This window comes from Nonomuraea sp. NPDC050556 (genome assembly GCF_044457355.1).
Lineage (GTDB): Bacteria > Actinomycetota > Actinomycetes > Streptosporangiales > Streptosporangiaceae > Nonomuraea.
This window is the reverse complement of record NZ_JBITGU010000001.1, coordinates 843,754-898,484: the sequence shown is the minus strand read 5'-3', so window position 1 is coordinate 898,484 and position 54,731 is coordinate 843,754. Positions and strand designations below refer to the sequence as shown.

Genomic DNA, 54,731 nt, shown 5'->3' with positions numbered 1-54,731 from the left:
GCGCTGCCGTTGGCCGTTCCGGCGTGGTTGACGTCCAGGCACAGGCCGGACTGCGTGCCGGTGATGGAGCCGTCGGGGTTCTGCCGCCACTTCTGGTTGGCCTGGCCGTTGCACGCCCAGATGACCACCTGGGTCCCTGGCGAGGTCTGGTTGCCGTAGGCGTCCACGCAGCGCGTGCCGCCGAACGTGCGCAGCTCACCTGCGGCGGTGAACTCGAACGCCTGGTTGGCCGCGCCGGTGCAGTCCCAGATCTGCAGCGTCGTGCCCAGGGCGTCGACGTTGCCCCGCACGTCCAGGCAGCGCCCGGAGGCGGCGCTCACCAGCGGTGCGGCTGTGGCGGCCGACGCGGGGGTGGTCCAGATCAGTACGGTCGCCAGTGCCGCGAGCCATCGGGCAAGGGACATCGTTCTCCTCCTGGCGCGGGCATGACGGAAGCCCGCAGTCGAATCGATGAGGAAGCCGGAAGCACACGCTCCCGCCGCTCACCACCCACACCGGCCGGAGGAGGTCACCTTTCGCGACTCAGTGTGGAAACCTCGACGTAACATGTCAAGACTCTCAGCGAATCGATTCGACGCCGCAGATCAGAAGGGGGCCCTTGACGGAGCTCCCCGCGTCGTATTAGCTCCGCTGCAACACCACCACCCAGCCTCCGACGGAAAGGCCACTGGATTCGACACCGAATGTTAGCGTTAACACCTTTGGACCCTCCCCGCCTTGTGCGGGACGCCCTCGCCATTGGCGTCCCGCACATCCGGCCTGGTCAGGGCTTGACGGCGAGGCCACCGTACGCCCAGGCATGACCACCGCCCGGGATCGCGCCCTGCCCCTCGTCCTCCGGCCGCCAGTGCACCACCTCGACGACACCGGGCTCGACCAGCCGCCACCCCTCGTAGAACCGCTCCACCTCGGCGTGCGTCCTGGGCACCATGGGCGCGCTGCTCCTGTCGTAGGGCTTGGTGAACTCCTCCTTGCTCACCTGGGGGGCGAAGTCGAGCGTGATGTGCGACAGCAGCAGGTGGCTGCCCGCCGGGACCGCCGCCTTGAACTGCTCCACCAACCCGTAGCACCCCTCCTCGTCGGAGACGAAGTGCAGGACGCCGGCCATGACGATGGCCACGGGCCGGTCGAAGTCGATCACCTTCCGAACCTCGGGGTCGAGGAGGATCGTGTCCGGCTGCCGGAGGTCTGCCTCGATCACCGTCGTCATGCCCGTCGGGCTGCCGCTCAGGAGGGCGCGGCCGTGCACCAGGACGATCGGATCGTTGTCCACGTAGACCACCCGGGCGTCGGGGTTGACCTGCTGCGCGATCTCGTGGGTGTTGCCCTGGGTGGGGATGCCCGTGCCGATGTCGAGGAACTGGTCGATCCCGGCCTCGGCGGCGAGGTGGTGCACGGCGCGGCGGAGGAAGGCGCGGTGGGCCTGAACACCTTCGCGCGTGCCGGGCGAGACCTTCACGAGCTGCTCGGCCGCCTCCCGGTCGGCCGCGTAGTTGTCCTTGCCGCCCAGCAGGTAGTCGTAGATCCGGGCGGGGTGCGCGATCTTGGTGTTGATGCGGCGTAACAATCCGTCCGCTGTCATTTCTGTTCTCATCTCTTCGACGTTTCGTGGAATGCCCGAACCGATTCGACTCGGAGCCGTGAAAGTTTCATCCGGGCGGGCTGTGCGGTTCGCGTCTTGGGGGCTTCGCCACCATCACCACCTCAGCTCTCCGCCTGGAGGGTGCGCCGCCGACAGCCTAGATGTTAACGCTCACAGAGAAAACCGGGTTGGAGTGATTCTTGAGAAACGCCAGGCGCTCGTGGCCAGCATCGCCCGCCGCGAGCGCCGTTTCTATCTGGGGAGCTCGGTGCTGCACTCGAGGGTGTCGCCGTTGCGGGCCAGGCCGAAGGTCGCGCCCAGCTTGCTGGGGTCGTCCGGCTTGTAGTCGGGTGTCCTGATCCCTCCGATGAACGTCGTGCCCTCGGGCATGGCCGCCGGGTCGATGGTCATCACGATCCGGCCGTTCTCATCCTTGGTGTCGGACATGACCTTCTCGAAGCCCGGCACGTCGACCGGCGAGCTGCAGAACTCGTTGACCCGGATGTCGGCCGGGATGCCCGCCTGGGCCAGGGCGTTCTGCAGGGTCTTCGGGTCGAGGGTCTGCTCCTTGGTGAGCTTGACGGTGACCGTACCGTCGGGATTGCTGTCGACGGAGAACGCGGCGAGCTGGACGTGCACGCCCGCTGGAGGCGCGTTGACCTGCGGGCCGCCGGTCGCCAGGACGAGCGCCAGACCACCGGTCACGGCGGTCGCCGCCACGATCGCTGTGATCTTGTAGCGGCGGCGCGCCCGTCCCGCTGCGACGATCCGCTCGACGGGGGTGTGCATGTGCACGCCCTCCATGGACTCCTTCATCGTGTCGAAGACGTCGTTCACGCTGGGCCCTCCTGGGTGATGGCGGTGGCCAGGTCGGCGCGCAGGGTGGCGACGGCCCGTGCCAGGTGTGCGGTGACGGTGCCTGGAGCGATTCCGAGCGTCCTGGCGGTGGCCTCGGTGTCCAGATCGAGGAAGACCCGCAGCGCCACCACCTCCCGCTGCCGCCTGGGCAGACGCCGGACCGCCGCCAGCAGCGCGGGGTCGACGCCCTGGGCTGGCTGGTGTGCCGCGGCGTCATGGCCTGCCAGGGCGACCTCGCGGCGGCGTCTGCGCCACCAGGAGACGCGGGTGTTGAACGCGGTGCGCACGATCCAGGCCCGCGGCGCGGGATGCGCCCGCACCTTGCGCCAGGCGCCCCACGCCTGGGCGTAGGCCTCGGCTACCAGGTCCTCGGCCAGCGTCGGGTCTCCGGTGCCGACGAGTACGGCGCGCAGGCACGCGTCCCGGCTGGTCCGGTAGAACTCCTCGAATTCCAGTTGCTCCACACCCTTTACACGCGTGGGAGCGCCGTCACGCTTACTCGTCACCGTACAGTGACCGATGATCACTGACAGTTATCCAGGGGGTAGTGATGACACTCAGGCTACGCGCCACGGTTGCTGGAGGCGCTTTGAGCCTCATCCTGCTGTTCCAGCCCCTGGCGGCGGCGGCCGACGGCGAGCCGCGAGCCGAGGGGTGCCGGGCGTTCGGTCCCGGCGACGGGCTGGGATTGGTGTACGAGGGCACCGCCTACTACCGCCCGGCCGAGGGCGGCTCCTTCACCCTGCTCGGCAATCTGCCGGGCAATGTCCGCTTCGGCTTCACCGGACGCTCCTACTGCTTCCGGATCGGCGAGATCCAGACCAGTCGCTTCCAGCACCCGCCGCTGGAAGCCGACCTGAAGCAGCCGCCCGAGCAACCGGGCGCGACCTGGAGCCAGGCCGAGCAGGGCGAGGAGGCGACCTTCACCCAGCTGACCGACAGCGCGGGCACCATCATCTGGGTACGGACAACGGTCCGGCCGGTCAGCATGCCGCCGGATTTGGCCGCCGCCTGCCAACCGCTGGGCGTACGCCCGGGTCTGGGACTGGTCGCGAGCGGCGCGCGGACCTACACCCGCTCCTTCGTGGACCAGAAGGTCAAGCGCGACTATTACATCTTCACCCCCGCCTCCTCAGCCGAGCAGCGCTGCTACGAGATCGGCGACACCTACAAAGGCAGCTTCATCACCGAAGACGACGGCAGTTACGTCGGCGCGCACGACCTCAAGAGCGACGTGATCGGCCGGGAGCGGTCCTTCACCGCCATCACCCGGGACGGCCACACCACCTGGGTGCTCAGCGACAACGTCAACCGCGCCGCCGCCTACCCGCCCGGCCGCGACCCCGCCGACGGCATCACCGTCGGAGAGTCACTCGGCAACCTCAACGGCATCGGCAACCTGAACCTCGGCCTGCCCCTCGCCCCCTGAGGGACCCGGCCATGCAGCAGAGCGCACGATCCAGCCGCGAGGAACACGAGCAGCCTGACCACATCGGGTTCCGCGAAGCTCAGCTCGCCCAGCGCGTTGACCAGGAATCCGGTGGTGAAGAACCACGCCATGAAGCCGGTCGCCAGCCCGGCGAGCGGGCTCCGTGTCCACAGCGCATATCCGGCGACAACGACCGCCATGGCGTACGGACGCCACTCCCCAGGCGGCGCGAGCGCGATCAGCGCACAAGCGCCAACAGCTACCGCGAAACCACCTGTGACCTGCAACTCCCACGACCTGCGCATGCTTCCAGCAAACCGCGAACATCAGGGGAAAGGGCCGTTCGATACGACTCCTGTACACCATCACCGCGCGTATTGATGCGTTCTTGACGCCGGAGGGGGATCAGTCGATCGACTGGTACAGCGTGGACCAGAAGTCCAGGATGGCTCGCGTGGAGTCCGGGTTGGTCGTCCCGACCTGCGTGAGCAGGATGCCGACGAGCTGCTTGTCCGGGTCTGCGTACGTCGTGGTCCCGGCTCCGCCGTCCCAGCCGAACTGCCCGATCGAGGCGTAGTCGGCCTGGTACGTGCGCACCGCCATCCCGAAGCCCCAGCCGCCGTGTTGCCCCTGGCCGAACGACATGTGCACGAACTTCTTGGCCAGGGCGGTCCTGAGCGTGGTCTCCTCAGGTGACATGCGGTTGGTCGTCATCATCTGTACGGCGGGCCGCGACAGGACGCGCCGGTTCCCGTGCATCCCGCCGTTGAGCAGCATCCGGAAGTAGGCGTGGTAGTCGTCGACGGTGGAGACCAGCCCGCCGCCTCCCGACGGGAACGCAGGAGGCTTGCTGACACGGCCGCCCACGGCCTCGTCCCACACGACGAGCTTGCCGGTCCGCGGGTCGGGAGCGTACAGGGGTGGGAGTCTGTCGATCTTCTCGGCGGGCACGTGGAAGCCGGTGTCCTTCATGCCCAGCGGTTCGAAGACGCGCTCGCGCAGGAACGTCTCGAACGGCTTGCCCGCGACCCTGGCGACCAGCACGCCGAGGACGTCGTTGCCGATGTTGTACTGCCAGTGCTCGCCTGGCTGGTAGATCAGCGGCAGCGTGCCGAGGCGGCGCATCCACTCGTCCGGCGCCAGGGTGGGGACCCCTTCCTGGGGGTAGAGCCCTCGCTCGAAGATGGCGGCGGTGATCGGAAAGGTCAGCACGGTCGGGTCGATGCCGAGGCCGAACGTGGAGGTCATCAGGTCCCGTACGGTGATCGGCCGCTGCGCGGGGACGGTGTCGTTCAGCTGGCTGTCCGGCCGCTTCAGCACCTGCCGGTCGGCGAGCTCGGGCAGCCACTGCTGCACCGGGTCGTCCAGCCGCATCAGGCACTCGTCCAGCAGGACCATCGCCGCCGCCATCGCGACCGGCTTGGTCGTGGAGGCCATGCGGAAGATCGTGTCCCGGCGCATCGGGGCGCCGCCTTCGGCGCGCATCGTCCCCATCGCCTCGACGTACGTCCTGTCGCCCTGGCCGACCAGGGCCACCAGCCCGGGGATCCTCCCGGACTCGACGTGCCGCGCCAGTACGTCGCGCACCCTGCGCATCCCCGTCTTGGAGAAGGAGGTCCCTCTCGCCTCGGCGCTTCCCGCCGCGGCCACCAGACCCCCGGCGGCCAGCGGGACGGCGCCCAACGCTCCGAGGACCGAGCGGCGGGACGGACTATCGGTGTTTTCCATCATGATCTCCTTCAGGTGAGGGCGGCGGTGATCTTGCGGATCATGTTCGTCAGGGTCGGCTTGGGCTGGCCCTGGTGGGTGCGGGCGGCGGCTTCGACGGCGACGACGACGGTGTCGCGGAAGTTGTCGGCCTCGGCCGGGGCGTGCTTCTTGAGCACGTTCATGGCCGCCGCCAGGGCGGGCAGGACGAGGTCGGCGAGCTCCGCGACCGTCTTGCCGCTCAGCTTCACGCCCTTGGGGTAGGTGGCGAGGACGTGTCCGACCAGGCCGGTCCCGGTGCCGAGGGCGAGGGAACCGTCAACGGCTGCGCGGTGGGGTCTGCCGGTGGCGTCGGCGGCGACCATCAAGCTGACGGCGCCGTAGGCGGCGGTGCGCAGGGTGGTCTTGTCCTGCTCGGAAAGGGTGATGGACATCTCGCACTCCTAGGAGATCTTGCGGCGGTAGGTGTTCATGGCGAAGCCGTACGCGACGAGCAGGAGACCGGCGCACCAGCCGAGCGCGATCCAGATGTCGGTGCCGACCGGGTGCTCGGTGAACAGGGCGCGGACGGCGTTGACGATGGAGGTCACCGGCTGGTGCTCGGCGAAGAAGCGCACCGGGCCCGGCATGGTCGCGGTGGGCACGAAGGCCGAGCTGAGGAAGGGCAGGAAGATGAGCGGGAAGGAGAACGCGCTGGCGCCGTCGGGCGTCTTGGCGGTCAGTCCGGGGATGACGGCCAGCCAGGTCAGGGCCAGGGTGAAGAGGACCAGGATTCCGGCGACCGACAGCCACGCCAGCGGGCCCGCCCCTGAGCGGAACCCCATGAGCAGGGCGACCAGCACGACGACCACGAGGGAGATCAGGTTGGCGATCAGCGAGGTCAGCACGTGCGCCCACAGGACGGACGAGCGGGCGATCGGCATGGACTGGAAACGTTCGAAGATGCCGCTCTTGATGTCGGTGAACAGCCGGAACGCGGTGTAGGCGACGCCCGAGGCGACCGTGATGAGCAGGATGCCGGGCAGCAGGTAGTTCACGTACGAGTCAGACCCGGTGTTGATCGCGCCGCCGAAGACGTAGACGAACAGGAGCATCATCGCGATCGGCATGATCGCGGTGGTGACGATGGTGTCCACGCTGCGGGTGATGTGGCGCAGGGAGCGCCCCAGCAGGACGATGGTGTCGGTCATGGGGGGTCCTTACTCGGCGCCGACGAGGGACAGGAAGACGTCCTCGAGGGTCGGCTGCTTCTCGATGTATTCGACCTTGGCGGGCGGGAGGAGTTGCTTGAGTTCGGCCAGCGTGCCGTTCACGAGGATCCGGCCCTCGTGCAGGATCGCGATCCGGTCGGCGAGCTGTTCCGCCTCGTCCAGGTATTGCGTGGTGAGCAGGACGGTCGTGCCGCGCTCGGCGAGGTCCTTGACGGTCTGCCACACCTCCAGGCGCGCCTGGGGGTCGAGGCCGGTGGTCGGCTCGTCGAGGAAGATGACCGGCGGGTCGCCGACCAGGCTCATCGCGATGTCCAGGCGGCGGCGCATGCCGCCGGAGTACGTCGACGCCTTCCGACCGCCCGCCTCCGTCAGCGAGAACCGCCTGAGCAGGTCGTCGGCGATCTGGCCGGAGCGTTTGAGGTGGCGCAGCTTGGCGACCAGGACGAGGTTCTCCCGGCCGCTGAGGATCTCGTCGACGGCGGCGAACTGCCCGGTCAGGCTGATGGACTCGCGCACGTCCCGGGGTTGGGTGGCGACGTCGAATCCGTTGACGCCCGCCGTACCCGCGTCGGCTTTGAGCAGCGTGGCGAGGACCTTCACCACGGTCGTCTTGCCCGCGCCGTTGGAGCCGAGGAGGGCGAAGATGCTGCCGCGCGCCACGTCGAAGTCCACGCCACGCAGGACATTCAGGTCTTTGTAGGACTTTTTCAGGCCTTGCACGCGGATCGCGGGCGCGCTGAACTGATGGACTGTCATACACAAGTCCGTTCTCATCGATGGTTCGTGTGAATGGCACCGCGGGAATGGACATCCGCCGACGTGCGTGGTTTCAGTGCTTGGTGCGGTCGAGGCCGGCGACCTCGCGTACGGCGTCCGCGACGGCGCGGAAGTCCTTCTTCAGGATCGAACCGTGGTTGCTGGGGACCTTCGCACTGATCTTGATGTTCGGGTTGCGTTCGACGAGCTTGGTGAGGCTGGCGCGGATGCGTTCCTGCTCGTCCCCCTTGCTGCCCAGGGACGCCCCCGACGCGACCACATACCGGGTCGGAACGGTGATGCTGTCCATGACCGGGCCCAGCACGCTCACCCGGGCGATCCTGCCCACCTCGATGTTGCTCTCGGCGATCTGCGCGGCGCTCATCCGCGGCGTCAGCCCCGTCGGCCGCAGCAGCGGCAACAACCAGCTCAACCGCTTGAACAGTTTCCTGATCCGCGCCTCGATGGCGGCGTCCAGCCAGTCGTACGGCTGCGCCCCCTCGACCAGGATCGCGCCGAAGGTCCTGCCGGGATTGCGGCTCGCCCAGTAGGCAGCGGCGAACGCCCCGTAGGACCAGCCCACCACCAGCGCCCGTTCCACTCCCCGGGCCGCGAGGACGGCGTCGATGTCCGCGACGTTCGTCTCGAACGAGTAGTCCGCGGAACGCTTCGACCTGCCGCGGGCCCGCATGTCATAGGTGATGTGCCGCCAGCTCGGCCCCAGCTCGGCGATGACCCGCCGCCAGTACCCCTGGGTGGCGGTGTGGCCGTTGAGGTACAGGATGGGGATCCCGGTACCGCCGGTGTCGGTGACGGCCAGCGCCGTGTCGTCGACCGGCAGCATGCCGGTCCAGGCGTGTGTCTTCACTCCAAAACCTCTCCTTCTCCGGCAGCGCGCTTGATGGCGCTGGTGAACCGGTTGCGCTCTCGCTTGATCCACTGCCCGAGCGGGTAGTTGGCCACGAACGCCTCCACGAACTCCATGGGGTCCTCTCCGAAGATGTCGCGGATCGGGGTTCTGTCCGCCGCTGCCCGCTCGAACAGGTCGGCCAGGTCATCCCACATCTCCGGACTGCCGTCGACCGACCCGAGATGGTTCAGATACCGCTCCAGCGCCTCGACCGCCGCGCGGTAGTCCGGGGGAAGCGCCTTGATCCGCGCCTTGTACTGCCGCCAGCGCTTCTTGTCTTCCAGCGACCCGGTGACGATCTCGACGTACTGCCGGAAGCCGCTCTTCTCATCGGTCATGACTACTTGCCTCCTTCGCGGAGCTGCTCCAGGCGTTCTGCCAGGAAGCTCCAGGTCCGCCAGAACTCCTCCAGGTGCGCGCGTCCCTGGGCGTTCAGGGAGTACACCTTGCGCGGCGGCCCCTTCTCCGACGGCACCTTCTCGACGTCGACGAAGCCGCGCTGCTCGATCCTGACGAGCAGGGCGTAGATGGTGCCCTCGGCGATCTCGGTGAAGCCCTGGTCCCTCAGCCATGCGGTGATCTCATAGCCGTAGGCGGGCTGGCCGGACAGAATCGCGAGGACGATGCCCTCCAGGGTTCCCTTGAGCATCTCCGTCACCTGCTTGCCCATGGAACACCCCCCTTCAGCTACTCAGTGATGCTTGCTACCGGTACAAAGTAACACCGACTACCGGTACTTAGCAACACCAAATAGTGGAGCGGACGTGCGGGCGTCAGGGGCCGAATTCGTAGCGGAGGTACAGGCCCGCGTCGCGGAGGACGGGGACGTGGCGGCACAGGTTGATGAGGATCTTGTACGCCAGGGGCAGGCCGGGAGCGTGGCCCTGCAGGGCGAGGCCGCTGACCGTGTCGGTGCAGTGCAGTCGCGGTACGGCGCGCTCCACGTCGCCTGGGCCGTTGATGGCCCAGTGCATGGTGGCGCCGAAATGACGGTGCACCAGCTTGTTCTGCCTGCGCAGGGCGTAGGAGTTGTGGGTGTCGAGGATGACGACCCCGCGGGCGAAATGCTCGGTGATGCGGCGGAACAGCGCCTGCCCGTCCTCCGGCTGGAGGTACATGGTCAGCCCCTGCGCGATGACCAGGGTGGGCAGGTCGGGCCGGATCTGCTGCAGCCACTGCGGCGCGGTCACCGACGAGCCGATCAGCCGGTAGGCGTCGTCACGCTGAGGAAAGATCTTGCTGCGGACGTCGACCACGTCGGGGTAGTCGACGTCATACCAGGTCACGCCGGGTCCCGGCGCGACCCGCCAGACGCGTGAGTCCAGACCCGCGGCCAGGTTCACGACGGTGGCCTGTTCGTGCGCGGCCAGGAACTGTGCGGTCCAGTCGTCGAAGTGCTTGGCGCGGGTGGTGACGGCGAGCGCGGTGAGCTGGGGTGAGAGCTTGAGCCGCGCGAAGTCGTAGTCGACCTTGTCCAGGGCCTGCGCGGCGACCGTGTCTCCGAGGAGGGAGGGGGTGGTGCGTGCGTCGTGGGCCAGGCCGTACAGCATGATCAGCGATGTGCCCATCGCCTTGTCCAGGTGTACCTTGACGCCCGTCATGTCGGCGCTCCTCAGGCTCCGGGGATGGAGGGGTCGGCCAGCCACTGCTGGTGAAGATCGGTGAGTTCGTCCGCCGCGGCCCGCAGCGTGGCCTGCGACGGCTCGGCGGTGGGCTCGAAGGCCCGGCGCAGCGTGGTCGCCAGAGCGTCCGCCCTGGTCTCCAGGTCCAGGTCCACGCCCGGTGGCAGCCCGGCTTCGAGCAGGTAGGAGCCCATGACCGCGGCGGACAGCCGGTAGAACAGGGCCGGGTCGGCGGGGTCGTCGGCCAGGAGGCCGTGCCTCCACAGGATCGCCAGGTAGCGTGCCGTCGTCTCGAGCTTGCCGACCAGGTAGTGCGACCCGGCATCGTTCCCCGCCAGGACCTCGCCGAGCATGGCGTGGTCCCCGGTGGCCAGCGCCTTGGACACCGGGTTACGCATGGTCAGCAGGAACGACCGGCGGATCGCCCGATGCAGCCGGACCTCGGCCGGATCGCGGCTCAGGGCGGCGAGCTGCGCGGCTACGAGGCGGGCCGTGTCGCGGGCGAGCACGGCGGCGAACAGTTCCCGTTTGCTCGGCCAGTAGAGATACAGGGTTCCCTTGCCGACTCCTGCCCGGCTCGCGACCTCGTCGACGGTGACCTTGCGATAGCCGTACGCGAGCAGCAGCGCCTCGGCGGCGTCGAGGATGCGAGACGCCTTGTCCTGGGACACGACCAGCACCACCTGACCGACTGACTCAATCCGTTCTGCAGTCAGTTCAGGCTAACCCGCGCCGCCAAGGAGCGGAAGTAGTGACCTCTGCGCGCTCTCCGGCTTCCTCCTCGGACGGCGGGAGCCTGGGTGGGTGTGTGGCCGACTCAGCTCCACGTGGCGAGGAAGTCGAGGGTGCGGCGGGTGAGCAGCCCTGCAGCGTCGGCGTCGTACGAGGGCAGGCTGCTGTCGGCGAAGAGGTGCCGGCTGCCGGGGTAGAGGAACAGCTCGCCGTGCTTCGCCGAGACGAGGAGCTCGCGGGCGGCGTCGAGGTCGCCTCCATCGGTGAAGAACGGGTCGGCGTCCATGCCGTGGACCTGGACGGGCAGCTCTTCCGGCCATGAGTCCCCGAACTCCGAGGCGGGCAGGCAGGACTCGAAGAACAGCGCGCCACGCGCGCCAGGGCGGGTCTGCGCCAGCTTCTGCGCCGGCATGACGCCGAGCGAGAATCCGGCGTACACCAGGTCGCCGGGCAGCGTGTCTGCGGCGCGCACGCCGTACTCCAGCAGGTTGTCGAAGCCGATCGTCCTCGCGTGGGCCAGGCCGTCGTCCAGGCTCGTGAACGTCCGTCCCGCGTACAGGTCGGGGGTGTGCACGAGGTGCCCCGCCCGACGCAGTTCCGCGGCGAAGCCGAGGAACCCGGCCGTCTGTCCCTGGGCATGGTGAAACAACAAGACCTCAGCCATGAGCTGACACTCCCCAATGAATCGGAAATCCCGAACGATTGGAGATGATAGACTAATCGGACTATGTCGACCACACCCCCTACTCCGGACTACGAGCTCGTCGACACGATCGTGCTCACCGAGCCGGCGCAGGTACGGGCCCTCGGCGATCCGCTGCGGAACACGATTCTGGGCCTCCTGCACGAGCGGGCCGCGACGGTGACGGAGCTGGCCGCAGCGGTCAAACGCCCCAAAGGCACCGTCGCGCACCATGTCAACGTCCTGGTCGAAGCCGGGCTGCTGCGCGTGGTGCGGACCCGGCGGGTGCGGGCGATCGACGAGCGTTTCTACGGCCGTACGGCACGCATGTTCTACGTCGGCTCCGGCCAGTCTGCTGGCAGCGATCCGCTCCCGCTCGACTTCAACGACTTCGAGGTCGCGGCCAGGGAGTCCGCCGGGGCCTATCAGGCTCACCAACTGTGGGCCTTCATCCGGCACGCTCGCCTCTCGGAGCAGGAGGCCGCGGAGTTCTGGCTCCGGATCAAGGACCTGGTGCAGGAGTTCGACCGCGTCCCCCGGTCCGGGGACACGACGTACGGCTTCGCGGTCGGCATCTACCCGATCACCGACTACCCGACCCTGCCGGCCGAGACGGACTGACGCGCACCCCTGCTGATGGATGCGCACCTGTGCCGCCCCGGCCGGGGCGGCACGGTGGCGCGGCTACTTGGAGCTGGGCGGGCACATCTCCGCTTCGAGTTCCTTGGTGAAGATGTTCTTGACCGGGTCGCCCCAGTCGCCGTTGACGTTGGTGACGACCATGTGCCTGCCGTCCTTGCTGCCCATCGCGTAGGTCCAGGAGCCGTGGATGAAGCCGCCGTTGCCCCAGGCCACCACGCCGCACGACAACGTCTGGGAGAAGATGCCGAGTCCGTAGTCGGTGTTCTCGATCCACGGCACGGCCTTGGTGGAGACCGTCTTGTACATCTCCTGCTGCACCGAGGGCGGCAGCAGCTTGCCGCCGAGCAGCGCCTTGTAGAAGGTCTGCAGGTCGCCGGTGGTGGAGACCATGTTGCCCGCCCCGTAGCCCCAGGAGACGTTCATGTCGGTGGAGTTGATGATCGGGGCGTCGGGGTTGGGGTCGGCCACCGCGTAGCGGGTGGAGTAGTTCTGGGCGTGCGGGCCGCGGATCCTGGTGTCATTGCCCGGGATGTAGGTGGCGGTCAGGCGGAGCGGGCGGATGATGCGCCGTTCGACTTCCTGGGCGAGGCTGTTGCCGGTGACCTTCTCGATGATCAGTCCGGCGACCGTGTAGTTGGTGTTGGAGTACATCCATGCGACCCCCGGAGCGGAGGTGGGCGGGTTGGCTACGGCGAACTTCACCAGGTCGGCCGGGCGGTAGGCGTCGAAGCGGTGTTCGGGGAAGGCGCGGGTGAAGTACCTGGTCGCCATGGTCTTGTCGGAGGTGTACGGGAACAGGCCGCTGTTCTGGTTGAGCAGCATCCTGATGGTGATCTTGGCGGGGTCGTAGCCGTTGCCGCTCACGACGCCGGGCAGCCACTTCTCCACGGTGTCGTCCAGGCTCAGCTTGCCCTCGCCCACCAGCTGCAGCACCACCGTCCCGGTGAAGGACTTGGTGACGCTGCCCACGCGGAAGCGGTCCTGCTGGCGGCGCTTGCGTTCGGTCTTGGTGTCGGCCACGCCCTCGGTGCTGAACCACTTCTCGCCGCCGTTCCGGACCTCGGCGATGATGCCGGGCATACGTTCCTGGGTGACAGCTTGTTCCAGCACTCGTTGGAGGCCCGCGTGGTTGTCGGTCCGGTCATCGGCGGCCGCCGCTGAGGTGCCGGCGGTTACGGCGACTGCGGCGGCGAGCAGGCAGGCTGCGGTGCGCAGAGTTTTGGACATGGTTGATCTCCGTCTCCATGTGGTGTGTTAGTACGGCCGGGCGGTCTCTGACCGCTCTCCACGATGTCCGGCAGCGCTGACAGGCCCCTTACAACCCTCTTCCAACCGGAACCGGCCGGCTGTAAGGCACGGCGAGCCCAACCCAGGAGTGTTACGGTCCGGCTGGCCCTTCAGCTCCGGCAGGACGTCTCGCTGCCGCACCCCGGCAGGAGCACGTCACCGGCGACGTCGTCCCGGGCCAGGGAGACGGGGCGGCCGCCGCTCGGCCGTGTGCCGCTCGCCGTTCCCGTCCGTCCACGTCACGTCGGCGATCATCCCCTTGGGCACGTCGCGCTGGTGGTCGGGGCGGACCTGCGCGGTGACCTCGCGGTGTGGCGGCCCGATGGAGAGGGCGGCGTAGGCGGCCAGGGAGACGGCGCAACCGACCGCCACCACCGCCAGGAGGCGTGACAGGGGTCTCATACGCGGAACCTCATCCGGCAGACCACGGTGTCGGTACGGCGGCGCAGCGCCCTGGCCAGCACCGCGCCGCGCTGGTTCTGCAGCAGGCGTTCCCAGGCGTGGGCCGGTTCGACCTCGGCGATCAGCACGAACACGTGCGCCTCGGGCACCCGGCCCAGGTAGTCGATGAGCGGCTGGTCGAGACGGCGGTGAGCGTCAAACAGCTGGACGAGTTCCACGTCGGGGTGCCAGCGCTCCCAGTCGTCCACGAAGAAGGGCGGGTCCTCGGGGTGGGTGACGTGCACGGCGACCACGCGATCGCCCAGCGACAGGGCCGCGGCCAGGGCTTCGCACGACAACCGGCTGACCGCGTGCACCGGCACCACGACCAGCGACCTGCGCGGCCGGGGCGGCACCGGGGTCCGGCCGAGCTCCAGCCGTTGCCCGATGCGGGTGTAGGAGCGGTTCACCCACTCCATCCCCGCCACCATCAGCGGCAGCGTCACCACGATCAGCCAGCCGCCCTCGGTGAACTTGGAGACGGTGACCACGATCGCGGCGACGAAGGTGAGCAGCGCGCCGAACCCGTTCAGCGCCGCCCGCCACCGCCACCCGCTGGGCCGGTCCAGCACCCAGTGCTTGACCATCCCGGCCTGGGACAGGGTGAAGCCGACGAACACCCCGATCGCGAACAGCGGGACAAGAAGGTTCATGTCGCCGCCGGAGACGACCAGCAGCCCGGCGGAGGTGACGGCCAGGAAGGCTATGCCGTACCTGTGCACGTGCCTGTCGGCCCGCAGCGCGAAGAAATGCGGCAGGTTGTTGTCCTTGGCCAGCAGCTCGGCCAGCACGGGCAGCCCGCCGAAGGAGGTGTTGGCGGCCAGCGCCAGCAGCACCACGGTGGAGAACTGCACCAGGTAGAACAGCCACCCGTCGCCGAGCGCCGCCTGCGTGACCTGCGCCAGCACGGTCACCCCCTCGACCGGGGCGATCGCGAACTTCTCGATCAGCGCCGCGATCCCGATCAGCATCACCGCGAGCAGGCCGCCCAGCGCGACCTCGGCGCGCTGCGCACGACGAACCCGGGGCCTGCGGAACGAGGGCACCGCGTTCGCGATCGCCTCGACGCCGGTCAGCGAGGCGCAGCCGTTCGCGAAAGCCTTGAGCAGCAACAACACGCCCACGGTCTGCATCATGAGCGGGTGCGCCTCAGTGATCACCGCGGGCTCGGAGCGCAACAGACCCGCGATGATCACGAGCAGGATCGCGCCCACGTAGATCGCGGTGGGGGCGACGAAGGCGCGGGCGCTGTGCGCGATGCCCTTGAGGTTGATCGCGGTGACCAGCGCCAGCACCGCGAGGCACACCCAGACGGTGTACGGCAGCAGCCCGGGGAAGGCCGACGTGAGCGCGGCGACTCCGGCGGCGACGGAGACGGCGACGTTGAGCACGTAGTCGACCACCAGCGACGCCCCGGCCACGAGGGACGCGCGGCGGCCCAGGTAGGTCCTGGCCACGCCGTACGCGCCGCCGCCGTCGGGGAAGGCGGCGATGACCTGGCGGTAGGAGAAGGTGAGTACGGCCAGCAGCGCCGCGATGGTCAGCGTGACCGGGATGGTGAACCCGAGCCCCGCTCCCCCGGCCAGCGCCAGGACCAGCACGATCGCCTCCGGGCCGTAGGCCACCGAGGCCATCGCGTCCAGGGAGAGCGCGGCCAGCCCGCCGACGACGGTGAGCCGGTGCTTGTCGCCGGTATCTGGGGGCTCCTTCACGGCAGGGGCCATAACAACGGACATCAGTCCTCCTATGGGGATTACAGCCACATAGTCCCGCCGGAAAACCGCGATTCCGCGCGCCCATACGGATGCTTGACGGCGATCGCCGGAATCCCTACACGGCCCAGACGCCCACCGTCAACGGGGCGTCAGGACTTCCGCGATCTCCGTCTGGATCGCGTAGGAATGGCGCTCACCCTTCGCGTGGCGGTCTAGCGTCCGTGACGTGAGAATCATGTACTTCGTCCCGGTCCGCGTGGGTGCCGTCGGCACGTCGCTGCGACTGTTCAGGACCGCTTCCGGCAAGCGCACGGCGGTCGCCTTCACCTCTGCGTTGCGGCTGGCCAAGGTGCTCGGCGCCGACCAGCGCTGGGTGCGGCTCAGCGAGCAGGCGCTCAGAGGAATGACCAGCGATCTGGACGTCATCGGCATCGTGATCGACCCCGCGGGAACGATGGACCGCCGGTCGGCACAGGCCGCGTGATCAGAGCAGCCATTGCGATAGCGGCGCGGGCAGCACGTCGTCATGCCTTGTACCGGTACCCCATCCCGAGTTCGGTGATCAGGTGGACCGGCTGGGCCGGGTCGCGTTCGAGCTTGCGGCGGATCTGGGCCATGTACTGCCGCAGGTAGTGGGTCTCCTTGGTGTACTTGATCCCCCACACCTCGGTGAGGAGCTGCCGCTGGCTCACCAGCTTGCCGGGGTTGCGCAGGAGGATCTCCAGCAGGTGCCATTCGGTCGGCGTCAGCCGTACCCCGCCCGAGACGGTCTTGTTGGTCAGGTCGATCACGTGGTCGCCGATCTGGATGCTGGCCAGCTCCGCCTCCTGCGCGGCGGTGCGCCGGGAGACCGCGCGGATCCTGGCCAGCAGCTCGTCGATGCCGAACGGCTTGGTGACGTAGTCGTCCGCCCCGGCGTCCAGGGCGTCCACCTTGTCCTGGTTCCCCGCCCTGCCGGACAGCACGATGATCGGGATGGTGGTCCAGCCGCGCAGCCCGTGGATGACGTCGACGCCGTCGAGGTCGGGCAGGCCGAGGTCGAGGATGACCAGGTCGGGGTGCCAGTCGGCGGCCTCGCGCAACGCGGACCCACCACTGGTCGCCTCGGCGATCTCGTAGTGGCGCGCGGCCAGGTTGATGCGCAGGGCGCGCAGGATCTGCGGCTCGTCGTCGACGATGAGGATGCGCGTCATGAGATGGGCAATGTCAGGATCATGGTGAGACCTCCACCTGGTGTTTCGTCGGGTACGAGGGAGCCGCCCATCGCTTCGGCGAGCCCTCGGGAAAGGGCGAGGCCGAGGCCGACCCCCGAGTGGTTGTCGCGGTCGCCGAGCCGCTGGAACGGCTTGAAGACCTGGTCGTGCGCCTCCGGCGGGATGCCTGGGCCGCGGTCGATCACCCTGATCTCCACGCGGCCGCCGTGCCGACTTCCGGTGACGAGGACCTTCTCCGACGGAGGGCTGTAGCGGATCGCGTTGGACATCAGGTTCACCAGCACCCGTTCCAGCAGCGCTGGGTCGGCGACCACGTCGGGCAGCTCGACGGAGATGTCCCCCTCCACGCGGTCGCGCAGCGGGCCGAGGTCGTCGATCGCGCGCGGCACGATCTCCTCCAGCGCGATCGGCTGCAGCGTCGGACCGAGCACGCCCGCCTGCAGCCTGCTCATGTCGAGCAGGTTGTCCACCAGCCGGTTCAGCTTGACGAGCGACTCGTCGGCGGTGGCGAGCAGCTCTTCCCTGTCGGACGCGCTCCAGGCGATCTCGGTGTTGCGCAGCGACTCCACCGCCGCCTTGGCCGAGGCGAGCGGGGTGCGCAGGTCGTGGCTGACGGCGGCCAGCAACGCGGTGCGCATCTTGTCCGCTTCGGCCAGCGGCCTCGCCTTCTCGGCCTCCTCCTGCAGCCGCTCCTGGCGCAGCGCGACGGCGGTCTCGGCGGCGAAGGCCTCCAGGACGCGGCGGTCGGCGGCGTCGAGCAGGCGTCCGCTGGCGCACAACACCAGCGTTTCGTCGATGACGACGTCGGTGTCCGCCGCCCCCGGGCAGGAGCAGGGCGGTCCTCCGGAGGTGCCGAGGATGCGCCAGGCGCCCGGTTCCGACTGGTCGTCGGGCCCCGGCGGCCCCGAGCGTTCGAGGAGCGTGACCGACACCAGGCCGAACGTCTCCCTGATCCTCGCGAGCAACGACGGCAGCGCCGCCTCGCCGCGCAGGACGTGCCCGGCCAGCGTGGAGAGGATCTCGGCGTCCGCGCCTGCCCGTGCCGCTTCCCTGGTACGGCGGGCAGCCAGGTCGACGATCGCGCTCACCGCGGCGGCGACCATGACGAACACCGCCAGGGCGAGCAGGTTCTCCGGGTCGGCGATCGTCAGCTCGCCGATCGGCGGCGTGAAGAACCAGTTGAGCAGCAGCGACCCGCCGATGGCCGCGGTGATCGCCGGCCACATGCCGCCGACCAGCGCCACCCCGACGACCATGACGAGGAACAGCAGGATCTCGCTCGGCAACGCCAGGTCGTCGCGGAACGGCGCGAGCAACGCGGTGAGCGCGGGCATCCCGGCCACTGCCATCGCCCAGCCGGTGATCCGGCGCTCGCGGGTCAGCGCGGCCCGCGAGCTGGGCCGTCGCCCCTTCTTGGCCTCCGCGTGGGTGATCATGTGGACGTCGATGGAGCCGGACAGCGCGGTCGTCTCCACCCCGACGCCGCGTGAGAAGATCTGCGCGAACCGCCCGCGCCTGGACGCGCCGAGCACGAGCTGGGTGGCGTTGACGCCACGGGCGAAGTCGAGCAGCGCCCGCGGGATGTCCTCGCCGATGACCTGGTGGTAGGTGCCGCCCATGTCCTCGGCCAGGGTGCGCTGGCGGGCCAGGCTGACCGGGTCGCCGCCGCTCAACCCGTCCGCGCTGGTCACGTGGACGGCCAGCAGGTCGGCGCCCTTGGTGCGGGCCGCGATGCGTGCGGCCCGCCGTACCAGCGTGTCGCCCTCGGGACCGCCGGTGAGGGCGACGACGACCCGCTCGCGCGCCTCCCACGTCTTGGCGATGCCGTGCTCGGCCCGGTAGCGGTCGAGCTGGTCGTCGACCTTTCCGGCGACCCAGAGCAGCGCCAGCTCGCGCAGGGCGGTCAGGTTGCCGACCCTGAAGTAGTTGGACAGCGCGGCGTCCACCTTCTCCGGCGCGTAGATGTTGCCGTGCGCCATCCTGCGGCGCAGCGCCTCCGGCGACATGTCGACGAGCTCGACCTGGTCGGCCCGGCGTACCACCTCATCGGGTACGGTCTCCCGCTGCGGGATGCCGGTGATCTGCTGGACGACGTCGTTCAGCGACTCCAGGTGCTGGACGTTGACCGTGGAGATCACGTCGATGCCCGCGTCGAGCAGCTCCTCGATGTCCTGCCAGCGCTTGGTGTTGCGCGAGCCGGGAACGTTGGTGTGCGCCAGCTCGTCGATCAGGGCGACCTTCGGCTCGCGCGCCAGGACGGCGTCCACGTCGAGCTCGGTGAAGGTGCTCCCCCGGTGGACCATGGTCCTGCGGGGGATCACCTCCATGCCGTCGAGCAGCGCGACCGTGTGGGGGCGGCCGTGGGTCTCCACGAAACCCACGACCACGTCCTTGCCTCGTTCGCACGCCCTCCGGCCCTCGTTGAGCATCGCGAAAGTCTTGCCGACCCCGGGGGCGGCCCCGAGGTAGACCCGCAGCCGCCCCCTGCTCATCGGCGATCAAGGGCGAGGTTGAGCTGCAGCACGTTGACTGCCGGTTCGCCCATGAAGCCGAGCGCGCGGCCGGTGGTGCCGGCCTGGATGAGCGCCTTCACCTTGCCCAGGTCGAGCTTGCGCTCCCTGGCGATCCTGGGCGCCTGCAGCTCGGCGTAGGCCACCGAGATGTGCGGGTCCAGGCCCGAGCCGCTGGCGGTCACCGCGTCGGCGGGCACCACCGCGGTCGCGCCACCCCTGACGGGGACGGTCTTGCCCGCCGCGTAGTCCTCGCCCGGCTTGGCGCACTCGACCTTGAGCCCCTCGTAGGTGGCGAGGAACGGCTTGGCCGGGCAGGCCTGGTTGACGCTCACCGCGCGGTCCTTGAAGACCTTCAGCACGGCCCCGACGCCGTCGTCGGTGCAGTACGGCCTGGCCCCGCTGACGCCTTCGAGCTCCCCGACGGCCTTGGAGCGGGCGCACACCTGGGTGAGCAGGCTCTTCCTGTCCTTGGTGTCGAGCACGTCCTCCGGGCCGAGGTTGCTGGCCGCGGTCGACTGCGTGTCGTAGCCGTCACCGGCCGCCGACGGGCGGCTCTGGAAGTACTGGTTGTGGCCCTCGAAGGACTGACCGATGAGCTCGCTGCCGTGGGTGGTCATCGAGCCATTGGCCTGGTGGTTGAACACGGCCTGGGCGACGCCGGTGGTGACCAGCGGGTAGACGACCCCGAGGATCACCGTCAGGACGATGACCGCCCTCAGGGCCGCGACGTGCTGGCGAATCCAGCTTGGTAGACGTTCCATTTATGACATCCCCGGAAGGAACTGGATCAGAAGGTCGATGATCTTGATGCCGATGAACGGCGCGATGATGCCGCCCAGGCCGTACACGTAGAGGTTGCGGCTGAGCAGCTTGGAGGCGCTCGACGGGCGATAGCGGACGCCACGGAGAGCGAGCGGGATCAGTGCGATGATCACCAGGGCGTTGAAGACGACCGCGGCCAGGATCGCCGACTGCGGGCTGGACAGGCGCATGATGTTGAGCGCGTCCAGACCGGGATACACCGCTGCGAACATCGCGGGAATGATCGCGAAGTACTTGGCGATGTCGTTGGCGATCGAGAACGTGGTCAGCGCGCCGCGGGTGATGAGCAGCTGCTTGCCGATCTCGACGATCTCGATGAGCTTGGTCGGGTTGGAGTCGAGGTCGACCATGTTGCCCGCCTCTTTGGCGGCGCTGGTCCCGGTGTTCATCGCGACGCCGACGTCGGCCTGCGCGAGCGCCGGAGCGTCGTTGGTGCCGTCACCGGTCATCGCGACCAGGCGGCCGCCCTCCTGCTCCTGCTTGATCAGGGCGAGCTTGTCCTCTGGCGTTGCCTCGGCGAGGAAGTCGTCCACCCCGGCCTCGTCCGCGATGGCCTTGGCGGTCAGCGGGTTGTCGCCGGTGATCATGACGGTGCGGATGCCCATGCGGCGCATCTCGTCGAAGCGTTCGCGCATGCCCTGCTTGACGACGTCCTTGAGGTGGATGACGCCGAGCACGCGGGCCTTGCCGTCCACGACCTCGCCGACCACCAGCGGGGTGCCGCCGCTCGCCGAGATGCCGTCCACGAGGTGGCCGACCTCCTCGGTGGCGTGGCCGCCGTTGTCGCGTACCCACTTCATGACCGCCGTGGCCGCGCCCTTGCGTACTTGACGGCCGTCGACGTTGACGCCCGACATGCGGGTCTGGGCGGTGAACTCCACCCATTCCGCGCCGTGGATCTCCCGCTCGCGCAGGCCGTACCTCTCCTTGGCGTACACCACGATCGAGCGGCCCTCTGGGGTCTCGTCGGCGAGGGACGAGAGCTGCGCCGCCTCGGCCAGCTCCTGCTCGGAGGTGCCGGTGGCGGGCTGGAAGTCCGACGCCTGCCGGTTGCCCAGCGTGATCGTGCCGGTCTTGTCCAGCAGCAGCGTGCTCACGTCGCCCGCCGCCTCGACCGCGCGGCCCGACATGGCCAGCACGTTGCGCTGGACCAGGCGGTCCATGCCCGCGATGCCGATCGCGGACAGCAGCGCGCCGATGGTGGTCGGGATCAGGCAGACCAGCAGGGAGACGAGCACGATGCCGCTGACGCCGTCGCCGGTCAGGGCGAGGGAGTCCGGGATGCCGGGGTTCTCGGCCTTGGCGTAGATGGCGAACGGCTGCAGGGTGATCGTCGCGGCCAGGAAGATGATCGTGAGCGCGGCGAGCAGGATGTTGAGGGCGATCTCGTTGGGCGTCTTCTGCCGGTTGGCGCCCTCGACGAGGGCGATCATCCGGTCGATGAAGCTCTCACCCGGCTTCTGGGTGATCTTCACGACGATGCGGTCGGACAGCACCTTCGTACCGCCCGTCACGGCGGAGCGGTCGCCGCCCGACTCGCGGATGACCGGGGCGGACTCGCCGGTGATGGCCGACTCGTCCACGCTGGCGATGCCCTCGATCACGTCGCCGTCACCGGGGATGATCTCCCCGGCCTCGACGGCCACGATGTCGCCCTGCTGCAGTTCGGTGGCCGCGACGGTCTCGCCGGACTGCCTGCGCGCCATCGTGTCGGTCTTGGCCCTGCGCAGCGTGGCTGCCTGCGCCTTGCCGCGCCCCTCGGCGACGGCTTCTGCCAGGTTGGCGAAGACGACGGTCAGCCACAGCCAGATGGCGATGGCCCAGGCGAAGAACGACGACTCGGTGGTGGCGGCCAGGATCGTGGAGGCCAGCGCGCCGATCTCGACGATCAGCATCACCGGGTTGCGCCACAACGTGGCCGGGTTGCACTTCTTGATCGCGTCGGGCAGCGACCTGAGCAGTTGCTTGGGGTCGAGCAGCCCGCCCCCGACCTTCTTCGGCGCGGGGGCCGGTGCTTCGAGCACGGGGGTGGACATTAGCTGATTCCTTCTGCGAGCGGGCCCAGCGCCAGGGCCGGGAGGAAGGTCAGAGCGACCAGGATGATCGTGACGCCGACCACCATGCCGACGAACAGCGGCCGGTGGGTGGGCAGCGTGCCTGCCGACTCGGGCACGGGCGCCTGTCTGGCCAGCGATCCGGCCAGGCCGAGCGCGAAGATGATCGGCAGGAAGCGGCCGAAGGCCATGCACAGGCCGAGCGCCACGTCGTACCACGGGGTGTTGACGGTGACGCCGCCGAACGCGGAGCCGTTGTTGTTGGACGCGCTGGTGAAGGCGTAGAGGATCTCGGAGAACCCGTGCGGGCCGTCGTTCAGCATCGCGGCGACCCCGGCGGAGTTGCCCATGGCGACAGCCGTACCGACCAGCACCAGGAGCGGGGTCACCAGGAAGTACATCGAGGCGAGCTTGATCTCGCGAGCGCCGATCTTCTTGCCCAGGTACTCCGGCGTACGGCCGACCATGAGGCCCGCGACGAACACCGTGATCACGGCCAGGATCAGCATGCCGTACAGACCGGAGCCCACACCGCCGGGCGCGACCTCACCCAGCATCATGTTGAACATCGTCATCATGCCGCCGAGCGGGGTGTAGCTGTCGTGGAAGGAGTCCACCGCGCCGGTGGAGGTCAGCGTGGTCGCGGCCCCGAACGTCGCGGAGTTGGCGACGCCGAACCTGACCTCCTTGCCCTCCATCGCCGCGCCGACCGCCTGCGGGACGGTGGCGTTGCCCGCGAGCTCGAAGACGTTGGTCAGGGTGACGCTCACCAGAGCGATCACCGCCATCACGGCGAGGATCGCGTAGCCCTGCCTGACCTGCCCGACCATCCTGCCGAACGTCCTGGGCAGCGCGAACGGGATCACCAGGATGAGGAAGATCTCGAACCAGTTGGTCCAGCTCGTCGCGTTCTCGAACGGGTGCGCCGAGTTGACGTTGTAGAAGCCGCCGCCGTTGGTGCCGAGCTCCTTGATGACCTCCTGGCTGGCCACAGGGCCGCCGGTGATCGCCTGCTGGCCGCCGGTGAGGGTGGTGACGGTGTGCGGGTCGGCGAAGTTCTGGATCAGGCCGCCCGCGACCAGGATCAGCGCGCCGACGAACGCGATGGGCAGCAGGATGCGGATCGTGCCGCGCACGAGGTCCACCCAGAAGTTGCCGATCGTCTCGGAACGGCTGCGCGCGAAGCCGCGCACCAGCGCGATCGCGACGGCCATGCCGACGGCGGCCGACACGAAGTTCTGTACGGCCAGCGCGGCCATCTGCACCAGGTGGCCCATCGTGGACTCGCCCGAGTAGGCCTGCCAGTTGGTGTTGGTGACGAAGCTGATCGCGGTGTTCCACGCGATGTGGTCGGGCACGGCGTCGAACCCGAGTGACAGCCAGAGCTTGTCCTGCAGGCGCTGCATGCCGTACACGAACAGGATCGAGATCACCGAGAAGGCCAGCGCGCTGCGGGCGTAGACGCCCCAGCGCTGCTCGGTGTCGGCCTTGACGCCGAGCAGGCGGTAGATGCCCCGCTCGACCACGTTGTGCTTCACGCCCGAGTAGACCCGGTACATGTAGTCGCCCAGCGGCTTGTGCGTCACGGCCAGCGCGACGACCAGGGAGGCGACGAAGATCCAGCCCATCAGAAACGCTCCGGGAACAGCAGAGCGGCGATCATGAAGACCACCAGACCGACGGCGACCACAAGCCCTGCGGCGTTAATAGCGCTCACAGGCGCTCCACCGCCTTCACGACGAACCCGAAGATCACGAAGATCGCGATCGTCAGGGCGACGAAGATGACGTCAGCCATCCCCACTCCTCTTGTCCGGATGTGTTCTTACTCGGCCAAGCAAAGCGCGGGATTTGGGGGGTTTTGCCGTTCTTGACGCTTTCCCTACGCCTGGGGCTCCGTTCTTGACACCTTCCGTACGGCACGCCGTAGGGATCCCATCAAGAGGGTGTTTTTCACGGTTAGGGCCAGGTAGACAGTCGGTCATGTCCTCTCTTGGCATGGAGCAGTTCCACCATCCCCGGGCGGTCTGCCAGCGCAGCCGCCTCACTCCAGCACGCGAGTCGTTGATGCGCGGTCTGTCCGGCGCCGTCATGGAAATGGGGGTGGGCGACGGGGTGAAGTTCCGCTTCTACCCCGCCGAGGTCCGCGAGATCACCGCGGTGGATCCCGACCCCGGGTTGTGCGAGACGGCTCGCGAGGGCTGCGGCGGCCTCCCGGTCCGCGTGCTGACCGGCTCGTTCTCCGCGATGCCGGTGCCCGACGGGTCGGTGGACGCGGTGGTCTGCTCCCTCACCCTGTGCGCGGTGCCCAGGCAGGACGAGGCGCTGCGGGAGATCGTGCGGGTGCTCAAACCGGGCGGGGAGCTGCGTTTCTACGAGCACGTCCGCTCCGCCAACCCCGTCGTCGCCTTCACCGAGCGCTTGGTCGGGCCGCTCTGGGCGCAGTCGTCCGGCGGCTGCCACCCCGCCAGGGACACCCTCAGGGCCATCACTTCCGCCGGGTTCACCCTGGATCGGGTGGACAGGTTTGACTTCGACCGCATCGCCCACGTTCTCGGCGTCGCCCGCCGGTAGTACGGTTGGCGCCAGGTGCGCCGGGAAGTCTGGTCGGCATTTCTTCAGGGATGTCGAGGTGTGCTGGTGCAGGTAGTGCTCTTTCTGGTGACGGTCGCCACCGTCGTGGCCACGTTCGCCGACCGCATCAGCGTTCCTGCGCCGTCGCTCCTGGTGGTCGCGGGGATCCTCGTCGGCCTGCTGCCCTTGTCCGAGCAGATCCACGTCACCCCGGAGATCGTCAGCCTCGTCGTGCTCCCTCCCCTGCTCTACGCCGCGGGCGAGGAGCTCTCCTGGCGGGAGCTCAAGCTGCTGTGGCGGCCCGTCTCGCTGCTCGCCGTCGGCTTGGTCCTGGTCTCTGCGGCGGCCGTCGGCTTCGTGACCACGCTGCTCACCCCGGTGCCGCTGGCCATGGGGTTCATGCTCGGCGCGGTGCTGGCCAGCACCGACCCGGTCGCGGTCACCGCTCTCGGCCGCAGGCTCGCGCTGCCGCCCAGGCTGCAGACGCTGGTGCAGGCCGAGAGCCTGTTCAACGACGCCACCAGCCTCATCCTGTTCAAGGTGGCACTGGGCGCCGCGCTGGCGGGCGGCGTGGCGAGCTGGTCCGGCGTGACCGTCGGCTTCGTCACCCTGGCCGGAGGCGGCGCTCTGGTCGGCGCGGTGGTCGCGGTCGGGGTGTCATTCATCAGGAAGCGTACGGAGGACCCCGTCCTGGAGAGCGTGATCGCGCTCGTCACCCCCTATGTGGCCTTCGTCCTCGCCGAGTCGCTGCACGGGTCCGGCGTCACCTCGGTGGTCGTGGTCGCCGTGGTCCAGGGCGTCAAGGCTCACCAGCTCACCGACTCGCGGATCAGGCTCCAGCTCACCGCCGTCTACGGCACGGTGATCTTCCTGCTGGAAAGCGTCGTCTTCAGCCTCATCGGCCTCCAGTTGCCCAGCCAGATCCGGCAGCTCACCGACGGCGAACGCTCCTGGATCCCTGCCGTCTTCGCCATCGCGCTCACCCTCGTCGTGGTCCGGGTGGCGTGGATGTTCCCCCTGTCGGCGCTGCGGAACTGGCGGGACGGCAACCGGCCGTCGTGGCAGGTGCCCGCGGTGATCACGTGGGCGGGGGCGCGCGGGGTCGTCCCGCTGGCCGCCGCGCTGTCGATCCCCCTGGCGATGCCGCACCGCACGCTGCTGATGGTGCTCGCGACGGGCGTCATCGTCGTCTCCCTGATCGTGCAGGGATTCACGCTCGCGCCGCTGGTCAGGCTCTCCGGGCTGGCGATCGCGCCCGGCGACTCGCAGGCCGAGTACGCCCGCGCCAAGCAGGAGCTCACGCGGCGCGCGATCGACTACGTGGAGGAGCTGGGCGACGTCGAAGCCGTCTCCCCCGTCGTGCTCGACCACGTCCGGCGCTCGCTCAACACGCAGATGGAGCTGGAGCAGGAGCAGGACGACCTGGCCGACTCCTACGGGCAGCTGAGGCGCGAGCTGCTGGCCGTACAGGGTGAGGAACTGGCCAGGATGCAGGCGGCGGGCGAGATCGGCGAGGCGACCAGGCGGCGCCTGCAGCGCCACCTCGATCGCCAGGACCTCCGCTTCACCGACGACCCCTAGGCGGGCGCGGATCTATGATCTTCCCCATGCCGATCTCCTCCCTGAGCTACGCCGATGCCGATGCCCGCCTGGGTGGCGCGTTGTCCGCCGTGTTCGAAGGGGCGGGAGCGTCGCCCGGCTACGGCGAGGTGCTGTTCTTCGACGGTGACCTCACCCTCGACGGGGATTTCCTGGACGCCGTCAACGAACTGCGTGGCGGCGTCGAGCTGGTCGTGGTCACCGGCGATCTGACGGTCAACGGCCCGATCGCGCTCTATGCGGACCGGCCCGGCCTGTACGTCGGCGGTCACACCAAGGCCGAGACCCTGGAGGGCGGCGAAGCGGAGATCTACATCCACGACGGCACCTTCACCCACCTGGTCTACGGCTGGTACAACCACGGCTCTTTGCGGACCGGGACCGTCGAGACCCCTTGGGTGATCGACTACGACCATGCCATGGACGTGTACGCCCCGGGCGGGCGCTGGGTGAACAACTACGACGATGACGCCGACGACGCCGACTTCGCCGTCGGGGACGGCATCGTCGAGGCCTTCGTGCCCGAGGTCGTCGACCCGGAGGACCACTGTCTGAACGTCGACGAGTTCCTGGACCGGCTGCGGGCCGGGCTGCCGGTCCTGCGTCCCGGAGCCCCGGACGGCGGCCGCGGCGGCGAGTGATCACCCGCCCTCCCGCGAGCACGAGCTCTAGCCGACGTGGACGTGGGGGCGCCTGGTGATGTCCGGTTCGGCCTTGCGTAGGACCTCGCGGGTCAGCGGCGGCACGTCGCCGCCGCCGAACAGCAGGTAGCGCAGCATCGCGGCGACCGGGTTGCCCTCGGTCCAGTGGAAGTAGATGTGCGGCACCTGCCCGCTGCGGTCACGCAGGTCCAGCAGGAGCGCGGCCAGCGCGTTGGGCACCGTGGGGCTCTCGAAGTGCAGGATCTGGTGACCGTACCGCTCCTCGCCACAGACCCGGAGCTCGCTCTCGAAGTCCGAGGCGTCGACCACGGTCACCTCGACGAACAGCACCTGCTCGCTGCTGCGCAGCCGATGGTTGAGCCACTGTTCACGGATCTTGTCGTTGTACTCGGTCTGGTCGCGCTCGTGCGGTTCGTTGGCGATCAGGTGGATCTCGCCGCGCGCCTGGTTCACGAACTGCTCGGCGAGCCCGTCGTAGTGCACGTCGGTGACCCGCAGCTCCGTCGAGCGGGTGGCGCGTGAGATGAGCGAGGTCACGATGATCGCCACGATGAAGAACGACGCGATCTTCACCCCGTCCGGGCGTTCGAAGACGTTGTCCACCAGGGTGAAGGCGAACACGGCCGACACGACGCCGAAGCCGACCATGAGCTGGCTCTGGCCCTTGCGCCAGGCAGACAGCGTCACCGCGACCGAGGCCGACAGGATCAGCACCAGAACACCCGTGGCATACGCGCCGCCCTGGGCGTCCACGTCCGCGTCGAAGATGACCGTGATGGCGAACCCGATGGCGCTGAAGACCAGCACCAGAGGCCGTACGGCACGCGTCCAGTCCGGGGCCATGCCGTACCGGGGAAGGTAACGTGGCACCAGGTTGATCAGCCCCGCCATCGCCGACGCCCCGGCGAACCACAGGATCGCGATCGTGCTCACGTCGTACAGCGTGCCGAACCAGTCGCCCAGGAAGTCGTGAGCCAGGTAGGCGAGCGCACGACCTGCCGCCTTGCCACCCTCGTCGAACTCCTTGGCAGGGATGAGGACGGTCGTGGCGAAGCTGGTGAAGATCAGGAACACGCTCATGATGAGCGCGGCCGCGGTCAGCAGGCGTTTGGTGCCCTTGATCCGCGCCTGGAGCTCACCCTTGACCACCGGCATCACCGCGACACCCGTCTCGAACCCGGACAGGCCCAGCGCCAGCTTCGGCATGACGAGAAGGGACAACACCACCATCGCCATGGGACTGGCGTAGTTTGTGGTCAGCGCGTGTTGCCAGTCCACCACCAGGTTCGGCGCCTCTAGCACGTGCACGATGGAGACGGCCACGACGACGGCGTTCAACACGAGGTAGACGGCGACCAGGACGACGGCGATGCCGATCGCCTCGCTGAAGCCCATGAGGAAGATGCCGCCGAGCAGGGCCAGCAGGAACAGCGTGACGAGCACCCGCTGGCCCTGGAGGAAGTCGGGCGCGAACGGGTTCTCCAGGATGTGCGCGGTGGCGTCGGCCGCCGAGAGCGTCATCGTGATGACGAAGTCGGTGGCGGCGAAGCCCAGGAGCGCGAGGACGAACAGCTTGCCCCACCACTGCGGCGCCAGCTTCTCCAGCATCGCGATCGAGCCCTGGCCGTTCGGGCTCTCCTCGGCCACCCGGCGGTAGACCGGCAGCGCGCCGAACAGGGTGAGCAGGACCAGCAGCAGCGTCGCCACCGGCGACAGCGCCCCGGCGGCCAGCGCCGCGATGCCCGGCTGGTACCCCAGCGTGGAGAAGTAGTCCACGCCCGTCAGGCACATGACCTGCCACCACGGGTGCTTCTTGTGCGGGCCGTGCTCGATCTGCTTTCTGTCGGTCTGCAAGCCCTTCAAGAGCCAGGTCTGCAACGGATCCCCCACATCAAAAGCGCGTAAAGACGCTGAGCACACTACTGACGTCGGAGCAGGTTGCTTCATGATCACCGCGTCAAGAAAACGTTAAAAATCGCCCGAAGCCCCGACTCGGCCCTGTCGTCAAGAATGCGTAGAGATCATCCACTTTGACGGTTTCGGCTTCTAGGGTCGATCAACGTGTCTCAAGACGTGACGAACCCCAGGCATACCTATCTGCGCAACCTGCTGACCCAGGTCGGCACCGTCCAGGACCAGATCAAGGGCAACCTCAGGCGCCCGGCCGCCAACATGGCGAGCAGGAAGGTCTGGACGAGCGTGACCGCGACCACCTTCGAGCACGAGCTCACCGCCGGGGCGGGCAGATACGCCTCCGCCGTGACCGACCTCGGCACCAAGGTGCACGAGGAACTGCGCGCCTGCCCGCCCACGTGCTTGGCGGCCGAAGCCAAGATGTGGAGCAGGGACCTGTAGCGGGCGAGTTCGCGGGGATCGACCCCAAGCTGATCAAGGGCATGAACGCCGGGCCGGGCCGTTCCACAACGCGATGCGGCGGGACCCTGCTCTGGGAAGCGCGATGGTGAAGCAGGCTCTGCCGTACGTGAACTGGATGTCGTACCTGCAGGCCCTGAAATATGCGGAGAAAGACGGCTTCGAGGGCGTCACGCGGATCCCCCGCCCTTCCGGACCGGGCATGTACGTCGACCCGAAACTGTTCCAGGACTTCCTCGGCGCCGGGCTCAGGCACCCCGACGCCGGCAAGGCGTACAACGACGAGATCGCCGGACTGCGCGAGCAGTCACCGGTCACCGCCTTCGCCAAGGACAACTCCTACAACTGGGAGAAAATCAAGGCCACCGACCGGTGGAACGACCACGTCATGCGCGACGCCGGGCTCTACGGCCTGTACTCCGGCGCCTACGAGTCCGCCGACCTGGACGAACTCGGCGACACCGCACGCAGGAACTTCTGGCTCGGCGTCGTCGGCGGCTCCGTCGCCGGGCGCTTCCCGATTCCGGTCGACGGTCAGGCGCTGGCGGGCAGCGTGCTGGGCCTGTTCTTCGCCGACACCTACGAAGAACACTTCGGCGACGACCCGGGCAAGGCCCAAGCCGAGCTGCGCGAGGCTTACCGCCAGGACCTCCGCGCCGAGCTCCTCGCAGGAGGCATGACCAAGGAGGACGTCGACGAGGCGGTACACGACGCCATGATCGCCTTCGACGCCGTCAAGGGCGACGCCGAGGACGCCCAAGCCGACTAGCAGCTGGCAGTGACCGGCGGCCTCGGCGCCGGTGGCGGTTCCGCCGGTCCGGCGGAACCGCCCTCTGGGTTAGATCTCGTTGCAGGGGCGCTCGGCGCCGCAGCTCTGGATGGTGACGTCGGTGTCGGCCTGCGCCGGAGCGGAGGCGAGCGCCAGCGCGCCACCGACGGCTCCGGTGGTGAGGGCCGAGACGATGAGCAGCTTGATCTTGCTGGACATGGGATCTTCCTGTCTGTTCCGGCTGCCCCCGATCGGGCGGCTCGGAGCCAGCTGACACCTGCCCCCTTGATGAGATGTCGACGTCGATGCCGACCGGCGTCAGGACGGCGTAGCCGTACCGTCAAGGACGCGTGAAGACCGCTGGCCAGGGCGTTTAGCAGACATCTAGGTGGATGTAGAGCGTCTTCTGCTCGGTGAAGAAGTGCCATGCCTCGCTGCCGCCCAGCCGCCCGAATCCCGACAACGCCACGTAAGGGGTCCCGTTCGCCTGCTCCACCGCTTCGAGCTCGGTGGTGTACGGCTGCACGCTCACCACCGGAGCGAACGCCTCCTCCCGATGGAACCGCGCCGCGGGCCCGACGGCGCTCAGCACGGTCGGGCGCGCCGGAGGCCGTCGGTTTCGCTGCCCTCGGCGTGGATGCGCGCACCGTGCGCCGCCGCGTCCACGACGAGGTCGCGGAAGTGACCGGCGGCGCGCCGGTTGATGAGCGGGCCGATGGTCGTCGCAGGCGAACGGGGATCTCCCACGCTCAGCGCCTCGGCACGAGCGGCCAGTCTGAACGTCGTGGAGAACACCAGGCGGGCGAAGACGGGCTCGATGTCGTGCAGGCGCTCCCAGAGCTCGATCGCGAGGTCCGCCTCCTCGTCGGGAACGAGGTCGGGGGCGTAGATCAGGCGCAGCCAGTGGAAGTCCGCTCGTCGTCGTCCTCCGCCTCGGCGATCCAGCGGCGATGGCGCACGTTCCGGACCGTGAGCCCCAGCATCCAGACGCTCACGGTGCGGGAGAACCGGATGAAGCGCAGCTCCCACATCACACTCGCCCACGCTAACTCGGCAGGGGGGTGCGGGGAACGCTGCTGTAGTCGACTTCCGGCAGGCTGCGGACGGTTCCTGCGCCCACCCGCGCGTAGGCGACCTTGGCGGGGTCGGTCCTGCCTGGCGGGATGGCCAGGTACGCCTCCCACGCTCGTCGCTCGCCGGACGTGACCGGCATCCACGCGAGCAGGAACGCCGGGTGGTCGCCCTTGTACAGGACCATCGGCGGCATCCGGAGCGGCGGCGCGTCATCCTCGTCGGGTGCGGGACGTGGCACCGCGCCGTAGTCGACGCCGGGCAGTTTGGTGAAGTGCTCGGGCGGCGACCACCGGTACATCAGGCCGTGTACGTGCTCGCCGCGCACGTCGACCTGCGAGTGCGGGACGGCCAGGCGGCCTTCCCAGCCCTTCACCGGTTCCCGCCGCCATGCCAGCAGGAACGCGGGCGTCTTGCCCTGTTCGAGCACCATCGGTGGCATGTGCAATGGTTCGACAGCTTCCACACCCCGGAGAGTAGCCGCGGGGGGTGACAAATTGCGTCACCACCAGTGGTGGAGCAGATTCGCACCCAGCACGGCCACCGAAGTGGCGAAGAACAGGGACCAGTTGCCGAGCTTGCGTGAGCCCACGCGCAGGTGGGCGAGGAGGGCGACGGTGAAGTACAGCACGAGGCTGTAGGCGGCGAGGGTTCCGAGCATGGGGATGGCGAACCCGCCCAGCAGTCCCAGGGAGCCCAATGCCAGCATCGTGCCCAGGACGGGTCCCCATGCTCGCGGCAGGCCCTTCATGTCCAGCTGCGCCTTCGGGAACTCGTGCCCGATCAGGTAGATGACCGACGAGCTGCCGAACAGCAGCGCGGCGAAGATGGTGATCGTCGCGTAAGCGGCGAACATGGGGCCCTCCAGGATGGTCGATACCGGTCTCACGAGTCCGACGACGCAGCCGCCTCAGATGTGAGGCGGCGGCCCGGATAGGCGCTGACCATCGCGCCGGAGTAAGCCCCCGGTGCCCCTTCGATGTGCTCGGGCACCTCGTTCATGAAGGCGCGCAGCAGCGGGGTCGCGTTGTGCCGGTCGAGGTCCTCCTGCGAACGCCACACCTCGTAGAGGAAGAACCGGCCGTCCTCCTGCTCGTGGAGGTGATATTCAAGGTTGCCCTCGTGGCCTCGGGACGGCTCGACGAGGTCAAGCAGGAGTTTCCTGAGTTCGTCGGCGTGTCCGGCCTTGGGGGTGAGGAAGCCGTAGAGCGAAGAAGTCGTCGTCATGTGCCCAACGCTAGGATGTGACATCAGTGTCAGATTCAAGTCGTCACTCTGTGAGGTGGGTCACGTGAAGATCGGGGAGTTGTCCCGCGAGACAGGCGTGGCCGTACGTCTCCTGCGCTACTACGAGGCCCAGGGACTGCTCGCCTCCCACCGAAGCGAGGGCGGCCACCGCCACTACGACCCCGAGGCCCCCGCGACGGTCGGCCGCATCCGCACCCTGCTCGCGGCCGGACTCCCCACCAAGGTCATCCGCGAGCTCATGCCCTGCTTCGTCGGCGACGGCACCGAGCTCCAGGCGTGCGTCCTCGACCACCTCAGGACCCAGTACGCCGAGCTGGACTCCCGCATAGCCGACCTCACCCAGGCCCGCACCGCCCTGGGCGACATCCTCGTGGTGTCGACCAGAGCGATGACCCGATAGCCACCACGCGCTTAGGTGATGGTCCACTTCTGGTTGGGGCCGGTGTGGCAGGTCCAGAGGATGACCGGAGTGCTGTCGGCCGGGTTGGCGCCCGACACGTCCATGCACTTACCCGAGTTGGGGTTGAGCAGTGTGCCGTTGCTCTGCGGGGCCCAGTTCTGCGCGCCCGAGTTGTTGCACGTCCAGAGCTGGATCTTCGTGCCGTCCGCGGTTCCCGCCCCGCTCACGTCCAGGCACTTGCCCAGCGCGCGGAACGTCTGACCCGTACGGGACCACGTCTGGGCGGGTGAGCCGTTGCAGCCGTAGATCTGCACCACCGTCCCGTCCGCGCTCGCGCCGCCTCGGACGTCCAGGCACTTGCCGCCCAACCCCACGATCGAGCCGCCACTGCCGCCGCCGGCGACGAAGGTGAAGTCGTCCACGTCGAAGAGGCCGGTGCCCGAGCCGGTGAAGGTCAGGTAGACGTTCGCGGTGCCCGCCGGGACGTTGGACAGAGGCGCGGAGACGTCCGCGAACGTCGACCAGCCGCCGGTGTTCGGAACGGCGACCGTACCGAGGACAGGCCCGGTCGGGGAGCCCGTGCGGACCTGGATGGCACCACCCGGCCCGCCGGAGACGACACGGGCGCGGAAGGTCGTGGAGCCGCCGATCGGGAGACCGTTGTAGGCGGCCCAGTCGCCCGGGTCGATGTAGCCGAGGGTCTGGCCGCCGTTGGCCCCGGCCTTCGTGAAGGCCTGCACGCCGCTCTGGGCGGAGAAGGACTCGGCCTGTACGGTGCCCAGCTCCTTGATCCGGATGTTGCGGAAGGAGACGTCGTCCCCTGCCCCATGGTTCTGGATGCCGATATATCCACCCAAACTGCGGGCGGGGTCGGTGTTGGTGAAGTCGTTGATCTTCACGCCGTTGAGGAACACCTGCAGCCGCTCCCCCTCGACCAGGATCTCGTAGGCGTTCCACTCCCCCGGCTGGTTGAGCGCGGCGTCCCGGGCAGCCAGGTCGGCGCTCTTGAACGTGTAGACCGCGCCCGTCGTCCGGTCGGCCGCGTCGGTGGCGTCGATCTGGATCTCGTACCCGTTGTTCACCGCCGACATGGGGTCGGAGGAGGCGGGGAAGCCGAGGAACACGCCGGAGTTGTCGTCGCCGTCCATCTTCCAGTCGAGCTTCAGCGAGTACGAGGTGTACTGCTTGGCGCTGTACCAGAGCAGTCCCATCCCGCCGGTCGACTTCAGCGTCGCGTCCGACTCGGTGAAGGAGCCCGGTCCCGCCTGCGACCAGCCTGCCAGCGACCCGTCGTAGAGGGGCGTGTAGCCGGTTTCCGGACGGCAGTCTGCCTTGCTGCGGTTCGCCGCGTACCGGATGCCGCCCAGCAGCGCGGAGCGGAAGGCGGCCTCGCCGTACGACTGCTGGGTGTGCCCGCCGCCGAGGTAGATGGAACGGCCGCCCTCGTAGGGTTTGCACCACATGTGGGGATGGTCGGCCCCCATCGTGCCGCCCGAATAGGACGACTCGTCCAGCGTGGCCAGCACGCGGGCGGTGGCGCGGGGATTGGTGCGGTAGTTGTACCACTCGTCGGTCCGCGTCCAGGTGCGGGGCAGGGCGGCGGTGGCCGCACTCCCCCGGTTCTCGACCTTGACCGTGGCCTGCTGGATGGCCGGGTGCGAGGAGAAGTACGCGCCGACCAGGCCGCCGTAGAACGGCCAGTCGTATTCGGTGTCGGCCGCCGCGTGCACGCCGACGAAGCCGCCGCCCGCGCGGATGTAGCCCTCGAAGGCGCTCTGCTGGGTGTTGTCCAGCACGTCGCCGGTGGTGCTGAGGAACACGACGGCCTCGTACTTCGCGAGGTTGGCCGGGGTGAAGTCGGCGGCGTTCTCCGTCGAGGTGACGGTGAAGTTGCCGGCCGCGCCCAGGTCGCGGATGGCCTGGATGCCCGCGGGGATGGAGTCGTGGCGGAAGACCGTGGTCTTGGAGAAGACGAGCACGTCGTAGGCGGGGTCGGCGGCCTGCGCGGGGGACGGCACGGCGAAGGCGAGGGCCGTCAGGAGAGCTGCTGCTGCCAGTCTCATGAGATGGTCCACTTCTGGTTGGAGCCGGTGTGGCAGGTCCAGAGGATGACCGGGGTGCTGTCGGCCGGGTTGGCGCCCGACACGTCCATACACTTACCCGAATTCGGATTGAGCAGCGTGCCGTTGCTCTGCGGCACCCAGTTCTGGGCGCCGGTGTTGTTGCACGTCCAGAGCTGGATCTTGGTGCCGTCCGCGGTACCGGCACCGCTCACGTCCAGGCACTTGCCCAGGGTGCGGAACGTCTGGCCCGTGCGGGACCACGTCTGGGCCGCCGTGTTGTTGCAGCCGTAGATCTGCACCACCGTGCCGTCGGCGCTGGCGCCGTTCCGGGCGTCCAGGCACTTGCCCGCCAGCCCCACGATGGTGCCGCCGGTGACGAAGGTGAACGCGTCCACGTCGAAGAGCGCGCCGGTGCCGCCGGAGAAGGTCAGGTAGAGGGTGGTGGCCCCGGCCGGAGCGCCGGAGACTGTCCCCGACACGTCGGTGAACGTCTCCCAGCCGCCGGTCGGCGCGACGGCCGCCGAGCCGAGGACCGTCCCGGTCGGCGAGCCCGCCCGGATCTGCAGCGTGCCGCCGACCCCGCCGGAGGAAACCCGGGCGGTGAACGAGCGCACGTTGTCGAGCTTGTAGGGGGTGAAGGCGATCCAGTCGCCGTTGTCGATGTTGCCGACGGTCTTGCCGCCCTCTGCCGCGGTCTTGGTGATGAGGGCGACGCCGGAGGAGGTCTTGAAGTGCTCGGCCTGCCGGTGCCTGGGCTGCAGGATGGCCTGCTTGTGGGTGATCAGTCCCGCGCTGTCGGCGTACTCGGCGTCGAAGACCGCGAAGATGTTGGCCGCCGCGTCGTGCTCGCCGTCGACCGGGATGTCGATCGTGCCGGTGCACCCGTTCTTCGAGGTGATCTGGTGCCCGTGGCTGTCGTGCCCGAGGACGTAGGTCATCTTGGCGCGGGCGCAGTCGACGGAGCCGTCTTCAGGGTCGGAGACCCTCATCTGGTACGGCACGGCGTCCCCGAACGAGAACAGCTGGCCGTCCCCCGGGCTGTCGATCGTCACCGTCGGGGCGGTGTTGCCGACGCCCACCTGCACGTTCGCCGTGCCGGTCGCGCCACTCGGGTCCTTCACGGTCAGGGTCACCGTGTAGGTGCCATTACTGGCATAGGTGTGCGACGGGTTGGCCGCGGTCGAGGTCGCGCCGTCGCCGAAGGCCCACGCGTAGGTGATCGCGTCGCCGTCGGGGTCGGACGAGCCCGCCGAGGAGAACGTCACCGCGAGCGGCGCCTGCCCGCTGAGCGGGGAGCCCGTCGCGGCCGCGATTGGCGCGCGGTTGCCGCCCGCGACGTAGTCGAAGCGGTAGAGCGCGGAGTTGGCGTCGCCGTTGAAGTAGCCGGTGCCGTAGTCCAGGACGTACAGCGAGCCGTCGGGGCCGAAGGCCGAGTCGATGATCTGCTTGCCGGTCCAGGGGAAATTCGAGATCTCGCCGACGCCGCCGTCGCTGAGCACGTGGATGGGCTTGATCCAGCCCCGCCCGAACTCGGTGGCGAAGAAGTGCCCGTCGAAGGACTGCGGGAACTTGGTGGTCGAGGTGCTGGCCGCGTTGTAGCGGTAGACCTGGCCCGCCATCGGCGACTCCGAGCCGCTGCCGAACTCGGGCGGGCTGCCCGCGTCACCGCCGTACCTGATCCAGGCGGGCTTGGCCGCGGGCAGGGTGCTCAGGCCGGTGTTGCGGAAGGAGTTGTTGGTCGCGCCGCCCGCGCAGTTGTACTTGGCGCCGCTGGTCCCGGTGGCGAAGTCCCACTCGTTGTAGGTCTCGGTGCTGGTGTTCGTCCCCGTGCAGTACGGCCAGCCGTAGTTGCCAGGACCGGTGATCCGGTCGAACTCGACCTGCCCGGACGGGCCTCGGGAGGCGTTGGTCGACCCCGCGTCCGGTCCGTAGTCGCCCAGGTAGACCACGCCGGTCGCCTTGTCGACGCTCATCCGGAACGGGTTGCGGAACCCCATGGCGTAGATCTCCGGCCGGGTCTTGGCCGTGCCGGGCGCGAACATGTTGCCCGAGGGGATCGAGTAGGTGCCGTTCGCGTTGACCTTGATCCGCAGGAGCTTGCCGCGCAGGTCGTTGGTGTTGGCTGCGGTCCGCTGGGCGTCGTAGACGGGGTTGCGGTCGCCGCGCTCATCGATGGGCGCATAACCGTCTGAGGCGAACGGGTTGGAGTCGTCGCCGGTCGACAGGTAGAGGTTGCCCGCAGCGTCGAAGTCGATGTCGCCGCCCACGTGGCAGCACATGCCCCGGTCGGCGGGCACGTCGAGGATGGTGACCTGGCTCGCCGCGTTGAGGGTGAAGTCGGCGTTCAGGGTGAAGCGCGACAGCCGGTTGACGCCCTGCCAGGCGCTCCAGTCGGTCCCGGTCGCGGGGGCGTCACCGGCGGGGGTGGACAGCGGCGGCGCGTAGTAGAGGTAGATCTGCCGGTTCGTGGCGAAGCCGGGGTCGACGCCGACGCCCTGCAGTCCTTCCTCGTCGTGGGAGTAGACCGGGATCGTGGCGATCACCGTGGTGGTGCCTGCGGCGTCGGTGCGGCGCAGGACGCCGCCGCGCGCGGTGTGCAGGACCGACCGGTCGGGCAGGACGGCCAGGGAGATCGGCTCGCCCATCTCGTCGACGCCTTTGGCGAGCGTCACCTGCTGGAAGTCGGCGGCGTTGATGGGGTGCGCGCTCGCCGTGCCGGTCAGCCAGAGGAAGGCCAGGAGCGTGGCGACGGCAATCCGTAAAGCGGACATGGGGGGTGTCCCTCTCTTTACCGGAGGTAATGGATCAGGAGGTGTTTGATCTCGGTCGCGTGGTACCGCGTCCTGCGCAGGTCGGGGTGGGGCCAGAGCGCGTCCAGCGGATCGTGTCCGAGGCCGTGGCTGCCCCGGACGCAGGTGGGGTCGGTGGGGACGACCGACAGGGTGGCGCGGATGCCGAGCAGCGCCTGCCGGTCGGCGAGCTGGGCGAGCGCGGGAGGGGGGTGAAGTCGACGTGCGCGCAGTCCGCGCGCAGCACCGCGAAGCCGTAGAGGGAGAGCGGGAGTTCGGTGGAGGAGACGTTGACGACCACCACCTGCCCGAGCCGGTGACGGCAGCGGAAGGAGGTCAGGTCGTCGACGAACCGGACTCCGATGCGGTCACTCATGTCTCCCCCTTAGCCGATGTGGGTGAGCTTTCTCAGGAAGGCCAGGCCGTCGGTGGCGAGGTCGTCCTGGGTCGTCGCCAGGGGCCGCCAGACGGAGGCGGCCGTGGCGATGCTGGCGTTGCCCGCGGTGAACGACTCGATGACGAGCGGCCCTTGGTATCCGCTGTCGGCCACCGCCGAGGTGAAGCCGGTCCAGTCGAAGTGGTCCGGCCCTGGCGCTCCCCGGTCGGTCCCGCACACCTGGAGGTGCGCGATCCGGGCACCGGCCAGCCGGATGGCGTCGTTCGGCCGCCGCTCCTCGATGTTGAGGTGGTAGGTGTCCAGGGCGAGCCCGCAGCCGTCGGGCAGGGCGTCCAGCGCCTGCTCGACGGTGTTGATCACGCTGGTCTCGTAGCGGTTGAGCGGTTCGACGCCGATCCGGACGCCGCGCTCCCCCGCGTAGTCGACGACGGGCCTGAGGTTCTCCTTCAGCTCGGCGTAGACGTTCTTGCGCTCGCCGGCGTCCATGCGCCAGGTACGGCCGACCGAGGCATAGGCGGGTCCGCTGATCGCCGGCGCGCCGACGGTGACCGCGACGTCCACGCAGTGCCGCAGGTAGTCCTGGGTCTGCGCGACGGACGAGGCGGCGACGAGTTCGCGGCCCGGCGGCATGACAAGCACCACCGAGGCGGCCAGCCCGAGCCCGGCCACCAGCTCGGCCGCAGCCTCGGGGTTCCAGTCGCCCGGCTGCTCCACCGGGAGTTCGATCACGTCGAACCCCCAGTGGGCGATACGGGGAGCCAGCACCGCCAGGTCGGCATCGGTCAGGGGTGACGTCCACACCCAGGTGTTGACCCCGATCGCACGCATGGTTACTTGCCGCCCCAGTTCTGCGGGTAGCCGGGCATGGTCTCGCAGCCGCACAGCGCGTAGTGCAGCGGCGGCAGCCCTGGCTTGAGGTAGCTGTCCAGGTTCTCTGCGGTGATCTTCGGCTGGGGCAGGTTCCAGACCTTCGGCACCTCCTCGCCCTTGAGGATCTTCAGCGCGGCGATGATCGGGGTGCGCCACTGGTAGGTGGGGTAGGTCGGGGCGATGGCGGTGAGCTTGTTGTCCTTCCACTTCTGGAGGAAGTCCTGCTGGTCCTCGCCGTTGATCGGCGGCACCGGCTGGCCCGCGTCCTCGAACGCCTCGATCGCCGCGACAGCCGTCGCCCCGGCGTCCATCCAGACACCGTCGATCTTGCCGTGGCGGGCGATGTAGTCACTCACGATCGACTTGGTCTTGGCCGCGTCACCGTCGGTGAACTCCACCCCGACCACGTTCAGCTCGCTCTTGTCGAAGGCGACCTTGGCCGCCGACCAGCGGGTCTCCAGCACGTCCACGCCGGGCAGGATGCGCAGCGCGAGGATCTTCCCGCCCGCCGGCACCTTCTCGATGAGGAACTCCGCCGCGTCCGCGCCGAAGGCGTAACCGCCAATGGGCTTGATGAAGGTCACCGGGCAGTCGGTCTCGACCCCGCGGTCGAACACGATCACCGGCACCTTCGGGCACGCACCGCTGACCGCAGGGGTCAGCGTCGCCGTGGTGTTGGGCGAGATGATCAGCGCGTCACACCCCTTGGCCTGCAGCTCGGCGATGTCGGAGATCTGCTTGTCGTCCTTGCCCTCGGCGTCCAGCGCCGTGAGCTTGGTGATCTCCTTGTGCAGCGCCACCTCGGCCTGCATGGTCTTCCACCCGACCTGACGCCACGGGTTGTTGACCGCCGCGTTGGAGAAGCACAGGTTGTACGGCCCGGCCTTCTTGTACTTCGCCGTGCTCGTCATCTGCGGGGCGATCGCCTGCTCCCACGGCTTGCCGTCAGGGCCGGTCACCGCGCCGGAACGCATCGCGAGCTGCGCGTCGTAGTCGGCCTGGACGAAGAACTTCGACTGCGCGCCCGTGTCGCCCTTGGCCGCAGCGCTCGCCGACGCCTGGGTGGCGGCGGCGGAGGCCGTGGGCTGTGCCGTGGGCGTGTCCGTGGTGCACGAGGCCGCGAGCGGCGCCAGCGCGACCAGCGCCAGGCCGACGAGCAGCCTTCGGGGGGTGAAAGACATGACTATCCTTCCGGAAGCGGTTTTCTGATGAGGACGCCGGGGATCTTGACGGATCCCAGCGCGACTGCGGCGATGAGGATGACCCCCTGGACGGCGAACTCCAGCGCACCGGAGATTCCGTACAGGTTGAGCAGCGTGAACAGCGCCTCCAAGGTGAAGGCCCCGGCGATCGCGGCCACGATCGAACCCCGGCCGCCGCCCAGGACCACACCGCCGAGCACGACGGCCGTGATGGCCTGGAACTCCAGCCCCTGCCCGACCTGGGCGGAGACCCCGGCGAAACCGCCGAGCAGGATCGCGCAGAGCGCGGCGGAAAGGCCGGAGAGCACGAACGCGATGATCTTGACGCGGTGGATCCGCACGCCCGACAGCGCGGCGGCCCGGTGGTTGTCGCCGGTCGCCACCAGCATCCGGCCGAAGCTGGCGCGCATCAGCAGGACCACGCCCGCGCCGACGACGAGCAGGATCAGCACCGACCACGGGATCGGGCCGAGGCTGCCGCGGCCCAGCTCGCGGAACTGCTCGCTGAGCGCGCCGCGGGGAGCGCCGCCCGTCCACAGGAAGACGGCACCGGACAGGATCAGCATCAGGCCGAGCGTGGTGATGAACGACGGCACCCGCAGCCCGGTGGTGATCGCGCCGTTGACCAGCCCGACGACGGCGCCGACCACCAGGAGCAGCAGCAGGACCGGCCAGGTCGCGCTGGAGTCGCCGTCGATCAGGCGGGCGGCGATCACGACCTCGGCGGTGACGAGCGAGCCGACCGACAGGTCGAACTCGCCGGAGACGATGACGAAATACTGCCCCGCTGCCAGGATCGCCAGCGGCGCGGCCCGCTTGACGAAGGCGAGGAAGCCGGACGGTTCGACGAAGTGCGGGTTGGAGACGGCGATGGCGATCAGCAGGACGGCCAGGACGCCGAAGATGGGCAGGGTGCGTCTCACGCGGATCGCCTCCGGCGGGCGTAGATCGCCAGGGCGGCGACGAGGACGACGCCGCGCACCACGTCCTTGGCGAAGGAGTTGACTTCGAGCTGGTTGAAGACGCTGTCCAGTACGGCGAGCACCAGCACTCCCCCGACGGTCCCCGCGACCCCGCCGCGTCCCCCGGCGAGCGCGGTCCCGCCGAGCACGACGGCCGCGATCGACTCCAGGTCGTAGCCGCCGTCGGTGCCCACGGTGGGTGCTCCCGCGCCGAGCCGGGAGGCGAGCAGCAACCCGGCGACGCCCGCGCAGAGCGAGCAGAGGATGTGGGTGACCACGACGACCCGGTCGGTCCGTACCCCTGACAGGCGGGCGACCTCGGGGTCCCCGCCGACCGCGAAGATCCGGTAACCGATCGTGGTACGGCGGAGCAGGAACCAGGCCGCCACCGCGATCGCCGCCCACAGCAGCGCCGAGATCGGCACAGGGCCGATCCTGTCGTAGCCCAGATGCTGGAAGGAGGCGGGCACCTGCCCGGCGGGCCCGTCGTACCGGTAGTCCAGGACGCCCTTGATGATCAGCGTGACGCCGAGGGTGGCGATGAACGCGTGCACCTTCAGCTTGGTGATGACCAGGCCGTTCACCAGCCCGGTCAGGGCGCTGACGCCGAGCACCGCGCCGATCCCGGCGAGCACGCCGTACGCGCCCATGACCTCGGCTGCGACCAGGGAGGACAGGCTGATCAGGACCGCCACCGACAGGTCGAGCGAGCCGGCCAGGATGGCCAGGGTCTGCCCGACGGCGACGATCCCGAGCGCGGCCGAGCGCTGCTGGATGCCGACGATGTTCTCCTGGCTGAGGAACTGGCCGCCGTCGGCCGCGACGATGATCCAGCCGACCACCAGCAGCAGGCCGAGGGCGGCGAACACGGCGCGGGCCGGGCTGTCGGTGACCCTGGGCAGGGCGAGCTGCTGGGTCATGATCCGGCCGCCAGGTGCATCACGGCTTCCTCCGAGGAGCCTGCGGGCAGCTGACCGACGATCCGGCCGTCGCGGAGGACGAGGATGCGGTCGCTCATGCCGATGAGTTCTGGCAGTTCCGACGAGATGAGCAGGACGGCGAGGCCGTCTTCCGCGAGCTCTCTGACCAGTTCGTGGATGGCGGCCTTCGCGCCGACGTCGACGCCCCTGGTCGGCTCGTCGAAGAGCAGCACCTTGGGGGCGACCGTCAGCCATTTGGCCAGCACGACCTTCTGCTGGTTGCCGCCGGAGAGGTAGCGCGCGACCTGGTCGGGCCTGGGCGGCGCGAGCCGTACCCGCTTGAGCAGGTCCAGGACCTTGGGCCGTTTGTTCTGGGTCCTGGCGACCAGGAGGACGTTCTCCTTGACGGTCTGGTGCAGGACCAGGCCCTCGGCCTTGCGGTCCTCGGTGACCAGGCCGAGCCCGGCCGCGATCCCCTCCCGCACGGAGGCCGGGCGTTTCGGCGTCATCGTCCCCCGGGTGAAGGGTTCGGCGCCGAAGAGCGCTTTGACCAGTTCTGTACGGCCCGAGCCCTGGAGTCCGGCGAGGCCGACGATCTCCCCTGCCCGGAGTTCGAGGTCGATGCCGTCCAGGCGGTCGTTGCCGCCGCCGGTGACCGCGAGGAGCCGTTCGCCCGGCTCCCGGGAGGCGCGTGGCGGGTAGTAGTCGGTCAGCTCGCGGCCGACCATCAGCGCGACCAGCGTGGAGGTGGTGAGCCGGTCGGTGGTCTCGGTCGTGACCCGGGCGCCGTCCTTCAGGACGGTGATCCGGTCGGCCAGTTCGAAGATCTCCCTGAGCCGGTGGGAGATGTAGACGACGGCGATGCCGCGCTCGCGCAGCCGGCGCACCAGCTTGTAGAGCAGCTCCACCTCGTGCTCGGCGAGCGAGGCTGTCGGCTCGTCCATCACCACGATCCTGGCGTTCACCGAGAGCGCCTTGACGATCTCGACGACCTGCTGCTGCGCCACCGACAGCCGCTTGACCAGGTCGTCAGGGCTGAACGACTCCTCGCCGAGCTCGTGCATCAACTGCCGCGTGGCCCTGGACATCGCCGCCCTGTCGACCAGGCCGCGCCGTACCGGCTCCCTGCCGAGGAACACGTTCTCTGCGACGCTCCGCTCGGACAGGAGGGTGAACTCCTGGTAGATGATCGACACCCCGGCCCGCTGCGCGTCGAGCGGGTGGCCGAACACCCTGGCCCTGTCGTCGATCTCGATCGTGCCCTCGTCGGGGGTGTGCACCCCGGCGAGGATCTTCATGAGGGTCGACTTCCCCGCCCCGTTCTCCCCCACCACGGCGTGCACCTCACCGGCGGCGACCTCGAGATCGACGCCGGATAACACCCGGGTGCCGAGGAAGCTCTTGCCGATCCCGGTCATCTTCAGCATGCGACCCACCCGCCCGTCCGCGCGGACTCCAGGACCGCGTCGGTGATGACGGCCGCGCGGGCGCCGTCCTCGAAGGTGGGCAGCCCGTCGCGGTGGTCGCCCTGGATCGCCGCGTAGCTGTCGGCGACGAAGGCGTTGAAGCAGTCGTGGAACCCCTGCGGATGCCCGGCGGGAAGCGGCGAGTAGGGGCGCGCCGCCTCGGAGAGCGTCAGCGGGTCGCGCTGCAGCGCCCGCGACCCGGACCGGCCGCCGAGCCAGAGGTGCTCGGGGTTCTCCTGGTCGAACGCCAGGCTGCCCGAGGTCCCCGAGATCTCCAGGAACAGCCGGTTCTTGCGTCCCGGCGCGACCTGGCTGACGACGACGGAACCCAGCGCGCCCGACGCGGTCCTGAACTGGATCGTCGCGACGTCCTCGGTCAGCACCGGCGCGTTGGTGGCGCGGTCGGCGATGACGACCGCGGTCTGCGCGTTGACCGTGACGATCCGGTCGCCGGTCACGAACTCGGCCAGGTCGCACCAGTGCGAGCCGATGTCGCCGATCGCCCTGCCTGGCCCGCCCAGCTCGGGATCGACCCGCCAGTTGTCGTCGGCCGGCTCCAGCAGCCAGTCCTGCAGGTAGCTGCCCTGCACCAGGCTGACCCTGCCGATCTCGGCGATCCGCGCCCTGGCCTCGCGGACCATCGCGTGGAACCGGTAGACGAACGGCACGGTGCCCACCAGCCCGGCCTCTTCCGCGCGTCCGGCCATCAGCGCGGCGCTCTGCGCGTCGGTGGCGAGCGGCTTCTCGCAGATCACCGCCACCCCGGCGGCCAGGGCCTTCAGGGTGAGCGGCGCGTGCAGGTGGTTGGGGGTGCAGATGTGCAGGACGTCGAGGAGCCCGGACTCGATCAGCTCGTCGGCCGACCCGAAGGCCCGCTCGGCGCCCATCGCCTCGCCCGCCTGCCGCGCCCGCTCGACGCTGGTCCCGGCGACTCCCATCAGCTGCGCACCCGCCTGCCTGGCGGCACGGGCATGGACCTGGGCGATGAAGCCCGTTCCGATGATCCCTGCCCGGACTTCTGCTGATTTCCGCCGTATTACCAACATGTGTCGGATGCTAAGAGCACCTTATGGCGACGGTCAAGCATAAGTCTGTTGTTCGCAACCATTATGAGATGTGTCATCATCATCAGATGACCATGGAGATAGCGGGTGCGGGTGCACTTCTGACGATCCTGCGCGACGGGCGAGCCCGCACTCGTGCCGAGTTGATGGAGCTCACCGGCCTTGCCCGGTCCACGGTTTCGCAGCGTCTCGACGCCCTGCTCGACCAGCAGTGGATCATTCCGGCCGATGACGCGATCTCCTCGGGCGGCCGCCCGGCCGCCGCCTTCACCTTCAACGCGGGCGCGCGCGTGGTGCTCGCCGCCGACCTCGGCGCCACCCACGCCCGGCTCGCCGTCACCGACCTGACCACCCAGGTCCTGGCCGAGCACAGCGAGGACGTGGCGATCGCCGACGGGCCAGAGCGGGTGCTCGACTGGCTGGTCACGGCGTTCCACCGGCTGCTCGCGGAGTCCGGCCACACCCTGGACCAGGTCTGCGGGACGGGGATCGGGCTTCCCGGGCCGGTCGAGCACGAGACGGGACGGCCGGTCAACCCGCCGATAATGCCGGGCTGGGACGGCTTCGACGTGCCCGCCCGGCTCGGCCCCCGGCTGGGGGTGCCGATCCTCGTCGACAACGACGTCAACATCATGGCCCTGGGCGAGCACTGGGCGGCCAGCCCCGAGGTCGAGCACCTGATCTTCGTGAAGGTCGGCACCGGGATCGGCAGCGGCATCATCACCGAGCACCGCCTGCATCGGGGCGCGCAGGGCGCGGCCGGGGACATCGGCCACATCTGCGTACCGTCGGCGGCGCACGTGGTCTGCCGCTGCGGCAACACCGGCTGCCTGGAGGCGATCGCCGGGGGCGGCGCGCTCGCCGCCCAGCTCGACGTCGCCAACGGCCGGGAGGTGGTGCGCCTGGTCAGGGCCGGGGACGCGCGGGCGATCCAGCTGATCCGCCAGGCGGGGCGCGACCTGGGCGACGTGCTGGCCTCCCTGGTCAACTTCTTCAACCCGGGTGTGATCATCATCGGCGGCGACATGGCCGACGCGGGCGAGCACCTGCTGGCCGGGGTGCGCGAGGTCGTCTACAGGCGCTCGCTGCCGCTGGCCACCCAGCACCTGAACATCCGCAGCCGCCAGCTCGGCGACCGCGCGGGCGTCATCGGGGCCTCGGTGCTGATGATCGAGCACATCCTCAGCCCCGGCACCGTCGACCTGTCGGTCGCCTCCGGCTAACACCTATGGCGATATATACGCCTTTACCTGGAGATCTTCTCTCGCCATCCCAGAGCTCGGCGCGTCGGCGTCTCGCCAGTCGCTCGGGCGAGCAGGGTTCTAGCAACCGAGTGCCCTGCACATCGCGACTCCCAAACAATCGCTCACGCTGATTTCTCTATGCAATGTTACATGGGACATTGCACAAAAGATTCCTCAATCAGGAGAGCGAACGTGCGATTACGAGCAATGACGCTTGGCGTAGCCCTCGTTTCCCTCGCAGGCGGACTCGTTTCGGCCCTCCCAGCGCAAGCAGGGGGACGCGATGACTACACCGGCATCGACAAACTGCCCTGGGCCTCGTGCGGGCTCGAGTCCTACCCGACCCTGCAATGCGCCAAGCTCGAAGTGCCGCTCGACTACCGGCACCCGGGTGGTGCGAAAGTCAAGATCGCCCTCTCCCGGCCCCCAGCAACAGCACCGGCCGACGAACGCCAGGGCCCGCTCTTCCTCAACCCCGGCGGGCCCGGCATCAGCGGCATCGCCATGGCCGGCTGGTTCCCGACCCACCTGCCCGCCGACGTCGCGGCCACCTACGACTTCATCGGCTTCGACCTGCGCCTGTCGCAGAGCAGCGAACCGCGGATCGACTGCCGGCCCGACTACTTCCAGAGCGTCCGCCCGGACTACCACCCGGGCGCCGAGAGCACCAAGGCATGGCTCCAGCGAGCGGCCCTCTACGCGGCGAACTGCGCTGCCGCCGCCTCGCCGTACCTGCCCTTCCTGACCAACGTGGACTTCGCCCGCGACCTCGAGAGCGTGCGCAAAGCCTTCGGCGTCCGGCAGATCAACTACTTCGGCCGGTCCGCGGGCACCAACCTGGGCTCGACCTACGCCACGCTCTTCCCGAACCGGGTACGCAGGATGCCCCTGGAAGGCACCGTGGGCCCCCAGGTCAGCTGGTAGGACCACAACATCCGGCAGGACCTGGCCCACGAGAAGCGATTCAAGGCGTTCACCGCCTGGGCCGCGGCCAACGACGCCTCCGCGATCGAGGCGAAGTACTACGAGATCCGCGCGTCCATCGTCGGCAGACCGCTGCTGGACCAGATGGGGCCGTCCGAGCTGGACGACTACTTCACCCTCGGCGGGTACGACAACAACGCCTGGCCGAGAGTGGCCACCTCGCTCTCGTCCTACCTCAACGACCACGACGCCTACCCCCTGGTCGCGCCGCGATGGCGGTGACCGTCAAGGGAGTCCCGCTGCCGGACCTGGTCGGCGGGTACGGCGTGGCCAGGGCAGCCCTGCAAGCCGCCCGCGTGCCTGCCGCTCCGCAGGGCCGCACTGGGTCTGGCCGAATCCAGCGCCGTCCGGGTGCCAGAACGTTTCGGGAAGCCGGGCTCACGGGGGCGCGTACCTGGGGAAGCTGGGGACCGCCGCCAGCAAGGCCCTGGTGTACGGATGCGCGGGTGCGGTGAACACCTCGCCGACCGGGCCGCTCTCCACGATGCGGGCGTCCTTCATGACCGCGACCCGGTCGCTGACCTGACGGATCACACCCAGGTCGTGCGAGATGAAGATCATGGCGACGTTCAGGTCCCGGCGGAGGGCGGCCAGGAGGTCGAGGATCTGGGCCTGGATGGAGACGTCCAGGGCGGAGACGGGTTCATCGCAGACCAGGACATCCGGGTTCGGGGCCAGGGCCCGGGCTATGGCCACGCGCTGGCGCTGGCCGCCGGACAGCTCGCGCGGGTGCCGACGGAGCACGGTGGCGGGAAGGCCCACCTGGTCGAGCAGTTCGGTGACGCGGCGGGTGCGGTCCCGGCCGCGGACGCCGGTCAGGGCGGCGGCCTCGGCGACGACGCGTTCGACGGTGTAGCGGGGGTCGAAGGAGCTGAGCGGGTCCTGGTGCACTGCCTGGATGGTGCGGCGGCGGGCCCTGCGGTCGCGTTCCGGGATGCCGCTCCACGGGTGGCCGGCCAGCAGGACCCGTCCCCGGTCGGGTTCGAGGAGGCCGAGCGCGATGCGGGCGGCGGTGGTCTTGCCGGAGCCGGACTCGCCGACGATGCCGAGGGTCTCGCCCGTCCTGACGTAGAACGACACGTCGTCGACCGCGTGCTGCCAGCCGCCGTCCGGGGCGCGGAAACGTTTGGAGACGTTCTCGGCCTGCAGTGCGAACGGGCCGGCCGGGGCCGGGGCGGCCGCGCGGATCGTCACCGGCTCCATGGGCACGGCGGCGATCAGCGACTTGGTGTAGGCGTGCTGGGGGTTGGACAGGACCTGGCCGGTGGTGTCCTGTTCGATGACGGCGCCCTCCTTCATCACCGCGACCCGGTCGGCCAGGCGGGACACGACGGCGAGGTCGTGGCTGATCAGCAGGAGCCCGGCGCCCTTCTCCTTCAACGCCCCCAGCAGGTCCAGGATCTGCGCCTGCACGGTCACGTCGAGCGCGGTGGTGGGCTCGTCGGCCACGAGCAGCCGCGGCCCGGCCGCGAGGACGGAGGCGATGAGGGCGCGCTGCCGCAGTCCCCCGGACAGCTCGTGCGGATGCTGGCGCGCCCGGCGGGCCCCTTCCTGGACGCCGACGTCGGTGAGGAGGCCGTGCACCCGGGCGCGGGTCTCGGCGCGGGGGACGACGCGATGGGTGCGCAGCGACTCGGCTATCTCGGCGCCGACGGTTCTGAGAGGGTCGAGGGAGGTCAGGGCGTCCTGGAGGATCAGCCCGATACGACGACCGCGGACGGCGCGCCAGTCCCGTTCTGTCAGCCCGGTCAGGTCCTGGCCGTCGAAGGCCAGGCGGCGGGCGGTGACGTGGGCGCGCGGCCCGGCCAGGCCGACGAGGGCGCGGGCGGTGACGCTCTTGCCCGAGCCCGATTCGCCGACGACGGCCAGGCACTCGCCCGGTGCCACGGTGAAGGACACGTCCCGCACCACCTCAACCCGCCCGAAGGCCACGGTGAGCCCTTCGACCTCGATCACGGCTTCCCTCCTGCGAAGCGGCCGCGGGCCACGCGGCCGAGCACGTTCACGGCGATGACGGTGACGGTGATGGCCGCGCCGGGGAAGACCCCGAGCCACCACGCCGTCTCCAGGAAGTCGCGGCCCTCGGCGAGCATGGCGCCCCATTCGGGCGCCGGCGGCTGGGTGCCGAAACCGAGGAAGCCGAGCCCGGATCCGGCGATGAGCGCCGTGCCGAAGCCGACGGTGGCCAGGACCAGCAGCGGACCGACGGCGTTGGGCAGGATGTGGCGGACGATCAGAACGGGCCGGCGCAGGCCCAGCCCCCTGGCCGACTCGACGTAGCCGGAGCCGCGCACGACCAGCGCCTCGGCGCGCACGACACGGGCGTACCCGGGCACGAAGGCGATGGCGATGGCCAGCACGAGGTTGGTGGTGCCGGTGCCGAGCACGGCGATGACCACCAGGGCCACGAGCAGCTGCGGCAGCGACATCAGGACGTCGGCCACCCGCATGACCACCTGGTCGGCCGCCCGCCCGCCGAGCGCGGCGGCGAGCCCGAGCAGGCCGCCGGCGACGACGGCCGCCCCGGTGGCGCCGGCGCCGATCAGCAGCGAGGGCCGCGCGCCGTGCACGACCCGGGTGAACAGGTCGCGGCCGAGCTGGTCGGTGCCGAACCAGTGCCGCGCGCCGGGAGGCAGCAGCGCGTTGACGGGATCGATGGCGATCGGCGAGGCGTCGCTCAGCAACTCCGGTACGGCTGCCGCCACTACGAACGGCACCAGCACCACGCAGGACACCAGCAGCGGCCACAGGCGCCTCACGTGACCACCGCGCCCCTGAGCCGCGGGTCGATGGCCAGGTAGAGCAGGTCGACCACCGCCGAGATGACGACGAACGTCGCGGCCGACACGAGCACCACCCCCATGACCACGGGCATGTCCCTGTTCTGTACGGCCTGCAGCGTGAGCGCCCCGAGCCCCGGCCTGCCGAAGACGGTCTCCACCAGGACGGCGCCGCCGAGCAGCGTGCCCACGAGCCAGCCCGCGAGCGTGGCCAGGGAACCGGCCGCGTGCCTGAGCGCGTGGCGCAGCCGTACCGCGGTCTGGCTCAGACCGCGGGCCCTGGCCGTGAGCGCGAACGGCTGCGCCAGCGCGCTCTCCAGCCCCTCGCGCAGGACCTGCGCCAGCACCCCGGCGATCGGCAGCGCCAGCGTGAGCGCGGGCAGGACCAGCGCGGCCGGGCCCACGCCGCCGATGATCGGGAACAGGCGCAGGTGGAAGGAGAAGGCGGTCAGCAGGAGGACGCCCAGCCAGTAGGAGGGCAGGGAGATCGCGGTCAGCTCCCACGCGGAGGCGAACGCGCGGGCCGCCGGATGCCGGCTGGCCGTACCGACCGCCGAGATCAGCGCCAGGGCCAGCGCCACGACGGTCGCGGCGGCGGCCAGTTGCACGGTGGGGCCGAGTTGGTCGGCGATGAGCCACCCGACCGGGCGCTGGAGCTGGTAGGAGGAGCCCAGGTCGCCGGAGGCCAGGCGGCCGAGGTGGCCGAGGTACTGGGTCAGCAGCGGCCGGTCGAACCCGAGCTCCGCGCTGATCTGCCGTCTGACCTCGGGTGAGGCGGTAGTGGCTGGGCCGAGCAGGATCGCGACCGGGTCGCCGGGGATGAGGTGGAGCGAGAGGAAGGCGAGGCTCGCGGCGCCGTACAGCACCGCGAGACCTGCCACCAGCCGCTTGAGCAGCGTTCTCACCGGGACGGCCGATCGAGCCAGACGTCGTGGAAGAGCGGCCACGCGTTGGCGTCGAGCGTGAGGCCGTGCACGTTCTTGCCGAGGCCGAGCACCTGCGACTGGGTGTAGACGGGGATCACGATGGCCAGGTCGAGCGCGCGCTGCTGCGTCTTGGCGTAGACGTCCTTCCTGACGGCCTCGTCGAGGGTGGCGCGGCCCTGGTCGGTCCACTTCGTCAGGTCGGGGTCGTCGAGGAAGGTGCCGTTCTGGCCGCCCTTCTCCAGTTTGCTGGCGCCGTTGAAGAGGAGCCACAGGACGTCGGGCTCGAAGCGCGACCAGCTGTAGTCGGCCAGGTCGGCCTTGCCGCCGTAGACGCGCTCCAGGTAGGTGCCGATGTCCGCCTGGGGGCGGAGCACCTCGACGCCGAGCTTCTTCAGGTCGGCCTGGAAGGCTTGGCCGAGCACGTCGCGCTGGTCCTTGAGGTACTGCGCGGGCAGCAGCGGCCAGTCGACGACCAGGCGCCTGCCGTTCTTGGTGCGGTAGCCGGCGGCGTCCCTGCCGGTCCATCCGGCTTCGTCGAGCAGCTTTCCGGCCAGGGCGGGGTCGTAGGGCCAGCTGTTCTCCAGCGAGGCGAGGTAGCCGGGCGTGGCGGGCGAGAGCGGGCTCCACGCCCGCTTGAACTGGCCGAAGTAGATCGCCTTGACGTTGGTGTCGAGGTCGATGCCCCGCTGCAGCGCCTTGCGGACCTTCGGGTCGTTCAGCGGGGCTTTGGAGGTGTTGAGGTAGATGTTGTAGTTGCCGCCTGGGTAGTCGGTCTTGAGTACGGTGACCGCCTTGTTTGCCTCGACCGCCTTGACCTGGGCCGACGGGATCGCCGCGGCGACGTCGACCTGCCTGCTGGTCAGCCCGCCGATCCGGACCGACGCCTCGGGCAGGAAGCGCACGGTGAGCTTGTCGAGATAGGCGGCGCCGGGGTGTGCGCCGGTCTGCGGCGCCCAGGCGTAGGCGTCGTTCCTGGTGAAGGTGGCCTGCTGGCCCTTGGTGTAGCCGCTGAACACGAAGGGGCCCGTGCCGACGGCTGCCGGGCCGCCGGAGCCGAGCGTGGCGGCGTTGGCCGCGAGCGTCTTGGGCGAGTAGAAGCCCAGGTAGGCGGTGCTGGCCGCCTGGAGGAAGGGAGCGAAGGGCGCCGAGAACCCGACCTTCACCGTGTGCGCGTCCACGATCTCGGTCCCGGTGTAGGGGCCGAGCAGGCTGGAGGCGAGCTGCGACTTGGTGGCCGGGTCGGCGATGCGGTCGAAGTTGGCCTTCACCGCTTTGGCGTCGAAGGGGGTGCCGTCGTGGAAGGTGACGTCCTCGCGCAGCTTGAAGGTGTAGCTCTTCAGATCGGGCGCCACCTCCCACGACGTGGCCAGCCAAGGGTGGAACGTGCCGGCGGCGTCCTGGGCGATCAGGGAGTCGAAGACGTTGCGCAGGATCGCGCCGGTGATGTCCTGCGCGCTGACGTGCACGTCGAAGGTGACGGGTTCGGTGTCGGCGGCGAAGGTCAGCGACCCGCCTTTGGCGGGCCCGTCCGGGCTCTGGGCGGCGCTCCCCGGCGGACTCGCCGCCGGAGAGGCGCAGGCCGCCAGCAGAAGTACGGCAAGCGCGACGGTCCCCACTTTGTCACGCAATAACCGGAAATTACTGGGGATGAACATGAACCACTCCGGCGTACGAGAAATGAAATTTCGTGAAAAGACTAGGTATGCCGCAACCGAGCCGACACCCCTAGTGACCCCTACCGGGGATATCGGGGAACGGAGACACGTTTCCCGATCCGCCACCCCTCACCGGTGTGGCGGAGCTCGTCCAGGTAGTCGCCGTTGTGCACGCTGCCGTCCGGCAGAATCGCCAGGTAGCGGCTGCGCGCCCGCACCACCCCGTCGCCGTCGAGGAAGACGTGGGTGTCGAGGGTCTGGTGGTCGGGGGCCTCCGATCCGAGGCTGACCGCGAACTCCCCGATGGCGCGCAGACCGCGCACCACCCGGCCGGCCCCCTTGGTCAGCTCGAGCACCCCGTCCTCGGCGAAGACCCGGCCGAGCTCGTCGAGGTCCTTGTTGTCGAACGCGTGCGAGAAAAGGGCCAGCGTCCCCCGAATATCGGAAATATCCTCTCGCGAAAGGTCAGTCATATTATCCACCTTCATTTCATGAAATTTGCTGGAGAATGCCGAGACGGTCGGGAAGGACCTTGTATCGGATGATCTGGCCGTCGCGGAAGGTGATGGTGCTGATGCTGTTCCCGACGAAGTGCCGCCCGCTGGCCGGGGCGCCGAAGAGCGGCTGCCGCTGAATGCCCTCGATGCGCCAGAAGACCACCACCCGGTCGCCCTCGGCCACCAGGTCCGTGACCGTGGCCTTGACGTCCTCGACGGTGTCCCACACGCCCTGGACGTGGGCGACGAGGTCGGCCCTTCCCCCTGTCCCGTTGACGACGGCCTCGTCCACGAGGTCCTCGGCGGCGATCTCCTCCAGCACCTCGGGGCGCCGCAGGGTGATCACCTCCTCGTAGAGGCGTCTGGCGACGTTCTTGTTGATGTCCGTGCTCATGGAGATCTCCTTATCGAGGCTCGCCGCCGGGTACGGCGGGCGGCAGCAGCAGTCCGCTGTTGGCCGTCAGCCCCCCGTCGACGGGAACGGTGACACCGGTGACGTAGGAGGCGGCCGGCGAGGCGAGGAACCAGATGACCTCCGCCTGCTCGCGGGGATCGGCCCAGCGCCGTTGCGGGATACGTTCGGTCACCGCCGGTCCGAGCGTCGGGTGGGCGATCACGCCGGCGGTCAGGGCGGTGACCGTACCTCCCGGCGCGATGGCGTTGACCCGGATGTTCTCCACCGCGTAGTCGATCGCGGCGGCCCGCACCAGGTTGATGACGGCGGCCTTGGAGACGTTGTAGGCCCAGGTCCCCGGGTCGCCGTGCAGGCCGGAGACCGAGGACGTGACCACGATCGAGCCGCCGCCCGAGGCGCGCAGGGCGGGCAGCGCCGCGCGGATGCCGAGCACCACGCCGCGCACGTTGACCGAGAGGATCCGGTCGAAGCGCTCGACGGCGCCCGGTGACTCCAGCGGCCCCGCGCCGCCGATGCCCGCGTTGAGCACGACGGTGTCCAGCCGCCCGAACGTGCGCAGGGCCAGCGCGGCCAGTTCGGCGTTGGTCTCCTCCGCCGCCACGTCGCCGACGAGGGAGACGACGCCGTCGCGTTCGGCGAGGTCGTCCAGCCCGCGCTTGGCGACGTCCACGGCGACGACCTTGGCGCCGCGTTCCGCGAACAGCTCCACCGTGGCCCTGCCGATGCCGGAGGCGGCGCCGGTGACGGCGACGACCTGATCGGTCATGCGTGACTCCTTTCCGAGGGGGGAATCCGTGCGTCGATCCAGGCGCGTACCGCCGAGACCGTCGTGTCGGCGTGCTCTTCGAGCACGGTGAAGTGGTCGCCCGGCACGTCCGCGCTCTCGTGCGGCAGCGGCCAGAACGCCCGCCAGTCGTGCCGGCCGGTGGGGTCGACGACGGTTCTGGCCAGGGGCTTCGAGGCGCGGACGAGCAGCGTCGGCGCGGCGACCGGTTTGGGCTGCCAGCCCTCCAGCAGGCGGCCGTAGGCGCCCATGGTGGTCAGGCTCGCGTCGCTCCAGACCATCCGGTAGCGCTCGGTGCGCTCCAGCATTCCGGTGATCATGGCGGCCAGCCACCACTCGGCCATGCCGTCCAGCGACGCGCTGTCGACGGGGTAGGAGTCGATCAGGACCAGGCCCGACGCGGGGAGGCCGCGGCCCTCCAGCTCGGTCGCGACCGCGTGGGCGACGCAGCCGCCCATGGAGCGGCCGGTCACGACGTACGGGCGCGATCCGGCCAGCGGCTCGACGACGTCGGCGAGTGCCCGCACGTACGTCTCCAGGCTGTCGGGCAGCAGGTCGGCGGGGTCGTAGCCGGGCGAACGCAGCACGTGGACGTCCCGCTCCCCGGTCATGGCCTGGCCGAAGCGGGCGTACTCGTGCGGGCCCGAGATCGCGCTCACGGCGGGGAAGCAGATCAGCGCGGTCCCTTCGCCCGAGGCGAGCCGGATCGGCGCGGGTGTCCGGTCCGCGCGTTGTTCCGCGGTGAAGTTCGCGCGCAGGCGGGAGGTGACGCCGAGCAACTGGGCGGCGGCGTCGAACTCCTCCTTGTCGCACAGCCGCCGGTAGAGGGCGGCGAGCGGTC

General features: G+C 69.4%; 59 protein-coding genes (2 of these 59 only partly in view). 12 read left to right on the top strand and 47 right to left on the bottom strand.

The window, feature by feature from the left end; genetic code table 11:
- From ACIBG8_RS04495 to ACIBG8_RS04480, 4 genes are all read right to left on the bottom strand, one after another.
- Positions 1-404: the start of a lectin gene (locus ACIBG8_RS04495; RefSeq protein WP_397341094.1), read on the bottom strand. The gene continues 1,033 nt to the left of window position 1, outside the view; 404 of the gene's 1,437 nt are visible here — the first part of the coding sequence; its start codon is at positions 402-404; the stop codon falls past the left edge of the window.
- Positions 405-763: 359 nt separating this feature from the next.
- The gene (locus ACIBG8_RS04490) at positions 764-1,582 is read right to left on the bottom strand and encodes an SAM-dependent methyltransferase (RefSeq protein ID WP_397341093.1); all 819 of its coding nucleotides are present in this window, start codon (positions 1,580-1,582) and stop codon (positions 764-766) included.
- Positions 1,583-1,834: 252 nt separating this feature from the next.
- The gene (locus tag ACIBG8_RS04485; protein ID WP_397341092.1) at positions 1,835-2,419 is read right to left on the bottom strand and encodes a hypothetical protein; all 585 of its coding nucleotides are present in this window, start codon (positions 2,417-2,419) and stop codon (positions 1,835-1,837) included.
- Positions 2,416-2,904, bottom strand: coding sequence for a sigma-70 family RNA polymerase sigma factor (locus tag ACIBG8_RS04480; protein ID WP_397341091.1), 489 nt, complete (start codon positions 2,902-2,904; stop codon positions 2,416-2,418). The genes ACIBG8_RS04485 and ACIBG8_RS04480 overlap by 4 nt, the downstream gene beginning before the upstream one ends.
- 125 nt (positions 2,905-3,029) lie before the next feature.
- Here ACIBG8_RS04480 and ACIBG8_RS04475 point away from each other — a divergent pair, with 125 nt between their 5' ends.
- Positions 3,030-3,869: a hypothetical protein gene (locus tag ACIBG8_RS04475; RefSeq protein ID WP_397341090.1), complete on the top strand. Its 840-nt coding sequence runs from the start codon at positions 3,030-3,032 to the stop codon at positions 3,867-3,869.
- Positions 3,870-4,274: 405 nt separating this feature from the next.
- Here the strand turns inward: ACIBG8_RS04475 and ACIBG8_RS04470 are convergent, their stop codons facing one another.
- From ACIBG8_RS04470 to ACIBG8_RS04425, 10 genes are all read right to left on the bottom strand, one after another.
- Positions 4,275-5,600 carry a serine hydrolase domain-containing protein gene (locus tag ACIBG8_RS04470; protein WP_397341089.1) on the bottom strand — a complete coding sequence of 442 codons (1,326 nt, stop codon included), beginning with the start codon at positions 5,598-5,600 and terminating at the stop codon, positions 4,275-4,277.
- An 8-nt stretch (positions 5,601-5,608) separates the two neighbouring features.
- The gene (locus tag ACIBG8_RS04465; protein WP_397341087.1) at positions 5,609-6,010 is read right to left on the bottom strand and encodes a hypothetical protein; all 402 of its coding nucleotides are present in this window, start codon (positions 6,008-6,010) and stop codon (positions 5,609-5,611) included.
- Positions 6,011-6,019: 9 nt separating this feature from the next.
- Positions 6,020-6,766 carry an ABC transporter permease gene (locus tag ACIBG8_RS04460; RefSeq protein WP_397341086.1) on the bottom strand — a complete coding sequence of 249 codons (747 nt, stop codon included), beginning with the start codon at positions 6,764-6,766 and terminating at the stop codon, positions 6,020-6,022.
- Positions 6,767-6,775: 9 nt separating this feature from the next.
- Positions 6,776-7,543, bottom strand: coding sequence for an ABC transporter ATP-binding protein (locus ACIBG8_RS04455; RefSeq protein WP_397341085.1), 768 nt, complete (start codon positions 7,541-7,543; stop codon positions 6,776-6,778).
- 73 nt (positions 7,544-7,616) lie between these two features.
- On the bottom strand, positions 7,617-8,411 hold the full coding sequence (locus ACIBG8_RS04450) for an alpha/beta fold hydrolase (protein WP_397341084.1): 795 nt from the start codon (positions 8,409-8,411) through the stop codon (positions 7,617-7,619).
- Positions 8,408-8,791 (bottom strand): DUF1048 domain-containing protein, encoded by a 384-nt coding sequence (locus tag ACIBG8_RS04445; RefSeq protein ID WP_397341083.1) that lies wholly within the window; start codon positions 8,789-8,791, stop codon positions 8,408-8,410. Before ACIBG8_RS04445 ends, ACIBG8_RS04450 begins: the two co-directional genes overlap by 4 nt.
- Before the next feature lie 2 nt (positions 8,792-8,793).
- Positions 8,794-9,123 (bottom strand): PadR family transcriptional regulator, encoded by a 330-nt coding sequence (locus ACIBG8_RS04440; RefSeq protein ID WP_397341082.1) that lies wholly within the window; start codon positions 9,121-9,123, stop codon positions 8,794-8,796.
- Positions 9,124-9,226: 103 nt separating this feature from the next.
- The gene (locus ACIBG8_RS04435; protein ID WP_397341081.1) at positions 9,227-10,054 is read right to left on the bottom strand and encodes a class I SAM-dependent methyltransferase; all 828 of its coding nucleotides are present in this window, start codon (positions 10,052-10,054) and stop codon (positions 9,227-9,229) included.
- Between the two features lie 11 nt (positions 10,055-10,065).
- Positions 10,066-10,746 (bottom strand): TetR/AcrR family transcriptional regulator, encoded by a 681-nt coding sequence (locus ACIBG8_RS04430; RefSeq protein WP_397341080.1) that lies wholly within the window; start codon positions 10,744-10,746, stop codon positions 10,066-10,068.
- A gap of 146 nt (positions 10,747-10,892) precedes the next feature.
- Positions 10,893-11,471, bottom strand: a complete 579-nt coding sequence (locus ACIBG8_RS04425; RefSeq protein ID WP_397341079.1) for a dienelactone hydrolase family protein — start codon at positions 11,469-11,471, stop codon at positions 10,893-10,895.
- A gap of 63 nt (positions 11,472-11,534) precedes the next feature.
- On the opposite strand from ACIBG8_RS04425, the gene ACIBG8_RS04420 reads away from it, so the two are divergent.
- Positions 11,535-12,110 carry an ArsR/SmtB family transcription factor gene (locus tag ACIBG8_RS04420; protein WP_397341078.1) on the top strand — a complete coding sequence of 192 codons (576 nt, stop codon included), beginning with the start codon at positions 11,535-11,537 and terminating at the stop codon, positions 12,108-12,110.
- Positions 12,111-12,173: 63 nt separating this feature from the next.
- Here ACIBG8_RS04420 and ACIBG8_RS04415 read toward each other — a convergent pair whose 3' ends face one another.
- The 3 genes from ACIBG8_RS04415 to ACIBG8_RS04405 form a co-directional block, all read right to left on the bottom strand.
- Positions 12,174-13,358 (bottom strand): serine hydrolase domain-containing protein, encoded by a 1,185-nt coding sequence (locus tag ACIBG8_RS04415; protein WP_397341077.1) that lies wholly within the window; start codon positions 13,356-13,358, stop codon positions 12,174-12,176.
- Between the two features lie 216 nt (positions 13,359-13,574).
- A complete protein-coding gene (locus ACIBG8_RS04410) occupies positions 13,575-13,820 on the bottom strand; it encodes a hypothetical protein (RefSeq protein ID WP_397341076.1) in 246 nt (81 codons plus the stop codon).
- Positions 13,817-15,595, bottom strand: a complete 1,779-nt coding sequence (locus tag ACIBG8_RS04405) for an APC family permease (RefSeq protein WP_397341075.1) — start codon at positions 15,593-15,595, stop codon at positions 13,817-13,819. Before ACIBG8_RS04405 ends, ACIBG8_RS04410 begins: the two co-directional genes overlap by 4 nt.
- Before the next feature lie 214 nt (positions 15,596-15,809).
- Here ACIBG8_RS04405 and ACIBG8_RS04400 point away from each other — a divergent pair, with 214 nt between their 5' ends.
- Complete coding sequence (locus ACIBG8_RS04400) at positions 15,810-16,058, top strand: SAV_915 family protein (protein WP_397343893.1); 249 nt, start codon at positions 15,810-15,812, stop codon at positions 16,056-16,058.
- Positions 16,059-16,098: 40 nt separating this feature from the next.
- Here ACIBG8_RS04400 and ACIBG8_RS04395 read toward each other — a convergent pair whose 3' ends face one another.
- Genes ACIBG8_RS04395 through kdpF form a run of 6 tightly spaced genes read right to left on the bottom strand, consistent with a single transcriptional unit; the run spans position 16,099 to position 23,894 of the window.
- Positions 16,099-16,767 carry a response regulator gene (locus ACIBG8_RS04395; RefSeq protein ID WP_397341074.1) on the bottom strand — a complete coding sequence of 223 codons (669 nt, stop codon included), beginning with the start codon at positions 16,765-16,767 and terminating at the stop codon, positions 16,099-16,101.
- Positions 16,764-19,280: a DUF4118 domain-containing protein gene (locus ACIBG8_RS04390; protein ID WP_397341073.1), complete on the bottom strand. Its 2,517-nt coding sequence runs from the start codon at positions 19,278-19,280 to the stop codon at positions 16,764-16,766. Before ACIBG8_RS04390 ends, ACIBG8_RS04395 begins: the two co-directional genes overlap by 4 nt.
- On the bottom strand, positions 19,277-20,062 hold the full coding sequence (locus tag ACIBG8_RS04385; protein WP_397341072.1) for a potassium-transporting ATPase subunit C: 786 nt from the start codon (positions 20,060-20,062) through the stop codon (positions 19,277-19,279). Before ACIBG8_RS04385 ends, ACIBG8_RS04390 begins: the two co-directional genes overlap by 4 nt.
- Positions 20,063-22,159, bottom strand: a complete 2,097-nt coding sequence (gene kdpB / locus ACIBG8_RS04380) for a potassium-transporting ATPase subunit KdpB (protein WP_397341071.1) — start codon at positions 22,157-22,159, stop codon at positions 20,063-20,065.
- Positions 22,159-23,805 carry a potassium-transporting ATPase subunit KdpA gene (kdpA, locus tag ACIBG8_RS04375; RefSeq protein ID WP_397341070.1) on the bottom strand — a complete coding sequence of 549 codons (1,647 nt, stop codon included), beginning with the start codon at positions 23,803-23,805 and terminating at the stop codon, positions 22,159-22,161. Before kdpA ends, kdpB begins: the two co-directional genes overlap by 1 nt.
- Positions 23,805-23,894 (bottom strand): K(+)-transporting ATPase subunit F, encoded by a 90-nt coding sequence (kdpF, locus tag ACIBG8_RS04370; RefSeq protein WP_397341069.1) that lies wholly within the window; start codon positions 23,892-23,894, stop codon positions 23,805-23,807. The genes kdpA and kdpF overlap by 1 nt, the downstream gene beginning before the upstream one ends.
- Positions 23,895-24,159: 265 nt before the next feature.
- On the opposite strand from kdpF, the gene ACIBG8_RS04365 reads away from it, so the two are divergent.
- From ACIBG8_RS04365 to ACIBG8_RS04355, 3 genes are all read left to right on the top strand, one after another.
- Positions 24,160-24,750, top strand: coding sequence for a class I SAM-dependent methyltransferase (locus ACIBG8_RS04365; protein ID WP_397341068.1), 591 nt, complete (start codon positions 24,160-24,162; stop codon positions 24,748-24,750).
- A 66-nt stretch (positions 24,751-24,816) separates the two neighbouring features.
- A complete protein-coding gene (locus ACIBG8_RS04360; protein ID WP_397341067.1) occupies positions 24,817-26,331 on the top strand; it encodes a cation:proton antiporter in 1,515 nt (504 codons plus the stop codon).
- A gap of 26 nt (positions 26,332-26,357) precedes the next feature.
- The gene (locus ACIBG8_RS04355; protein WP_397341066.1) at positions 26,358-26,990 is read left to right on the top strand and encodes a hypothetical protein; all 633 of its coding nucleotides are present in this window, start codon (positions 26,358-26,360) and stop codon (positions 26,988-26,990) included.
- 27 nt (positions 26,991-27,017) lie between these two features.
- On the opposite strand, the gene ACIBG8_RS04350 is transcribed toward ACIBG8_RS04355, so the two are convergent.
- Positions 27,018-28,865, bottom strand: a complete 1,848-nt coding sequence (locus tag ACIBG8_RS04350) for an amino acid transporter (protein ID WP_397341065.1) — start codon at positions 28,863-28,865, stop codon at positions 27,018-27,020.
- 207 nt (positions 28,866-29,072) lie between these two features.
- Between ACIBG8_RS04350 and ACIBG8_RS04345 the strand changes: the two genes are divergently transcribed.
- Positions 29,073-29,366 carry a hypothetical protein gene (locus ACIBG8_RS04345; protein ID WP_397341064.1) on the top strand — a complete coding sequence of 98 codons (294 nt, stop codon included), beginning with the start codon at positions 29,073-29,075 and terminating at the stop codon, positions 29,364-29,366.
- A 103-nt stretch (positions 29,367-29,469) separates the two neighbouring features.
- On the top strand, positions 29,470-30,153 hold the full coding sequence (locus ACIBG8_RS04340) for a hypothetical protein (RefSeq protein ID WP_397341063.1): 684 nt from the start codon (positions 29,470-29,472) through the stop codon (positions 30,151-30,153).
- A gap of 69 nt (positions 30,154-30,222) precedes the next feature.
- On the opposite strand, the gene ACIBG8_RS04335 is transcribed toward ACIBG8_RS04340, so the two are convergent.
- The 6 genes from ACIBG8_RS04335 to ACIBG8_RS04310 all read right to left on the bottom strand — a co-directional run bounded on the left by ACIBG8_RS04335 (position 30,223) and on the right by ACIBG8_RS04310 (position 32,451).
- Positions 30,223-30,372 carry a hypothetical protein gene (locus ACIBG8_RS04335; RefSeq protein ID WP_397341062.1) on the bottom strand — a complete coding sequence of 50 codons (150 nt, stop codon included), beginning with the start codon at positions 30,370-30,372 and terminating at the stop codon, positions 30,223-30,225.
- A 154-nt stretch (positions 30,373-30,526) separates the two neighbouring features.
- Positions 30,527-30,745: an aldehyde dehydrogenase family protein gene (locus ACIBG8_RS04330; RefSeq protein WP_397341061.1), complete on the bottom strand. Its 219-nt coding sequence runs from the start codon at positions 30,743-30,745 to the stop codon at positions 30,527-30,529.
- Entirely contained in the window at positions 30,739-31,182 is a 444-nt protein-coding gene (locus tag ACIBG8_RS04325; RefSeq protein ID WP_397341060.1) for an aldehyde dehydrogenase family protein, read from the bottom strand. The genes ACIBG8_RS04330 and ACIBG8_RS04325 overlap by 7 nt, the downstream gene beginning before the upstream one ends.
- A gap of 16 nt (positions 31,183-31,198) precedes the next feature.
- Positions 31,199-31,690, bottom strand: coding sequence for a hypothetical protein (locus ACIBG8_RS04320; protein WP_397341059.1), 492 nt, complete (start codon positions 31,688-31,690; stop codon positions 31,199-31,201).
- A gap of 36 nt (positions 31,691-31,726) precedes the next feature.
- Positions 31,727-32,080 carry a DoxX family protein gene (locus tag ACIBG8_RS04315; protein ID WP_397341058.1) on the bottom strand — a complete coding sequence of 118 codons (354 nt, stop codon included), beginning with the start codon at positions 32,078-32,080 and terminating at the stop codon, positions 31,727-31,729.
- A 29-nt stretch (positions 32,081-32,109) separates the two neighbouring features.
- Positions 32,110-32,451 (bottom strand): putative quinol monooxygenase, encoded by a 342-nt coding sequence (locus ACIBG8_RS04310; RefSeq protein ID WP_397341057.1) that lies wholly within the window; start codon positions 32,449-32,451, stop codon positions 32,110-32,112.
- A 64-nt stretch (positions 32,452-32,515) separates the two neighbouring features.
- Between ACIBG8_RS04310 and ACIBG8_RS04305 the strand changes: the two genes are divergently transcribed.
- Positions 32,516-32,872, top strand: coding sequence for a MerR family transcriptional regulator (locus ACIBG8_RS04305; protein ID WP_397341056.1), 357 nt, complete (start codon positions 32,516-32,518; stop codon positions 32,870-32,872).
- Positions 32,873-32,883: 11 nt separating this feature from the next.
- Here ACIBG8_RS04305 and ACIBG8_RS04300 read toward each other — a convergent pair whose 3' ends face one another.
- Genes ACIBG8_RS04300 through ACIBG8_RS04260 form a run of 9 tightly spaced genes read right to left on the bottom strand, consistent with a single transcriptional unit; the run spans position 32,884 to position 44,587 of the window.
- Positions 32,884-34,935, bottom strand: coding sequence for a ThuA domain-containing protein (locus ACIBG8_RS04300; protein WP_397341055.1), 2,052 nt, complete (start codon positions 34,933-34,935; stop codon positions 32,884-32,886).
- A complete protein-coding gene (locus tag ACIBG8_RS04295; protein ID WP_397341054.1) occupies positions 34,932-37,706 on the bottom strand; it encodes a carbohydrate-binding protein in 2,775 nt (924 codons plus the stop codon). The genes ACIBG8_RS04300 and ACIBG8_RS04295 overlap by 4 nt, the downstream gene beginning before the upstream one ends.
- A gap of 34 nt (positions 37,707-37,740) precedes the next feature.
- Entirely contained in the window at positions 37,741-38,100 is a 360-nt protein-coding gene (locus ACIBG8_RS04290) for a hypothetical protein (RefSeq protein WP_397341053.1), read from the bottom strand.
- A 9-nt stretch (positions 38,101-38,109) separates the two neighbouring features.
- Positions 38,110-38,949, bottom strand: coding sequence for a sugar phosphate isomerase/epimerase family protein (locus tag ACIBG8_RS04285; RefSeq protein ID WP_397341051.1), 840 nt, complete (start codon positions 38,947-38,949; stop codon positions 38,110-38,112).
- 2 nt (positions 38,950-38,951) lie between these two features.
- The gene (locus ACIBG8_RS04280) at positions 38,952-40,172 is read right to left on the bottom strand and encodes an ABC transporter substrate-binding protein (RefSeq protein ID WP_397341050.1); all 1,221 of its coding nucleotides are present in this window, start codon (positions 40,170-40,172) and stop codon (positions 38,952-38,954) included.
- A gap of 2 nt (positions 40,173-40,174) precedes the next feature.
- Positions 40,175-41,116, bottom strand: coding sequence for an ABC transporter permease (locus ACIBG8_RS04275; RefSeq protein WP_397341049.1), 942 nt, complete (start codon positions 41,114-41,116; stop codon positions 40,175-40,177).
- Positions 41,113-42,075, bottom strand: coding sequence for an ABC transporter permease (locus ACIBG8_RS04270; protein WP_397341048.1), 963 nt, complete (start codon positions 42,073-42,075; stop codon positions 41,113-41,115). The genes ACIBG8_RS04275 and ACIBG8_RS04270 overlap by 4 nt, the downstream gene beginning before the upstream one ends.
- The gene (locus tag ACIBG8_RS04265) at positions 42,072-43,502 is read right to left on the bottom strand and encodes a sugar ABC transporter ATP-binding protein (protein ID WP_397341047.1); all 1,431 of its coding nucleotides are present in this window, start codon (positions 43,500-43,502) and stop codon (positions 42,072-42,074) included. The genes ACIBG8_RS04270 and ACIBG8_RS04265 overlap by 4 nt, the downstream gene beginning before the upstream one ends.
- The gene (locus tag ACIBG8_RS04260; protein ID WP_397341046.1) at positions 43,496-44,587 is read right to left on the bottom strand and encodes a Gfo/Idh/MocA family protein; all 1,092 of its coding nucleotides are present in this window, start codon (positions 44,585-44,587) and stop codon (positions 43,496-43,498) included. The genes ACIBG8_RS04265 and ACIBG8_RS04260 overlap by 7 nt, the downstream gene beginning before the upstream one ends.
- An 86-nt stretch (positions 44,588-44,673) precedes the next feature.
- Between ACIBG8_RS04260 and ACIBG8_RS04255 the strand changes: the two genes are divergently transcribed.
- From ACIBG8_RS04255 to ACIBG8_RS04245, 3 genes are all read left to right on the top strand, one after another.
- On the top strand, positions 44,674-45,828 hold the full coding sequence (locus ACIBG8_RS04255; protein ID WP_397341045.1) for an ROK family protein: 1,155 nt from the start codon (positions 44,674-44,676) through the stop codon (positions 45,826-45,828).
- A gap of 228 nt (positions 45,829-46,056) precedes the next feature.
- Complete coding sequence (locus ACIBG8_RS04250) at positions 46,057-46,773, top strand: alpha/beta fold hydrolase (RefSeq protein WP_397341044.1); 717 nt, start codon at positions 46,057-46,059, stop codon at positions 46,771-46,773.
- 144 nt (positions 46,774-46,917) lie between these two features.
- On the top strand, positions 46,918-47,055 hold the full coding sequence (locus ACIBG8_RS04245) for a hypothetical protein (protein WP_397341043.1): 138 nt from the start codon (positions 46,918-46,920) through the stop codon (positions 47,053-47,055).
- A gap of 156 nt (positions 47,056-47,211) precedes the next feature.
- On the opposite strand, the gene ACIBG8_RS04240 is transcribed toward ACIBG8_RS04245, so the two are convergent.
- The 8 genes from ACIBG8_RS04240 to ACIBG8_RS04205 all read right to left on the bottom strand — a co-directional run.
- Positions 47,212-48,789 carry a dipeptide ABC transporter ATP-binding protein gene (locus ACIBG8_RS04240; protein ID WP_397341042.1) on the bottom strand — a complete coding sequence of 526 codons (1,578 nt, stop codon included), beginning with the start codon at positions 48,787-48,789 and terminating at the stop codon, positions 47,212-47,214.
- Positions 48,786-49,592: an ABC transporter permease gene (locus tag ACIBG8_RS04235; protein WP_397341041.1), complete on the bottom strand. Its 807-nt coding sequence runs from the start codon at positions 49,590-49,592 to the stop codon at positions 48,786-48,788. Before ACIBG8_RS04235 ends, ACIBG8_RS04240 begins: the two co-directional genes overlap by 4 nt.
- The gene (locus ACIBG8_RS04230) at positions 49,589-50,518 is read right to left on the bottom strand and encodes an ABC transporter permease (RefSeq protein WP_397341040.1); all 930 of its coding nucleotides are present in this window, start codon (positions 50,516-50,518) and stop codon (positions 49,589-49,591) included. Before ACIBG8_RS04230 ends, ACIBG8_RS04235 begins: the two co-directional genes overlap by 4 nt.
- Positions 50,515-52,167, bottom strand: coding sequence for an ABC transporter substrate-binding protein (locus ACIBG8_RS04225; protein ID WP_397341039.1), 1,653 nt, complete (start codon positions 52,165-52,167; stop codon positions 50,515-50,517). The genes ACIBG8_RS04230 and ACIBG8_RS04225 overlap by 4 nt, the downstream gene beginning before the upstream one ends.
- Before the next feature lie 107 nt (positions 52,168-52,274).
- Complete coding sequence (locus ACIBG8_RS04220) at positions 52,275-52,667, bottom strand: nuclear transport factor 2 family protein (protein WP_397341037.1); 393 nt, start codon at positions 52,665-52,667, stop codon at positions 52,275-52,277.
- Between the two features lie 16 nt (positions 52,668-52,683).
- Positions 52,684-53,085: an ester cyclase gene (locus ACIBG8_RS04215; RefSeq protein WP_397341036.1), complete on the bottom strand. Its 402-nt coding sequence runs from the start codon at positions 53,083-53,085 to the stop codon at positions 52,684-52,686.
- 10 nt (positions 53,086-53,095) lie between these two features.
- Positions 53,096-53,872 carry an SDR family NAD(P)-dependent oxidoreductase gene (locus ACIBG8_RS04210; RefSeq protein WP_397341034.1) on the bottom strand — a complete coding sequence of 259 codons (777 nt, stop codon included), beginning with the start codon at positions 53,870-53,872 and terminating at the stop codon, positions 53,096-53,098.
- Positions 53,869-54,731, bottom strand: partial view of an SDR family NAD(P)-dependent oxidoreductase gene (locus ACIBG8_RS04205; protein ID WP_397341033.1) — the 3' portion only. The gene runs 5,080 nt beyond the window's last position; only the last 863 of its 5,943 coding nucleotides appear in the window; the start codon falls outside the window, past its right edge; the stop codon is at positions 53,869-53,871. The genes ACIBG8_RS04210 and ACIBG8_RS04205 overlap by 4 nt, the downstream gene beginning before the upstream one ends.

What these genes read in the sequence shown, in the direction of transcription:
- ACIBG8_RS04490 (WP_397341093.1), bottom strand. Translation starts at nt 1,582, where the DNA reads ATGACAGCGGACGGATTGTTACGCCGCATCAACACCAAGATCGCGCAC.
- ACIBG8_RS04470 (WP_397341089.1), bottom strand. Translation starts at nt 5,600, where the DNA reads ATGATGGAAAACACCGATAGTCCGTCCCGCCGCTCGGTCCTCGGAGCG.
- ACIBG8_RS04465 (WP_397341087.1), bottom strand. Translation starts at nt 6,010, where the DNA reads ATGTCCATCACCCTTTCCGAGCAGGACAAGACCACCCTGCGCACCGCC.
- ACIBG8_RS04460 (WP_397341086.1), bottom strand. Translation starts at nt 6,766, where the DNA reads ATGACCGACACCATCGTCCTGCTGGGGCGCTCCCTGCGCCACATCACC.
- ACIBG8_RS04455 (WP_397341085.1), bottom strand. Translation starts at nt 7,543, where the DNA reads ATGACAGTCCATCAGTTCAGCGCGCCCGCGATCCGCGTGCAAGGCCTG.
- ACIBG8_RS04445 (WP_397341083.1), bottom strand. Translation starts at nt 8,791, where the DNA reads ATGACCGATGAGAAGAGCGGCTTCCGGCAGTACGTCGAGATCGTCACC.
- ACIBG8_RS04440 (WP_397341082.1), bottom strand. Translation starts at nt 9,123, where the DNA reads ATGGGCAAGCAGGTGACGGAGATGCTCAAGGGAACCCTGGAGGGCATC.
- ACIBG8_RS04435 (WP_397341081.1), bottom strand. Translation starts at nt 10,054, where the DNA reads ATGACGGGCGTCAAGGTACACCTGGACAAGGCGATGGGCACATCGCTG.
- ACIBG8_RS04425 (WP_397341079.1), bottom strand. Translation starts at nt 11,471, where the DNA reads ATGGCTGAGGTCTTGTTGTTTCACCATGCCCAGGGACAGACGGCCGGG.
- ACIBG8_RS04420 (WP_397341078.1), top strand. Translation starts at nt 11,535, where the DNA reads ATGTCGACCACACCCCCTACTCCGGACTACGAGCTCGTCGACACGATC.
- ACIBG8_RS04415 (WP_397341077.1), bottom strand. Translation starts at nt 13,358, where the DNA reads ATGTCCAAAACTCTGCGCACCGCAGCCTGCCTGCTCGCCGCCGCAGTC.
- ACIBG8_RS04410 (WP_397341076.1), bottom strand. Translation starts at nt 13,820, where the DNA reads ATGAGACCCCTGTCACGCCTCCTGGCGGTGGTGGCGGTCGGTTGCGCC.
- ACIBG8_RS04405 (WP_397341075.1), bottom strand. Translation starts at nt 15,595, where the DNA reads ATGTCCGTTGTTATGGCCCCTGCCGTGAAGGAGCCCCCAGATACCGGC.
- ACIBG8_RS04400 (WP_397343893.1), top strand. Translation starts at nt 15,810, where the DNA reads ATGTACTTCGTCCCGGTCCGCGTGGGTGCCGTCGGCACGTCGCTGCGA.
- ACIBG8_RS04395 (WP_397341074.1), bottom strand. Translation starts at nt 16,767, where the DNA reads ATGACGCGCATCCTCATCGTCGACGACGAGCCGCAGATCCTGCGCGCC.
- ACIBG8_RS04390 (WP_397341073.1), bottom strand. Translation starts at nt 19,280, where the DNA reads ATGAGCAGGGGGCGGCTGCGGGTCTACCTCGGGGCCGCCCCCGGGGTC.
- ACIBG8_RS04385 (WP_397341072.1), bottom strand. Translation starts at nt 20,062, where the DNA reads ATGGAACGTCTACCAAGCTGGATTCGCCAGCACGTCGCGGCCCTGAGG.
- kdpB (WP_397341071.1), bottom strand. Translation starts at nt 22,159, where the DNA reads ATGTCCACCCCCGTGCTCGAAGCACCGGCCCCCGCGCCGAAGAAGGTC.
- kdpA (WP_397341070.1), bottom strand. Translation starts at nt 23,805, where the DNA reads ATGGGCTGGATCTTCGTCGCCTCCCTGGTCGTCGCGCTGGCCGTGACG.
- ACIBG8_RS04365 (WP_397341068.1), top strand. Translation starts at nt 24,160, where the DNA reads ATGTCCTCTCTTGGCATGGAGCAGTTCCACCATCCCCGGGCGGTCTGC.
- ACIBG8_RS04355 (WP_397341066.1), top strand. Translation starts at nt 26,358, where the DNA reads ATGCCGATCTCCTCCCTGAGCTACGCCGATGCCGATGCCCGCCTGGGT.
- ACIBG8_RS04340 (WP_397341063.1), top strand. Translation starts at nt 29,470, where the DNA reads ATGGTGAAGCAGGCTCTGCCGTACGTGAACTGGATGTCGTACCTGCAG.
- ACIBG8_RS04335 (WP_397341062.1), bottom strand. Translation starts at nt 30,372, where the DNA reads ATGTCCAGCAAGATCAAGCTGCTCATCGTCTCGGCCCTCACCACCGGA.
- ACIBG8_RS04315 (WP_397341058.1), bottom strand. Translation starts at nt 32,080, where the DNA reads ATGTTCGCCGCTTACGCGACGATCACCATCTTCGCCGCGCTGCTGTTC.
- ACIBG8_RS04310 (WP_397341057.1), bottom strand. Translation starts at nt 32,451, where the DNA reads ATGACGACGACTTCTTCGCTCTACGGCTTCCTCACCCCCAAGGCCGGA.
- ACIBG8_RS04300 (WP_397341055.1), bottom strand. Translation starts at nt 34,935, where the DNA reads ATGAGACTGGCAGCAGCAGCTCTCCTGACGGCCCTCGCCTTCGCCGTG.
- ACIBG8_RS04295 (WP_397341054.1), bottom strand. Translation starts at nt 37,706, where the DNA reads ATGTCCGCTTTACGGATTGCCGTCGCCACGCTCCTGGCCTTCCTCTGG.
- ACIBG8_RS04290 (WP_397341053.1), bottom strand. Translation starts at nt 38,100, where the DNA reads ATGAGTGACCGCATCGGAGTCCGGTTCGTCGACGACCTGACCTCCTTC.
- ACIBG8_RS04285 (WP_397341051.1), bottom strand. Translation starts at nt 38,949, where the DNA reads ATGCGTGCGATCGGGGTCAACACCTGGGTGTGGACGTCACCCCTGACC.
- ACIBG8_RS04280 (WP_397341050.1), bottom strand. Translation starts at nt 40,172, where the DNA reads ATGTCTTTCACCCCCCGAAGGCTGCTCGTCGGCCTGGCGCTGGTCGCG.
- ACIBG8_RS04270 (WP_397341048.1), bottom strand. Translation starts at nt 42,075, where the DNA reads ATGACCCAGCAGCTCGCCCTGCCCAGGGTCACCGACAGCCCGGCCCGC.
- ACIBG8_RS04265 (WP_397341047.1), bottom strand. Translation starts at nt 43,502, where the DNA reads ATGCTGAAGATGACCGGGATCGGCAAGAGCTTCCTCGGCACCCGGGTG.
- ACIBG8_RS04260 (WP_397341046.1), bottom strand. Translation starts at nt 44,587, where the DNA reads ATGTTGGTAATACGGCGGAAATCAGCAGAAGTCCGGGCAGGGATCATC.
- ACIBG8_RS04255 (WP_397341045.1), top strand. Translation starts at nt 44,674, where the DNA reads ATGACCATGGAGATAGCGGGTGCGGGTGCACTTCTGACGATCCTGCGC.
- ACIBG8_RS04250 (WP_397341044.1), top strand. Translation starts at nt 46,057, where the DNA reads ATGACGCTTGGCGTAGCCCTCGTTTCCCTCGCAGGCGGACTCGTTTCG.
- ACIBG8_RS04245 (WP_397341043.1), top strand. Translation starts at nt 46,918, where the DNA reads ATGGGGCCGTCCGAGCTGGACGACTACTTCACCCTCGGCGGGTACGAC.
- ACIBG8_RS04220 (WP_397341037.1), bottom strand. Translation starts at nt 52,667, where the DNA reads ATGACTGACCTTTCGCGAGAGGATATTTCCGATATTCGGGGGACGCTG.
- ACIBG8_RS04215 (WP_397341036.1), bottom strand. Translation starts at nt 53,085, where the DNA reads ATGAGCACGGACATCAACAAGAACGTCGCCAGACGCCTCTACGAGGAG.
- ACIBG8_RS04210 (WP_397341034.1), bottom strand. Translation starts at nt 53,872, where the DNA reads ATGACCGATCAGGTCGTCGCCGTCACCGGCGCCGCCTCCGGCATCGGC.